General features: G+C 35.9%; 45 protein-coding genes and 2 pseudogenes. 24 read left to right on the plus strand and 23 right to left on the minus strand.

What is annotated here, in order from left to right; translation table 11 throughout:
- A pseudogene (locus G8Y85_RS08775) lies at window positions 1-212 on the minus strand (phosphopentomutase); the annotation flags it as partial.
- A 29-nt stretch (window positions 213-241) separates the two neighbouring features.
- Window positions 242-904, minus strand: a complete 663-nt coding sequence (gene deoC / locus G8Y85_RS08780; protein WP_103345076.1) for a deoxyribose-phosphate aldolase — start codon at window positions 902-904, stop codon at window positions 242-244.
- A gap of 234 nt (window positions 905-1,138) precedes the next feature.
- Here deoC and G8Y85_RS08785 point away from each other — a divergent pair, with 234 nt between their 5' ends.
- Genes G8Y85_RS08785 through hisIE form a run of 9 tightly spaced genes read left to right on the plus strand, consistent with a single transcriptional unit; the run spans window position 1,139 to window position 8,042 of the window.
- Window positions 1,139-1,975, plus strand: coding sequence for an ATP phosphoribosyltransferase regulatory subunit (locus G8Y85_RS08785; protein ID WP_085622985.1), 837 nt, complete (start codon window positions 1,139-1,141; stop codon window positions 1,973-1,975).
- Window positions 1,963-2,577: an ATP phosphoribosyltransferase gene (gene hisG / locus G8Y85_RS08790; RefSeq protein WP_165805717.1), complete on the plus strand. Its 615-nt coding sequence runs from the start codon at window positions 1,963-1,965 to the stop codon at window positions 2,575-2,577. The genes G8Y85_RS08785 and hisG overlap by 13 nt, the downstream gene beginning before the upstream one ends.
- Window positions 2,567-3,817: a histidinol dehydrogenase gene (hisD, locus tag G8Y85_RS08795; protein WP_165805718.1), complete on the plus strand. Its 1,251-nt coding sequence runs from the start codon at window positions 2,567-2,569 to the stop codon at window positions 3,815-3,817. Before hisG ends, hisD begins: the two co-directional genes overlap by 11 nt.
- A 5-nt stretch (window positions 3,818-3,822) precedes the next feature.
- Complete coding sequence (locus G8Y85_RS08800; protein ID WP_165805719.1) at window positions 3,823-4,839, plus strand: pyridoxal phosphate-dependent aminotransferase; 1,017 nt, start codon at window positions 3,823-3,825, stop codon at window positions 4,837-4,839.
- Window positions 4,817-5,392: an imidazoleglycerol-phosphate dehydratase HisB gene (gene hisB, locus G8Y85_RS08805; RefSeq protein ID WP_165805720.1), complete on the plus strand. Its 576-nt coding sequence runs from the start codon at window positions 4,817-4,819 to the stop codon at window positions 5,390-5,392. Before G8Y85_RS08800 ends, hisB begins: the two co-directional genes overlap by 23 nt.
- Complete coding sequence (gene hisH / locus G8Y85_RS08810; protein ID WP_165805721.1) at window positions 5,389-5,982, plus strand: imidazole glycerol phosphate synthase subunit HisH; 594 nt, start codon at window positions 5,389-5,391, stop codon at window positions 5,980-5,982. Before hisB ends, hisH begins: the two co-directional genes overlap by 4 nt.
- Window positions 5,957-6,661: a 1-(5-phosphoribosyl)-5-((5-phosphoribosylamino)methylideneamino)imidazole-4-carboxamide isomerase gene (hisA, locus tag G8Y85_RS08815; protein WP_165805722.1), complete on the plus strand. Its 705-nt coding sequence runs from the start codon at window positions 5,957-5,959 to the stop codon at window positions 6,659-6,661. The genes hisH and hisA overlap by 26 nt, the downstream gene beginning before the upstream one ends.
- The gene (gene hisF, locus G8Y85_RS08820) at window positions 6,658-7,422 is read left to right on the plus strand and encodes an imidazole glycerol phosphate synthase subunit HisF (protein ID WP_085622974.1); all 765 of its coding nucleotides are present in this window, start codon (window positions 6,658-6,660) and stop codon (window positions 7,420-7,422) included. Before hisA ends, hisF begins: the two co-directional genes overlap by 4 nt.
- Window positions 7,413-8,042: a bifunctional phosphoribosyl-AMP cyclohydrolase/phosphoribosyl-ATP diphosphatase HisIE gene (gene hisIE / locus G8Y85_RS08825; protein ID WP_165805723.1), complete on the plus strand. Its 630-nt coding sequence runs from the start codon at window positions 7,413-7,415 to the stop codon at window positions 8,040-8,042. The genes hisF and hisIE overlap by 10 nt, the downstream gene beginning before the upstream one ends.
- A 66-nt stretch (window positions 8,043-8,108) precedes the next feature.
- Here the strand turns inward: hisIE and G8Y85_RS08830 are convergent, their stop codons facing one another.
- From G8Y85_RS08830 to G8Y85_RS08840, 3 genes are all read right to left on the minus strand, one after another.
- Window positions 8,109-8,888: a Csa1 family protein gene (locus G8Y85_RS08830; RefSeq protein ID WP_165805724.1), complete on the minus strand. Its 780-nt coding sequence runs from the start codon at window positions 8,886-8,888 to the stop codon at window positions 8,109-8,111.
- Window positions 8,889-9,029: 141 nt separating this feature from the next.
- Window positions 9,030-10,031 carry an ornithine carbamoyltransferase gene (gene argF, locus G8Y85_RS08835; RefSeq protein WP_107387026.1) on the minus strand — a complete coding sequence of 334 codons (1,002 nt, stop codon included), beginning with the start codon at window positions 10,029-10,031 and terminating at the stop codon, window positions 9,030-9,032.
- A gap of 180 nt (window positions 10,032-10,211) precedes the next feature.
- The gene (locus tag G8Y85_RS08840) at window positions 10,212-10,829 is read right to left on the minus strand and encodes a hypothetical protein (protein WP_165805725.1); all 618 of its coding nucleotides are present in this window, start codon (window positions 10,827-10,829) and stop codon (window positions 10,212-10,214) included.
- A gap of 155 nt (window positions 10,830-10,984) precedes the next feature.
- On the opposite strand from G8Y85_RS08840, the gene G8Y85_RS08845 reads away from it, so the two are divergent.
- Complete coding sequence (locus G8Y85_RS08845) at window positions 10,985-11,734, plus strand: DUF429 domain-containing protein (protein ID WP_165805726.1); 750 nt, start codon at window positions 10,985-10,987, stop codon at window positions 11,732-11,734.
- A 19-nt stretch (window positions 11,735-11,753) separates the two neighbouring features.
- Here the strand turns inward: G8Y85_RS08845 and betA are convergent, their stop codons facing one another.
- Both betA and betB read right to left on the minus strand, forming a co-directional pair.
- Window positions 11,754-13,448, minus strand: a complete 1,695-nt coding sequence (gene betA, locus G8Y85_RS08850) for a choline dehydrogenase (RefSeq protein WP_107368616.1) — start codon at window positions 13,446-13,448, stop codon at window positions 11,754-11,756.
- 21 nt (window positions 13,449-13,469) lie between these two features.
- Window positions 13,470-14,969 carry a betaine-aldehyde dehydrogenase gene (betB, locus tag G8Y85_RS08855; RefSeq protein WP_060551877.1) on the minus strand — a complete coding sequence of 500 codons (1,500 nt, stop codon included), beginning with the start codon at window positions 14,967-14,969 and terminating at the stop codon, window positions 13,470-13,472.
- 283 nt (window positions 14,970-15,252) lie between these two features.
- Between betB and cudC the strand changes: the two genes are divergently transcribed.
- Window positions 15,253-15,813, plus strand: coding sequence for a choline uptake/conversion transcriptional regulator CudC (gene cudC / locus G8Y85_RS08860; RefSeq protein ID WP_165805727.1), 561 nt, complete (start codon window positions 15,253-15,255; stop codon window positions 15,811-15,813).
- Window positions 15,814-16,060: 247 nt separating this feature from the next.
- Here cudC and G8Y85_RS08865 read toward each other — a convergent pair whose 3' ends face one another.
- The 3 genes from G8Y85_RS08865 to G8Y85_RS08875 all read right to left on the minus strand — a co-directional run bounded on the left by G8Y85_RS08865 (window position 16,061) and on the right by G8Y85_RS08875 (window position 19,102).
- Window positions 16,061-17,677 (minus strand): BCCT family transporter, encoded by a 1,617-nt coding sequence (locus G8Y85_RS08865; protein ID WP_225906172.1) that lies wholly within the window; start codon window positions 17,675-17,677, stop codon window positions 16,061-16,063.
- 658 nt (window positions 17,678-18,335) lie between these two features.
- Entirely contained in the window at window positions 18,336-18,581 is a 246-nt protein-coding gene (locus G8Y85_RS08870; RefSeq protein ID WP_156407414.1) for a hypothetical protein, read from the minus strand.
- Window positions 18,582-18,625: 44 nt separating this feature from the next.
- Window positions 18,626-19,102, minus strand: a complete 477-nt coding sequence (locus G8Y85_RS08875) for a GNAT family N-acetyltransferase (protein ID WP_165805728.1) — start codon at window positions 19,100-19,102, stop codon at window positions 18,626-18,628.
- Between the two features lie 256 nt (window positions 19,103-19,358).
- Between G8Y85_RS08875 and budA the strand changes: the two genes are divergently transcribed.
- Complete coding sequence (gene budA, locus G8Y85_RS08880) at window positions 19,359-20,066, plus strand: acetolactate decarboxylase (protein WP_165805729.1); 708 nt, start codon at window positions 19,359-19,361, stop codon at window positions 20,064-20,066.
- 45 nt (window positions 20,067-20,111) lie between these two features.
- Here budA and G8Y85_RS08885 read toward each other — a convergent pair whose 3' ends face one another.
- The 3 genes and pseudogenes from G8Y85_RS08885 to G8Y85_RS08895 form a co-directional block, all read right to left on the minus strand.
- The gene (locus G8Y85_RS08885; RefSeq protein ID WP_085622839.1) at window positions 20,112-20,555 is read right to left on the minus strand and encodes a GNAT family N-acetyltransferase; all 444 of its coding nucleotides are present in this window, start codon (window positions 20,553-20,555) and stop codon (window positions 20,112-20,114) included.
- 94 nt (window positions 20,556-20,649) lie between these two features.
- Window positions 20,650-22,088, minus strand: a pseudogene (locus G8Y85_RS08890) (alkaline phosphatase).
- Window positions 22,089-22,362: 274 nt separating this feature from the next.
- A complete protein-coding gene (locus G8Y85_RS08895) occupies window positions 22,363-23,802 on the minus strand; it encodes an alkaline phosphatase (RefSeq protein WP_060551883.1) in 1,440 nt (479 codons plus the stop codon).
- Window positions 23,803-24,020: 218 nt separating this feature from the next.
- Here G8Y85_RS08895 and G8Y85_RS08900 point away from each other — a divergent pair, with 218 nt between their 5' ends.
- Entirely contained in the window at window positions 24,021-24,671 is a 651-nt protein-coding gene (locus tag G8Y85_RS08900) for a zinc ribbon domain-containing protein (RefSeq protein WP_060551884.1), read from the plus strand.
- 72 nt (window positions 24,672-24,743) lie between these two features.
- On the opposite strand, the gene G8Y85_RS08905 is transcribed toward G8Y85_RS08900, so the two are convergent.
- Window positions 24,744-25,358 carry a DedA family protein gene (locus G8Y85_RS08905; RefSeq protein ID WP_060551885.1) on the minus strand — a complete coding sequence of 205 codons (615 nt, stop codon included), beginning with the start codon at window positions 25,356-25,358 and terminating at the stop codon, window positions 24,744-24,746.
- Window positions 25,359-25,475: 117 nt separating this feature from the next.
- Complete coding sequence (locus tag G8Y85_RS08910) at window positions 25,476-25,886, minus strand: hypothetical protein (protein ID WP_085622846.1); 411 nt, start codon at window positions 25,884-25,886, stop codon at window positions 25,476-25,478.
- A 261-nt stretch (window positions 25,887-26,147) separates the two neighbouring features.
- Here G8Y85_RS08910 and G8Y85_RS08915 point away from each other — a divergent pair, with 261 nt between their 5' ends.
- The gene (locus G8Y85_RS08915; RefSeq protein WP_103346255.1) at window positions 26,148-26,420 is read left to right on the plus strand and encodes a DUF2316 family protein; all 273 of its coding nucleotides are present in this window, start codon (window positions 26,148-26,150) and stop codon (window positions 26,418-26,420) included.
- A 168-nt stretch (window positions 26,421-26,588) separates the two neighbouring features.
- Here G8Y85_RS08915 and G8Y85_RS08920 read toward each other — a convergent pair whose 3' ends face one another.
- Window positions 26,589-26,690 carry a type I toxin-antitoxin system Fst family toxin gene (locus G8Y85_RS08920; protein WP_107365594.1) on the minus strand — a complete coding sequence of 34 codons (102 nt, stop codon included), beginning with the start codon at window positions 26,688-26,690 and terminating at the stop codon, window positions 26,589-26,591.
- Between the two features lie 134 nt (window positions 26,691-26,824).
- Window positions 26,825-27,835 (minus strand): HoxN/HupN/NixA family nickel/cobalt transporter, encoded by a 1,011-nt coding sequence (locus tag G8Y85_RS08925; protein ID WP_060551888.1) that lies wholly within the window; start codon window positions 27,833-27,835, stop codon window positions 26,825-26,827.
- A 213-nt stretch (window positions 27,836-28,048) separates the two neighbouring features.
- Between G8Y85_RS08925 and G8Y85_RS08930 the strand changes: the two genes are divergently transcribed.
- Together G8Y85_RS08930 and G8Y85_RS08935 are read left to right on the plus strand one after the other, a co-directional pair.
- A complete protein-coding gene (locus tag G8Y85_RS08930) occupies window positions 28,049-28,726 on the plus strand; it encodes a response regulator transcription factor (protein ID WP_037565806.1) in 678 nt (225 codons plus the stop codon).
- Entirely contained in the window at window positions 28,719-30,203 is a 1,485-nt protein-coding gene (locus G8Y85_RS08935) for a sensor histidine kinase (RefSeq protein WP_165805730.1), read from the plus strand. The genes G8Y85_RS08930 and G8Y85_RS08935 overlap by 8 nt, the downstream gene beginning before the upstream one ends.
- Window positions 30,204-30,423: 220 nt before the next feature.
- Here the strand turns inward: G8Y85_RS08935 and G8Y85_RS08940 are convergent, their stop codons facing one another.
- Together G8Y85_RS08940 and cls are read right to left on the minus strand one after the other, a co-directional pair.
- Window positions 30,424-30,864, minus strand: a complete 441-nt coding sequence (locus G8Y85_RS08940; protein WP_165805731.1) for an antibiotic biosynthesis monooxygenase family protein — start codon at window positions 30,862-30,864, stop codon at window positions 30,424-30,426.
- A gap of 184 nt (window positions 30,865-31,048) precedes the next feature.
- A complete protein-coding gene (gene cls / locus G8Y85_RS08945) occupies window positions 31,049-32,539 on the minus strand; it encodes a cardiolipin synthase (RefSeq protein ID WP_060551891.1) in 1,491 nt (496 codons plus the stop codon).
- A 437-nt stretch (window positions 32,540-32,976) separates the two neighbouring features.
- On the opposite strand from cls, the gene sph reads away from it, so the two are divergent.
- The 6 genes from sph (at window position 32,977) to G8Y85_RS08975 (ending at window position 39,212) form a co-directional block, all read left to right on the plus strand.
- A complete protein-coding gene (gene sph / locus G8Y85_RS08950) occupies window positions 32,977-33,936 on the plus strand; it encodes a sphingomyelin phosphodiesterase (RefSeq protein ID WP_145050990.1) in 960 nt (319 codons plus the stop codon).
- Between the two features lie 710 nt (window positions 33,937-34,646).
- Window positions 34,647-35,807, plus strand: coding sequence for a poly-gamma-glutamate synthase PgsB (gene pgsB, locus G8Y85_RS08955; RefSeq protein WP_060551893.1), 1,161 nt, complete (start codon window positions 34,647-34,649; stop codon window positions 35,805-35,807).
- A gap of 2 nt (window positions 35,808-35,809) precedes the next feature.
- On the plus strand, window positions 35,810-36,262 hold the full coding sequence (pgsC, locus tag G8Y85_RS08960; protein ID WP_037565797.1) for a poly-gamma-glutamate biosynthesis protein PgsC: 453 nt from the start codon (window positions 35,810-35,812) through the stop codon (window positions 36,260-36,262).
- 14 nt (window positions 36,263-36,276) lie between these two features.
- Entirely contained in the window at window positions 36,277-37,347 is a 1,071-nt protein-coding gene (locus G8Y85_RS08965; RefSeq protein WP_107368624.1) for a CapA family protein, read from the plus strand.
- The gene (locus tag G8Y85_RS08970; RefSeq protein ID WP_037565794.1) at window positions 37,337-37,630 is read left to right on the plus strand and encodes a hypothetical protein; all 294 of its coding nucleotides are present in this window, start codon (window positions 37,337-37,339) and stop codon (window positions 37,628-37,630) included. The genes G8Y85_RS08965 and G8Y85_RS08970 overlap by 11 nt, the downstream gene beginning before the upstream one ends.
- Window positions 37,614-39,212 (plus strand): gamma-glutamyltransferase, encoded by a 1,599-nt coding sequence (locus G8Y85_RS08975; RefSeq protein ID WP_060551896.1) that lies wholly within the window; start codon window positions 37,614-37,616, stop codon window positions 39,210-39,212. Before G8Y85_RS08970 ends, G8Y85_RS08975 begins: the two co-directional genes overlap by 17 nt.
- Window positions 39,213-39,258: 46 nt before the next feature.
- On the opposite strand, the gene G8Y85_RS08980 is transcribed toward G8Y85_RS08975, so the two are convergent.
- The 3 genes from G8Y85_RS08980 to G8Y85_RS08990 form a co-directional block, all read right to left on the minus strand.
- Complete coding sequence (locus G8Y85_RS08980; protein WP_060551897.1) at window positions 39,259-39,507, minus strand: hypothetical protein; 249 nt, start codon at window positions 39,505-39,507, stop codon at window positions 39,259-39,261.
- A 232-nt stretch (window positions 39,508-39,739) separates the two neighbouring features.
- Window positions 39,740-42,307: a YfhO family protein gene (locus tag G8Y85_RS08985; RefSeq protein WP_209104185.1), complete on the minus strand. Its 2,568-nt coding sequence runs from the start codon at window positions 42,305-42,307 to the stop codon at window positions 39,740-39,742.
- A 290-nt stretch (window positions 42,308-42,597) separates the two neighbouring features.
- Window positions 42,598-43,305 (minus strand): poly-gamma-glutamate hydrolase family protein, encoded by a 708-nt coding sequence (locus G8Y85_RS08990; RefSeq protein ID WP_037565790.1) that lies wholly within the window; start codon window positions 43,303-43,305, stop codon window positions 42,598-42,600.
- A 587-nt stretch (window positions 43,306-43,892) separates the two neighbouring features.
- Here G8Y85_RS08990 and G8Y85_RS08995 point away from each other — a divergent pair.
- Window positions 43,893-44,126 (plus strand): hypothetical protein, encoded by a 234-nt coding sequence (locus G8Y85_RS08995; protein ID WP_060551899.1) that lies wholly within the window; start codon window positions 43,893-43,895, stop codon window positions 44,124-44,126.
- A gap of 57 nt (window positions 44,127-44,183) precedes the next feature.
- On the opposite strand, the gene G8Y85_RS09000 is transcribed toward G8Y85_RS08995, so the two are convergent.
- Complete coding sequence (locus G8Y85_RS09000; RefSeq protein WP_179142027.1) at window positions 44,184-44,426, minus strand: hypothetical protein; 243 nt, start codon at window positions 44,424-44,426, stop codon at window positions 44,184-44,186.
- Window positions 44,427-44,802: 376 nt separating this feature from the next.
- Between G8Y85_RS09000 and isaB the strand changes: the two genes are divergently transcribed.
- Window positions 44,803-45,291 carry an immunodominant staphylococcal antigen IsaB family protein gene (gene isaB, locus G8Y85_RS09005; RefSeq protein WP_103346404.1) on the plus strand — a complete coding sequence of 163 codons (489 nt, stop codon included), beginning with the start codon at window positions 44,803-44,805 and terminating at the stop codon, window positions 45,289-45,291.
- The last annotated feature ends 28 nt before the right edge of the window (window positions 45,292-45,319 follow it).

The raw sequence follows: 45,319 nt of genomic DNA on the forward strand, positions 1-45,319 counted from the left end.
TACGCCATCGGATGGTCTACCCGGTCGATGACCGGTAAGTCATCAATGTTACCTAGACCCAGTTGTTGTAAGTTGGGTAATGTTTGGTCAAAACCTTCTAATGTGTGACGGAGTGTATGTGACCCTTCGTCACCAAATTTGTGGGCATCTGGCGCTTCACCAATCCCCACTGAGTCCATCACGATTAAATGTACGCGGTTAAATGTTGCCATTGTAACCCCTCCTTTTGTCTGATGCTTGCTTAGTAGTCTGAATCGGATTCTAAACCTTGCATAATTTGAACACCTGCACTCGCACCAATACGTGTCGCACCGGCATCAACCATTGCTTTGAAATCGTCTAAGTTACGTACACCGCCGGACGCTTTCACTTCAAGTGCATCGCCTACTGTTTCTTTCATTAACTTCACGTCTGCGACTGTTGCGCCACCACCTGCGAAACCTGTCGATGTTTTCACAAATGTCGCTTGTGCTGCTTTTGATAATTCACATGCTTTCACTTTCTCGTCATCTGTTAATAATGTCGTCTCAATAATGACTTTAACTGTTTTACCTTGTGCAGCTTTCACGACCGCTTCAATATCTTTTTGAACATCATCATAACGACCATCTTTTAATGCGCCGATGTTGATCACCATATCAATTTCATCAGCCCCATTCTCAATGGCATTTGTCGTTTCGAACGCTTTCACCTCAGGTGTATTCGCGCCAAGTGGGAAACCAATCACAGTACATACAAGTACATCTGAATCTGCCAATTTCTCATGTGCATACGCAACGTGTGTAGGATTCACACAAATCGATTTGAAGTGATAGCTTTTCGCTTCGTCAATAATCTTGTCGATTTGTGCACGTGTCGATTCCGGCTTTAATAGTGTATGATCAATATATTTTTCAAAATTCATAAGAATTGCTCCTTTTTCTTTGTTTCATCATATGTATTATACAATGTGACCCATTAAAAAACGATTATTTATACTTTCTAAAACCGTGTCTACATACGTATCTTTATACCAGAAGAACCTCAACTATTTTAATTTTTCAGAAAAATCATTGAATTTAGATTTATTCCGTGCTAGTATGGAAACATCATTTTAAAAACACTTTAACATGGTAGAGAGTAAAAGCGAGGTGGATTTATGACAAATGCTGTCATACAGAAAAAATTATATGAACTTCAATTTTTACAACGTGCTGAAAAACAAGGGTTTGCGATTATCGATACAGACTTTATTGAAGCATTACATTGGACGCAATTGTCTCAAGATGATTTGACGCAAATGCAAGAGCGTTCAGTTTGGCAAAATGAAACGACGCTTTATGCCTTACGTAATGACTTTACAGATCAATTGAAACGCTATTATGCCGTTTATCAAAGACATCACGATTTAATTGCTTATAGTGGGCCTATTGCAAGACACCACGAGGTAGCTACACATCTTGGACTAGAATGTTACGAACCGACCATTCAACATATTCAATCTGCATACCAATTTTTCAAATCTTATATCGAGTCCGTCTTACATGACCAGATTGATTACGTTGTACTCGGTCATTTTGAGTTGATACACCTTTTATTAGGAGCAAAAGCTGAAGATCGTACGCTATTAAATTTATTAGAACAACGTAATATGTCAGCACTCGCAACTTACTTGAATGTCTCACATCCACTCATTCAACTGCTCAATACACCTACAGATGCACAATTAGATAAATTACACACGTTATATCCTGAAGACCATCGTATTTTACAAAGTTTAACGCGGTGGACGACCTTCTTAAAACAAGAAGGAATCACGAACATTCATCTTGATATAACACCACAACCACCACGGTCTTATTATAAGGGGACCTTTATTAAAAGCCACTTGTCTAGCGGCAAAGTATTATCCGGTGGCTTTTATCACGATGGTCTTAAAGGGTTTGGACTTGGACTCACACTCGATGAAAAGGAGGATAGTGTATGCTCACGATAGCGCTCGCCAAAGGACGACTTATGAAAAGTTTCATTGCTTTTTTAGAAAATAATGGAAATACAAATCTTGCCACACAACTCAACCATCGCGGTCGTGCGTTACAACTTGTCACGCAAGACTATCGATTTTTATTCGTTAAAGGACCTGACGTCCCCAAATATGTCGAACAAGGCAATGCTGATATTGGTATTACCGGAAGCGATATATTAGAGGAGGCATCCTATGACGTCAATCAATTGCTTGCCCTCCCTTTCGGCCATTGTCATTTAGCAGTCGCAACTCTCGAAGACACGCATACCTATCAAAAAATCGCAACTTCTTATCCTAATGTTGCAGCAACATACTTTAAAGCAACCGGTCGCGATGTTTCTATTATCAAATTATCAGGTTCAATTGAACTTGCGTGCGTCATAGGTATGGTAGATGCCATTGTCGATATCGTTCAAACAGGCAACACATTGAAATCCAACGGTTTAATTGAAAAAGAACATATTCAAGATATTCAAGCACAGCTCATTACAAATCGCCAAAGCTTTTTTAAAGTTTCAAAAGAAATAGATGCATTTATTCAACACTTGGGGGTGTCACGCATTGATTCTTGACGCACAATCATTTTTACAACAATTGCATAACACAGCACCTTTTGATGCTCAAATCCACACGGCTGTCGCAGAAATATGTACGCGTGTTAAACAAGAAGGTGATCGCGCATTAGTCGCTTACACAAAGGCATTCGATGGACATGTGCCTACTTCACTAGAAGTCCCTCAACACATGCTCAAAGAGGCCTATGACACACTAGATATTGAATTACGCCAAGCTCTTGAACATAGCTATGCACGTATTGCACAATATCAATCTCAAATACGATATAACGATGGGGACGCTACAAATGATATGTACGAAACATACCACCCATTAGAACGGGTAGGCATTTATGTACCAGGTGGCAAAGCAAGCTATCCTTCAACAGTAATTATGACAGCCACCCTTGCCAAAGTAGCCGGTGTATCAGATATCATCGTCGTTACCCCACCCCAAAATGGAAACATCGCTCAAAGTGTGTTAGCTGCATGTTGGATTACTGGCGTGACACGTGTTTTCCAAGTCGGTGGCGCCCAAAGTATCGCAGCACTGGCGTATGGTACAGAAACGATTCCTAAAGTTGATAAAATCGTGGGCCCTGGCAATCAATATGTAGCGTATGCAAAAAAATATGTTTACGGTGAAGTCGGTATCGATCAAATTGCTGGTCCGAGTGAGATTGCGATCATTATCGATACTTCCTGTGATTTAGATGACATTACGTATGATATTTTTGCACAAGCAGAACATGATGAACTGGCGCGCACTTTCGTAATTTCAGAAGATAAAGCTTTACTCCAACGCCTTGAACGTCATATTCAAACGAAAATCGCTTACGCTGAGCGAAAGGCCATTTTAACCGAAAGTATGCAGCATCATCATTATTTAATTCATACAGAAAGTTTTGAAGACAGCTGTCGCGTTTTAAATGATATTGCACCAGAACATGCATCTATACAAACTGTGACCCCACAACAGTACGTGCCGTATATTCATTATGTCGGAAGTTTATTTTTAGGACGCTGGTCGCCTGAAGCTATGGGGGATTATATCGCTGGACCGAGTCATGTTTTACCTACGAATGGTACAGCACGTTTTCAACATGGTTTAAGCGTCAATGATTTTTTAACAAAACATACGGTCATTCAACTTTCTAAAGAGACGTACGACCATACGTATCACGATGCGGTATTACTTGCTCAAGATGAAGCACTCTATAATCATCAACGTTCATTATTAATAAGAAAAAAGAGGTGACACTCATGATTCACATGGATAAAAACGAAAGTCCCATCCAACCTATTTCAAGGCAAACGATGCACGCGTTATTAGATGAATGTGCCTATCATCTCTATCCAGATGAGGCCTATAATGCCTTTAAATCGGCTTACGTTCGGTATTATGGCAACCTTGACACCGAGCAACTCTGTATCGGTAATGGGTCTGATGATTTAATTCAAAAGTTGATGATTGCGATGCCCAAAGGGCCTTGTCTCGCTTTACATCCAGATTTCTTTATGTATCAAGATTACGCACGACAAGTTCAACGCCCTATAGCCTATGTTGACGCAAACGATGACTTAACTTTTTCGATTGATGCCATCGTTGCTCGTATTCATGAAGTACGCCCGAGTTTCTTCATCTTTAGTAACCCACACAACCCAACAGGTTATCGATTTAATGAAAGTGAAGTCGCTCGTATGCTAGAGGCCGTGTCGCAACACGACGGTTATCTTGTAGTAGATGAAGCTTATGTCGAATTTTCAAAACCACTTAAAATAGACATGACAGAAAAGCTTTTACGAATGCGGACATTATCAAAAGCATTCGCAATTGCAGGTCTTCGCCTAGGCGTCTTAATGAGCACCAAAGAAACCATTGATATCGTGAAACAGATCGAACATCCATATCCGATGAGTGAATTCACTTTAAAAGTCGGTCAACACCTATTTAATGAACGCGCCGATACGGACGCATTCATTGCACATCAACGCCATCTCAGTACACGACTTAAAACCATTTTACAAACTTATGCGTCTTCATGGATGACGGTTTATCCAAGTGATACCAATTTTGTGCTCACAAGAGGCACTGCAGCAATTGCGCTAGGAAACTATGTCAAAAAGCATGGCTTCCTTCCCCGGTTTTATAACGCTGAATCAGAAAAAGCGATGGCGCAATGTGTGCGCTATTCCATCGTAACAAATGAAGCACTAGATCAATTCGAACGTATTGTAAAAGAATGGAGTGAGCAATATGACGTATCAAATGAAACGTGAAACGAAAGAAACGAAAATCGCCATAGAGGTCACACAATCTGCTGACAGTCATATTGCGACAGGTGTTGGATTTTTAGACCATATGTTGACACTGTTCAGTTTTCATAGCGGTATCGGACTGCACATCGAGGTTGATGGTGATACTTGGGTAGATGATCATCACACGACGGAAGATATTGGAATTGTGCTCGGACAATTATTTTTACAAATGATTAAAGATCAACGTCACTTTGAACGCTACGGCACCCAATACCTCCCTATGGATGAAACGCTTGCGCGCGCGGTTGTAGACATTAGTGGTCGCCCTTATCTTTATTTCAACGCAACATTTAGTAAGGAAAAAGTGGGCACGTTTGACACCGAATTAGTTGAAGAATTTTTTAGAGCGCTTGTCATCAATGCACGACTTACCGTCCATATTGATTTACTCCATCAAGGTAATACACATCATGAAATTGAAGCCATATTTAAAGCATTTGCACGTGCGTTTAAACAAGCACTCGCACCTACAAACGATGCACGCGTCCCTTCTTCAAAAGGAGTGATCGAATGATTGCGATTGTAGATTATGGACTCGGCAATGTCTTAAACGTCAAACGTGCTATTGAACATTTAGGATATGAGGTATGTTTAACACGTGATGTTGCGTTATTAAAACAAGCTGATGTGCTCATTTTACCAGGTGTCGGTCATTTTAAAGATGCCATGACTACCATCCAGCGCCATCAACTCGATTATTTTTTAAAAACGACGACACAACCGATGATAGGTATTTGTTTAGGCATGCAACTGTTATATGACTGGAGTGCTGAAGGTCACATCAATGGACTTGGCCTAATCCCTGGCAAGATTGAAGCGATTCAGACACCTTACACTGTCCCTCACCTAGGTTGGAACACATTACTCAGTTCATTTGAAGGCTTTCATCAAGATGTTTATTTTATTCACAGTTTTCAAGCGCCGATGACTGATAGCGTCATTGCCTATGCCGATTACGGTGCTCAAATTCCAGCGATTGTTCAACATCAACATTATATTGGCATTCAATTTCATCCAGAAAAAAGTGGTGATGACGGTTTAAACATTCTAAAACAAGCGCTAGAGGGAGGTTGGAAATATGATAAAACTATGGCCCGCCATTGATTTAATCGATGGACAAAGCGTGCGATTAACAGAAGGACAGTATGCGACATCAGAAAAAATGTCACGTTCGGCAGAAGAAAGCATCGATTTTTATAATCAATATACTTGCGTAGATCGTATTCACATCGTCGATTTAATTGGTGCAAAACAACAAACTGCGACAGAAGCCGCCTATATAGAAACACTCATCAAGCGAAGCATCAAACCCGTAGAAGTTGGGGGTGGCATTCGTAATGAAAAGATGTTACGTGCCTATTTTAATGCGGGTGTTGATTATTGCATCGTCGGGACACAGGCCATTGAAAATATCGGTTGGCTCCAAGAGATGAGCACATTATTTCCTGGGAAACTATATGTATCGGTTGATGCTTACAATCGCAATATTAAAATAAATGGCTGGTTAGAAGAAACCGCTCTCGATTTGATTGACTTTTCTAAAGACATCGCAACTTTCTCCATAGGCGGTATCATTTATACAGACATTTCAAAAGATGGGAAGTTAAAAGGCCCTAATTTTAAAACGACTGAACAGCTTGTTGAAGCAGTCGATGTTCCCATCATCGCCTCAGGAGGCATACGACACCAAGACGATTTACATCAATTAGAAGCCATCGGAGTTCATGCTGCTATTGTTGGTAAAGCTGCATATCACTCTGATTTTTGGGAGGGATTGTCATGATAAAAAAACGCATCATTCCTTGCCTAGATGTCAAAGATGGTCGTGTCGTTAAAGGCGTTCAGTTTAAAGAATTACGCGATATCGGAGATCCTGTTGAACTCGCGCTATACTATAATGCGGAAGGTGCCGATGAACTCGTATTCCTAGATATATCTAAAACTGTAAAAGGTCATGATTTAACATTGGATGTCATACGGCGCACCGCAGAACAACTTTTTATCCCTTTAACCGTCGGTGGCGGTATCTCGTCATTAGAGGATATCTCCCACGTTTTACAACATGGTGCAGATAAAGTTTCACTGAATTCCGCTGCGTTAAATAACCCTGATTTAATTCATCAAGCGAGCGAAAAATTCGGCAAGCAATGTATTTGTATCGCCATTGATAGTGATTATGATCCAATCGAAAATGATTACTTTTGTTGTACACATGGGGGTAAAAAACGCACATCCAAGCGTGTATATGATTGGGTGAAAGAAGTTGAGGCACTTGGTGCAGGAGAATTACTTGTAACAAGTATGGCCTTTGACGGTATGAAACAAGGCTTTGACATCGATCATTTAAATGGCATTGCCAAACGTGTTAATATTCCAATCATCGCATCAGGTGGCGGTGGGCATGCCGCGCACTTTACTGATTTATTTACACGCACTCACGTTTCAGCAGGACTTGCAGCAAGTATTTTACACGATAAGGAAACAACAATTCATGAGATTAAACGTACACTACATGAAGGAGGTGTCCCTGTACGATGGCATTAAATCCCGATTTTTCAAAAGGATTACTCCCTGTAATATTACAAGATGCTGAAACACACCAAGTCCTTATGTTGGGGTACATGAATACAACAGCATTCCAAAAAACGATTGACACTGGTGTCGCTTGGTTTTACTCACGCTCTAAACAACGCTTATGGCAAAAAGGCGAATCATCTGGTCATATCCAACGTGTCGTTGATATGCATTTAGACTGTGACCAAGACACCCTATTATTATTTGTAAACCCAGAAGGGCCCACATGTCATAAAGGCACTCAAAGTTGCTTTAATACGCCGGTACCTTTTCATCTGAAACAATTAGAAACTGCAATTCAACAACGATTGAAACAAACTGACACGGCATCATATACGCATTACTTGATGACACAAGGTCGTGAAAAAATCACCAAAAAATTTGGTGAAGAAGCGTTTGAAGTTGTCATTGCGACGATGAACAACAATCAATCAGAAGTCATTGAAGAAAGTGCCGATTTGTTATATCACCTAGCCGTATTATGGCAAGAACAAGGTGTTTCAATTGATGACGTAGAAGCTAAACTTGCCGAACGTCATCAAACAAAAAACAACTTTAAAGGTGAGCGCGCTAATATTGAAACTTGGTGAATACCAATTGAGTTATAAAAATAACCGATTCACATTTATATGTGACATCGGTTATTTAGCTTCTTTTCAGTTTGATTTACTTCGAACAAAATGAATGGTTTCATTATAGGACATCGTGGCCTCATCCTCGCCGACATAATTGATATGCCAAACATCCTTATTTTTATCATCGTTATTTCCAATTTCATCGATTTCTAGTTGAGATGATTTATTAAATTTATATTGGTACCAATCAGATAATAACTTCAAATTCGGATCATTGTCAGAAAGATCATAATTAAATTTATAATTATTATTTTTTTCTGTACCAGAAAATTCTACATGTTTTGCTTTTTTTATATCTATTTTTTCGCCATGTTGTATAAGCAATTTAACGTTTTTAATATTCTTCTCGATTTCGGGAGGCACTTTCTTAGTTGGACGTAATTGACCATCTATGTATTCAATCGGAACTTCCTTACTTTTTTCGGTATGAAATGAATCATCACCTGTTCTGTAATCTAGTTCATATGTTCCTGTAATTGTTTTATTATTACGATTTACATCTAGCCATATCGACTCGTAAATCGGAGTCTTTCCGTTGTTTACCTTTCTATAGATACTTGTTCGAATCACCCATGTCCCTTTGTCATCTTTTGAAAAGAAGGCATCTCGTTGCCCTTCTCTATCAAAAAATGTTTCTAAACGACGCGTCGGGTAAAAATCGAGTTGCTTTTGCACTTGACTTGATAATTCATTTTGAAAATTATTTTCAGCTGTTTCAACGTTACTCCAGATAAATTTAAGAAGGATGATTGGAATAATGATGATGATGATTCCAATCACTATGTATTTGAGCCACTTCACCGTTGATATCCCCTATCTATATTAAACTTTAATAATATTATACTTAAGTTATTGAGATTTGAACAACTTTTATTTTAAAAATTTCATTAAAAAAAGGGTCAGACAACACATGTCCGACTCCTTCAAAATCTATCATTTATTTTAAAATACATCTCCTAATGTAGCGGCGAGTATCGCTTTAATCGAGTGTAATCGATTTTCAGCTTGCTCAAATACAACTGATTGTGCGCCATGAAAAACATCGTCTGTGATTTCCATTGCTTCAAGCCCAAATTGTTGATGTATTTTTAAAGCTGTTTGTGTTTCTAAATCATGAAAAGCAGGTAGACAGTGCATCACAATCGTATCAGGATTTTCTGTTAAAGCCAACATGTGAGCGTTCACTTGATATGGCAATAACGCATCAATACGCGCCCCCCATTCTGACGTATCTGCCCCCATCGATAACCATACGTCTGTATAAATGACATCCGTATGATGTACCGCTTCTTTAATATTTTCTGTTATGCATAGTTGCGCACCACTTTCTTGTGCATACGTTTGTGCCAATTGTTGTACAGCCGTACTTGGTTGTAATGATGACGGTGCCGCTATATGTACATTCACCCCTAGAATAGCGCCTGTGACTAATAAGTCATGTGCGACATTGTTTGCCGCATCACCTACATACGTTAACGTTTTGCCCTTTAATGACCCAAAATGTGTTTTCAAAGTCATAAAATCAGCAATCATTTGGGTTGGATGCCATTCATCTGTTAATCCATTCCAAACAGGAACACCTGACGCCTGACTTAATGTTTCTACGTCACTTTGTTTGTACCCTCTAAATTCAATACCGTCATACATACGTCCTAGCACATGTGCAGTATCCGCTATCGATTCTTTCGCACCTAGGTGAAAATCACCTTCACCGTAATAGTCGACTTGTGCACCTAAATCTTTTGCAGCCACACTAAATGCAGCACGCGTTCGAGTTGAAGGTTTTTCGAAAAGTAATGCGATATTTTTCCCCTTTAAATAAGGATGTGGTAACTGATGCTTTTTCTTATGCTTCAGCTCCAATGAAAAATCAATGAGTGTTTCAAGTTCTGCTTTCGAAAAATCAATCGTTTTTAGAAAGCTTTTCCCTTTAAAATCAGTAATTTGTTTTAATGTTGTTGTGTACGTCCCATCTAAACCACGTCCTCTTTTTCGAATGTTTATACAGAATAAATTATATTTATACTATATAGTGTATCATTATACTAGAGTGTCTTTAGAAGTCAATACATGATTTATAAAAAAAGACATGCCGAGACATGTCTTTAAAAATGGTTTCTATATTTAAATTTGTGGGATATTTTCTATAGCTTTAATATTGTTATTTTCAACATACACGCGTATGGTATGCGCATTATTTTCATCATCATCATAGTACCAATAGTGATTATTTTTTAACGTAGGGGGACCATGTACGTTTAAAAATGCCTCTGTTGTGACAAGTTGTGGTACGATGTACAAATCCGACACAATACGATTATCGTAATGAATACCGATATTGCCATAGATGAAAACCATTTTAGTATCAATGCGTATTTTTGATGAAGGTTCACCTAACATCTTTTGCGCCTCACGTTGTGCCATACCGACGTGAATGCCATCATATGAACCCGTATGCGCATGATGCATAAATTCTTGGCTAAAGGATGAACTTAACACATTAATAGACGTATTTACTTTATGTATTTCTTTCTTATTCTCATCTGCATGTGTAGGTGATAGATAAATTAAACGCACCATAAAAACTGAAACGATGAGAATCCATACTATCATCAATACGCCTATCACCCATAACCACCGTTTGGTAGATGACATTGCTGTGATATCGGCGTCCTGATTCCCACAAAATTCACAATTTGATTTCTCACATTTTGAGTAGCGCGCATCTGGATGATATCGCATTGGTTTTCCCCCTATCACATTTAAAATATGTGTCATGTCTTATTCCTAACAAAACTACATTCAATAATATTCTAACTTTTTAACATGATTTTAGTATTAATCTCATGTTAAGTTTACAGTGACTCAAATTAATATAAATGAAATAGGTGATTGTGATGATTTTTATTGGTATTGATTTAGCGTGGACACCACATAAAGAGACAGGAATATGTGTGTTAAGCCAATCCGGTGAAGTGTTAACCCTTTGCGCCGATAGTTATTCCATCGAAGACATCATACGCATCATAACGTCATATCATCCACCTCTGAGTATCGGTATCGCCGCCCCGCTTATCGTAAAAAATGAGACTGGCGCTCGTGAGGCCGAAAGACTACTCATGAAAACGAAAATCCATGGTTATCGCCAATACGCTTTTATTGCCAATCGTCACTTTTTAAAGAAAACGTATGGTGAGATACGGGGAGAAATTTTGTTATACGCGCTAAAAGAAGCATATCCAGATTTAACTTTACATTTATCTAAAACAAAGACACATGTCATAGAAACCTTTCCTACTTCAATAACCTGTGGCTTGTTTCCTGAATACTTTCCTTTTCGATATAAACAAAAACGCCATGTCTCTTTCAATCAATCCATTCAAGGCCTTCAAACATTGTGCGACTGTTTGTTATTTCAAAAAGGTCCATATACTTTATACGGGTGCAACTCGTTAAAAAACATTGATTGGACTAACTTGACACGTCATACGAAAAAGCATATCGAAGATCAATTGGATGCCTTACTTTGCGCATACGGCTTGTATACACTTTTTCATGATTTATCCACACCGCTCTTATGTGGGGTGCCAGAAAACGGTGCAATCGTCATTCCTATAAAAGAACATAAAAACACGCTCGACCAATGATAGGTCAAGCGTGTTAATTTTATTCGATTGCCCCAGCTTTAGGATCTGATTCACCATGAACATAGTAATCAACATATTCAGGCTCTAAAGGTTTTACCCCTTTAATAATATCTGCAGCTTTTTCAGCTAACATTAAAACTGGCGCATGGATATTACCATTTGTTGTTGTAGGCATGACAGACGCATCAACCACGCGTAAGTTTTCCATACCATGAACTTTCATTGTTAGTGGGTCAACGACAGCCATTGGGTCTGAGGCTGGTCCCATTTTCGCACTACAAGATGGGTGTAATGCTGTTTCAGCATCACGACGTACCCAATCTAAAATTTCTTCATCTGTTTGAACTGAAGGTCCTGGTGAAATTTCACCACCATTATATTTGTCCATCGATGGTTGTTTTAAAATGTTTCGTGCAACGCGAATCGCTTCAACCCATTCTTGTCTATCTTCTGGCGTAGATAAATAGTTAAAGACAAATTCTGGTTTTTCATATGGGTTTGTTGATTTAATTTTTAAATATCCACGTGAATTTGAATACATAGGTCCCACATGAACTTGATAACCATGTGCAGTTGGTGCTTTTTGGCCATCATATCGTACTGCTAACGGTAAGAAGTGGAACATTAAATTTGGATATTTCACATTGTCATTTGAGCGTACGAATCCGCCACCTTCAAAGTGGTTACTTGCCGCAGCACCCGTACGACGTGTTAACCATTCAATACCGATAAATGGCATTTTTAATTTATTTAAGCTTGGTTGCATTGATACCGGTTCTTTACATTTATGTTGTACGTACACTTCTAAATGATCCTCGAAGTTTTCACCCACACCTGGCAAGTGGATACGTGGTTCAACGCCCACAGAACGTAAGTGTTCAGAATCACCAATACCAGACAACTGTAATAATTGTGGTGTATTAATCGCACCACCAGATAAGATGACTTCTTGCGCTAATACTTTATGCAATTTGCCATTTCGTTTGAACGATACGCCCGTTACGCGATTGCCATCAAAATGAAGTTTTTCTACAAATGCACGTGTTTTCACAGTCAAGTTCGGACGTTTCATCGCCGGACGTAAGTATGCACGTGAAGCAGACACACGACGACCGTTATGAATTTGACTATCAAAAGGTCCGAAACCTTCTTGGCGATATCCGTTCACGTCTTTTGTTTTATGATAACCAGCATCTACTGCCGCATTAAAGAATGATTCAAACAATGGGTTGTCTGCTGGGCCTCGACGTAATTTTATTGGACCATTTAAGCCACGGATTGGATCATCTTTATCTGCACCAAATGCAGTTTCTAAACGTTTAAAGTATGGTAAACAATGCGCATAATCCCATGTATCCATACCTTCAGGTTTACCCCATTTTTCATAATCTAATGGATTTCCACGTTGATAAATCATACCATTGATAGAACTTGAACCACCGAGTACTTTACCACGTGTATGGAACACTTTACGACCACCCATGTGTGGTTCTTCGGCCGTTTCATATTTCCAGTCATATAAACGATTACCTGATGGATACATTAATGCAGCTGGCATTTGAATGAGTAAATCCCAAGGGTAATCACTACGCCCTGCTTCTAATACAAGTACCTTTTTATCTTTATCTTCACTTAAACGTGCACCTAAAACGGAACCTGCACTTCCGCCTCCGATAATAATGTAATCATACATTTTGTCGTACGCTTTACTCATGAGTGAATTGCCTCCTTCAATTTATGCGTTGTTTTTACCAAACCATCCGATTGGTTCTGGGTTTGTATTCATTAAAATGTGTTTTGTTTCTAAATATTCATCTAAACCTTCGTGACCAAGTTCACGGCCAATACCTGATTGCTTATAGCCACCCCATGGTGCTTGCGCAAAGTATGGATGGAAGTCATTGATCCAAACCGTACCCATACGCATTTTCTTCGCAACGCGGTTGGCTTTACCGATATCTTTTGTGAAGACGCCCCCTGCTAAACCATAGATAGAATCATTTGCGAGATGAATGGCTTCTTCTTCAGTGTCAAAACCTTCAATTGTGACAACCGGTCCAAATACTTCTTCTTGAACGATACGCATAGATGTATCACAATCTGTAATCACTGTTGGTTCAAAGAAGAAACCGTTCTTCAAGTCGTCACGCTCTGGACGTTTTCCACCAATCGCAATCGTCGCACCTTCTTCTTTAGCAATCGCCATATAGCTTTCAACTTTGTCGCGGTGTGCCGCTGAAATTAATGGTCCAAGTTCTGTTGATTCATCAAAACCGTTACCCATTTTAATGTTTTTAATACGTTCGATGAGTGCTTTTTCAAAATCTGCTTTAATGTCGTTATGCACGATAATACGTGAACCTGCTGAACAAACTTGACCAGCATGGAATAACCCACCATTTAAGGCTTGGTCTACCGCTAAATCAAAATCAGCATCGTCAAAAATGACATTTGGATTTTTTCCCCCGAGTTCAAGCGCTATGTTCGTAACGTGATCTGCTGCTTGTTTCATGATGCGTTTACCTGTTTGAATCCCACCGGTAAATGAAACAAGATCGATATCTTTATGCGTTGACATGATGTCTCCAATTTCTGAACCTGCACCAAGTACTAGGTTTACGACACCTTTAGGGAAGCCGACTTCTTCCATTAATTCAAATACACGAATTGTCGTTAATGGCGTGATTTCACTTGGCTTCATGACAATGGAACATCCTGTCGCAAGTGCGGGTGCAATCTTCCATGACGCTTGTAGTAATGGATAGTTCCAAGGTGTGATTTGCGTCACAACGCCCACAGGTTCTTTAACGATTTTACTGTCCGTATTAGGAATTGGAGAGTTAATGATCTCGCCACCCACTTTATCCGCTAAACCAGCAAAATACATAAAGACGTTATGAATGTCATCCATATCAGCACGAGATTCTTCTAGCGTTTTACCTGTATCTAACGTTTCAAGTTGTGCAAGTTCCTCACGATGTTCTTTAATTTTGTCTGCAATTGCACGCACTTTTTGACCTTTCACATCTCCTGTTTCATCCGCATAAACCCCTTCATCGAATGAACGGCGTGCTGCTAAAATAGCACGTTCAACATCTTCAGTTGTACCTTCAGCCACTTCTAAAATGACTTCTTGATTATAAGGATTGATGATTTCACGTGTTGCTTTGTTACTGCTTTCAACCCACTCGCCATCAATATATTGACGACGTGATAACTGTTTCACAAATTCCATCAAACGACCCTCCGTTAAGTTTGTTAAGTTTTTATTTAACGAATTTCACAAAGTAAACTTTAACATTACCAACATGCCTTGTCAATGTTCATACTTTTTACTTACCCCATAGGTTTTAAGCTTAAATGAATTTAAATTATGCACCGGCTATTGTTTTCATGGGACGCTCTTATAATCTCAGTTTGTTAAAAAAGTAATAAATATTTCTAATTTCTTTAATTTTATGGGTATAATGCACTTAAATCGTGATAAAATATAACGTGCAAATTGGAGGTGTGCTGTCATGAAAAAAACAAAACCTTATGAAATACAACTTGAAACAGCGAAAGACATAGTAATTAATTCTATTGCAGAAACGATGGATTTATATGGCATTAACCGTAGTGTTGGTAATTTATATGGCATCATGCTTTTTAAAGACAGCATGACTTTGGATGAAATGCGACAAGAACTCCAAATGAGTAAGCCAAGTATGAGTGCAGGTGTCAAAAAACTACAAGAGTTAGATGTCGTGAAACAACGATTTACGCGAGGAAGTCGCAAACAACATTTTGAAGCAGAAAAAGACTTTTTCGACTTTTTCAGTAATTTCTTCACAAAAAAATGGCAACGTGAGTATACAGTAAACTTTGCAGCAGTTAAAGAAGCAGAAGCCATTATTGACCACATCTTAGCAGCGGATGATGTTGATGAAGCTACACGAGAAGAAGCAGAAGAGATTAAAACACACATGGCCCATTCTCGTATCTATTACCACTGGTTAGAAAATATCAGTAATGCAATTAAAACAGGTGAAATTTTCGAACATTATCCAATTCCAGACCCTCAAGAAACGGAAAAATAAATAATCTGAAGAACTTTACATTTTAAACTGTCTACGAAGCATAGCGCTTTGTAGGCAGTTTTTTGTGCTAATTATTGAGATACGAATAACGTCATTGTCGTTGGTAAAAAATATGGAATAACGCATCTCCACATTTTTTGTGTATGAAAATACGCGACATTAATTCAACACCATACAAAAAGACAAACCTATTTTTATCTAAGTTAGGTTTGTCTCATTTGATGAAGGGTTCCGCCCTTCCACTTATTTATAAATTATCATCGTCTTCATCATCTTTCTTTTCAGAGACTTGGACAATACGTAATGAACGGCGCTCAATCTTTTTAAACCGTTCTGCGCGTGTTTGTAATGCGATACGATCATTAGAAAGAATCATAATAAACGAAACCATGATAATGACGAAAATCGCAATTAACGGCACACCGGCGACAATTGAGGCTGTTTGTAGAATTTCAAGTGCTTTTTCCCCACCTACTAACATTAGTGAGAACGGTAGTAAACAGAGCGCAAATGCCCAGAATAAACGATTCCATTTGAAAGGCTCCCCATCAACTTTCATTTGTGTCGCTGCTGCGACAATGTAGGATGCTGAGTCAAATGTTGTCACTAAAAATAAGAACGCAGACATAATAAACAAGACGACAACAACTGTTGAAAATGGTAATTGGCTAATGACTTCAATAATTGTTGCTTCTGTACCATGCGCATTTAAATATTTAACTACATCAAATTTTCCTGAAATTTGAAGATATGCAGCATAATTTCCGAAAATACCAAAGAACAAAATACATCCAAATGTACCGTATGCAATTGTTCCTAAAATCACTTCTTTCAAGGTACGCCCTTTAGAAATACGAGCGATAAATAAACCAATAAATGGTGCATAGACAATCCACCATGCCCAATAGAATATTGTCCATGTTTGTGGGAAATTCGTCTCTTTTCTACCACCAATACCGCCAAACGGTTCAAGCCATGTTGCCATTTGGAAGAAATTTTTCATCATATTCCCAAAACCCGTCACTGTTGTTTCCATAATAAAAATGGTAGGTCCAACAATGAAAACAAACGCAAGTAACACAAAGGATAACCAGACGTTTAAGTCACTTAATAACTGTATTCCTTTTTTCAAACCTTGATATGAACTATAGGCAAATACCGCTGTAATACATAATAAAACGATACTTTTAACAACCATACTGTGCCCATCAAGACCAAAAAGTTTTTCTAAACCTGCTGTAATCATTGGTACACCTAAAGCGAATGACGTGGCTGTACCACCCATTAATCCAAAAATAAATAAAATATCAACAAGTTTACCTAAAAATTTGTCCGTTTGACCTTTCAAAATAGGTCGACATGCTTGGCTAATTTTAAATATAGGTTGCTTTTTAACAAATACAAGATATCCAATAGGTAAAGCTGGCAACACGTAAATCGACCATGCGATAGGTCCCCAATGGAACATACCGTACATTGTCGCATACCCAAGAGCCTCTTCACTCATTGGCTTTGCGCCAAATGGTGGTCCTTGGAAATAATAGGCCCACTCAATCACGCCCCAATATAAAATATCCGAGCCAATACCAGCACAAAAGAGCATAGAAGCCCATGCAAAATCACTAAATTCTGGTTTATCACTTGCACGGCCAAGTGTAACTGAGCCGTATTTACCAAAAGCGATATATAAAACAAACCCAAATATAGTTAAGCCGAGGACTAGATATAGTGCCCCAAGTTTAGACGTTACAAAATCATTCATTGCCATGACGACAGATCGACTTTGGTCAGGAAAGACCATCATAGGAATGACAGTAAGTAAAAGTGCTAATGCTGTCCCTATAAAAACGACCCAATCTATCATTTTCCGATTTCGAAGCAATAGAAGCTCCCCCTTTATGTATTGAATCAATTACATTGCTTTTCTTGCTGAAAATCTACAGATGTGTTTCGTTTTAATACATGCCTTAGGGTATCTAATAATTCATTTTAATGCAAATTACATACAATTACTTTGTGACAACTTAATGAATATATATAACATCCTCATTAGAAAAATATTGTCAAAACGCCTTAATTAACTACATAAAGAACGTTAAGAATTTACTTAACAAATTAAAATTTGGATTTTTATGCACTATACATGAATATTTATTTATTTGTAAATAATGTGTTTTCTAAGTTGATTTTAGAATTTTTAAGGTTTTCATTTTTGTGTTTTATAGACTTACTATGTTACTGCATTTTAAAAATGACATTTTAAGTGAAAATCAGAAGCATACTTTTAACAAAAATACACTTTACACAAAACGATTCTTGTATAATCGATTGTTACTTATTGCGTGATATTCACGACAAAAATTTTATTTTTAATCTTGGCTATTTCTCAATTATTTTAGATTACATTGTTATGTTTAACGGCAACGATGATGGACACGTCCTTATTGATCAATCATCCCACTCATTGAATGTAAATGTTGAAATAAAAAAGCACATCTACATCATTCGTGAAGTAAATGTACTTATTGCAAATAACTGATAAAAGATATGATTAACAGCAAAACGCCAACAATTAACGAGAAAATGCCGAGCCACTTTCTCGTACGTATAGAAATAACCCCTATAGTCAAAATAATGAGCGCTTGCAAGATAAATTTTATCGATAAATTAAATTGAATGATTTGGAGCATGTTTAAACATAAAATCATTAAAACAATCGTTCCAAGAATAAATGCCAACCACTCATAAGGCAAAAATATCCTTTTCATGTGTCACCTCGTTTTAATAAGCATGTCACCAAAACCCATATGTGTTATAACGTTTTAACCATACGTTGTTCTCGATATCCCTCATCTTCCTCTTCTGTACCGTCAAATTGATATCCGTGTTTTTCGTAAAAACGAATGGTGTCAAAGTTAGTATCAACGACCCATAATAAGCTTTGATTAGTGTGAGTTGCCATGACTTGTTCCGCTTTTTGGATGAGCTGTGTGCCAATACCTTGATGTTGGTATTCCGGCAACAAGTAAATAATAAAAATTTCAAATGCACCCTTCAAATCATCATCTCTTGTAGGCCCATACATAATAAACCCTACAATGCGTTGATCTTGCTCTGCTACAAAACAGTCCGTATTAAATCGTTTATGCTTTTTTAAATAGCCTTCTTCTGTTTGATCCTCTAGATGTGCTTCTGGCAAAATTCCTTTATACGTATGTATATATGATACATAATGGATTTTCGCAATTTCTGGAATATCTTTGAGTGCTTTACGTCTAATCTTAACCATCCGCTTCACCTCATTTATTTGGATTATATTAAATATATCATAGTTTTATTCACTGAAATAAAAACGTAATAAGGACTTATTTAGATTGTACCCACAACTGGAATTTGTTTTTTCATTGACATACAGCCCCTTTTTCAAAACATTAATTTTATTATAAATGATCTCATAAAATGTTGAAATGACACAAGTTGTTTAAAAATAGGAATTTAAATAGAGGTATAATAAAATATATGAAACTTTGAAGGGGTGTCTTTGTATGCTTTCACATACGATTTATCAACATGGTACATTAGGCGTAATTATGACAGGTGCACTTGAGGGAACAACTTCTATCGGTGAGATGTTACGCTATGGCAATTATGGGATTGGGACGTTAGAAGGCGGCGATGGAGAAGTGATGATACAAGATGGTATCGCGTATCACATTAGTGCTACAGATGAAAAAGTACGCATTTTAGCGGATGATGTGTGCCTTCCCTACGCTAATGTGGTTCAATTTTATGCGGACACTTCATTTGAGTGTCAGTATGATAATGAAAAAACGCTGTATGAGAAAATTCGTCAAATGATGTGGAGTGAAAATTTATTTTCAGTTATTAAAATCAGTGGTCGTTTTAAACACATGCATGGGCGTGTCATGCCAAAGCAAGATCCACCGTATAGAAAGTTAGTTGAATCCGCACGTCAACAACCTGAATATCAATGCAATCAAGTAGAAGGTACGATTATCGCATTTTATACACCAGACTATTACCATGGTGTAGGTTCAGGCGGTTTTCACGCGCATTTTTTATCACAAGATCAGACATTTTTAGTTCATGTTCTAGACTTTGAAACGATAAATGTACGCGTTGAAATCCAAAATTGTACACAATTTCACCAAATCCTTCCTACAACATCTTCTTTTTTAGAGAAAGATATAGACTTTGAAAATATATTAGAAGATATTAAAGAAGCGGAGTAAACTTTAAGACCTCCATATCAATAATATTGTATGGAGGTAAATCTATTATTTTAACTTTTTAGAATAACCATAAGATTTTTTAATATAGTTATTTCGGTGATAGAAGTGGTATGCATTATTTCTCTCTAATTTAATGCCACTATTCAATGCAATTACATTACAATCTAAACTCTTAGCCAGACTTTCAGATTTATTAATCAAATACGTCCCGTAACCTAATTGTCTATAATTATGGTCTACTACAAATGCCAATATGCGCATGTAATAACCACTTTTTTCATAAAACATCATTTTACACATGCCACTAAATCCAATTATTTTTTCATCCTTTATTAATAGCAACATATAATAATCTTGATGTTGATAAATTTTTGTTAGTTGCTCATTTATATCCGTAATTGACATTTCATAACCTAAATCTTTATACAACTTTTGAATGACATTTAAATCTTTAAAATCCCTTCTTTCAATTAATCGAACAAAAACCATATTATCCCCTTCTTAAGTTTGTTTTATATATTTATTTTATCAAAGTTTATAAAAACAATGCCCCTCATATAAGCGGGGCATTGTTTAATCTGCTTTATTTATCTCCAATCATTTCGAACATTTTCTTGGCGTTATCAGTATTATCGATATTTCCTCGGAAATGTTCAGCGCCTGGTCCGTGCGCATAAATATCAACATCTTCACCTGTATGGCCCGTTGACGTCCAACCTGTTAAAGATTTGTCGTCGATTGGTTTTTGGATGGTCTCATGAAGCTTTTGAAGCTGTTGTTCATATTTTTCTTTATCTTTGTCTTTATTGATTTTACTTAACTTTTTAGCTTCTTTTTTCATTTTCTTCATGTCTTCTTTACTCACTTCAAAACCATATCCTGCATTAATGGCTTCTTCTACACTTTTACCTGCTTCAATTTGTTCTACCATCCAACGTCCTGAATGTTTCATTTGACGAATGGGTTCCGGTTTCCAATTGTACTCGCCATCTTTCCCCATCGATAAACCACCTGTTGAATGGTCCGCTGTTGAAATGACTAACGTATCTGGATGTTCATTGGCATATTGAATGGCATGTTCAAATGCTTTCTCATAACTTTTCATTTCAGACATGACACCTGTCACATCATTTGCATGTCCTTGTTTATCGATAGACGCACCTTCTACCATAAGGAAAAAGCCCTTGTCATTTTTTGAAAGTTTATCTAATGCTGCTTTTTGCATATCGACAAGTAATGGTTTTTTTCAGGCGCATCAATTTGTAATGGCATATTTTTTTCTGCAAATAAACCAAGAACCTTGTCTTTTTTAGAAGTCGCTAATTGTTGTTTATCTGTGACAACATCATATCCATCTTTTTTAAATTTTTGATCTAAATTGCCGTTTTCTTTACCGAAATATTTAGATCCGCCACCTAACAATACGTCAACTTTATGGTGACCATTGATGCGTTGATCATAAAATTGCTGAGCGATTTCATTCTTTTTATCTCGATTATCTACATTCGCTGCAAATGCCGCTGGTGTGGCATCGGTAATTTCAGCAGTTGACACTAAACCTGTAGATTTCCCTTTCGTTTTAGCACGTTCGAGAACTGTTTCTAAGTCTTTTTTATTGGTATCTACACCGATAGCACCATTATATGTTTTCACACCTGTACTAAATGCTGTACCACCCGCAGCAGAATCAGTTATATTTTCTTTTGGATCATCAGGGTGTGTTTGATGAGCACCTACTAAATAATCATCGAATGTTGTTCTTTCCACTTCTTTCGTATTAGGATTGTCTGCAAAATGACGATACGCTGAATTATAACTTGGCCCTAGACCATCACCAACCATAAAGATGATATTTTTAGGATTTTTAGTATTACCATAGACAGATGCTTTTTCTTCTTTTGATTGTTGTTTATGGGCTGTATTATTTTCATTTGCACTCACCATTGGTGTTGTCGCTAATAGAGATGATGCCACAAGGGTACTCGCTAATGTCACTTTTGATAACTGTTTTCTATATTTCACTACGTATTTAACTCCTCTACATCAAAATTTAATTCATAGTCATTGTAGAGTGCGATTTTAAAGCTACAGTTAGGTTTTCATTAAAATAAAGTAAATGCCAAACCATTTTATCTTAATAATTGTTTTATATTTATTTTATTTATTATTACGCAAAAACATCGGATGTTAGGCGCACATCAAATAAAAAAAGACGTTTAAATCATACATGATATGCATAATCTAAACGTCTCAACTATACAGATAATGAGATGTATTTACTTTTATTCAAAAACAATTAGTTCTTAACATTGTTGCCAAAGAAATCAAAAATTTGTGTAGCATTTTCAGTGTTATCTATATTACCTTGCCACTGATTAGAACCCGGACCATAGGCATAAGTGTTCACATCTTCTCCAGTATGTCCATATGTTGTCCAACCTGTGTGAGATTGGTCATTAATAGGTTTTTGAATGGCATCTTGCAGTTTTTGAAGTTGCGCCTCATATTTGCCTTTATCTTTTTTCTCATCTAAACCTTTGATCGCATCGGCTTCTTTTTGAATCACATTAATTTGCGATTTAGACACGTCAAACCCATATCCAGCTTGAATTGTTTTCGTCACATCTTTACCGCTTGCGATTTCTTCTGCCATCCATTTGCCTGAATGTTTCATACTTTGGATTGCTTTTGGATCCCATTTGTAATCTTTTCCTTTACCGATTGTCAATCCACCCGTGGAGTGATCTGCAGTCGCAACAACTAATGTATCTGGATGTTTTTGCGCATATTTCATCGCATTTTCAAAAGCTGATTCAAAGCCTGACATTTCTGACATAACACCTGTAATGTCATTCGCATGACCTTGTTTATCAATCGATGCGCCTTCTACCATAAGGAAAAATCCTTTTTTATTTTTAGAGAGCTTACTCAATGCAGCATCTTGCATATCAGATAATAACGGATTTTGTTTTGGTGCATCAATTTGTAGCGGCATATTCTTATCTGCAAAAAGACCGAGCACTTGATCTTTTTTAGAGTGAGCTAATTGTTGTTTGTTTTTAACAAGATCATATCCATCTTTTTTAAACTTTTTATCAATATCACCGTTTTCTTTCCCAAAATATTTGGCGCCACCACCAAGTAATACATCCACTTTATGCTTACCGTTAATGCGGTCATTATAAAATTGTTTTGCGATTTCATCTTTTTTATCACGACTATCGATGTGTGCAGCGTACGCCGCTGGTGTCGCATCTGTAATTTCTGCCGTTGAAACTAGTCCTGTTGATTTTCCTTGAGATTTAGCACGTTCAAGAACTGTTTCAACAGGTTTTTTATCTGGCGTCACGCCAATTGCACCGTTGTATGTTTTATGACCCGAACTAAATGCAGTGGCACCAGCAGCAGAATCTGTAATATTTTCTTTAGGGTCGTCTGGGTTTGTACGTTGTGTTCCCACTAAATAGTGATCAAATGCCGTTTTTTCCATTTCTTTTGTATTAGGATTATCTTTGAAATAACGATACGCTGAATTATACGATGGTCCCATTCCATCTCCCACCATAAAAATCACATTTTTAGGATTTTTTGTATTTCCATACATAGCGACTTTGTCTTGCGCTTGATTTTGTTTACTTTGTGCCTTCGCATACGTTGCTTGTGAGACACCGAGGATGGATGAGGCAATCAATGAACTTGCGAGTGAAACTTTCGTTAATTTACCAACTATTTTCATATGTAACTAACCCCTCTTAATATTATTGTTTACAAACGTATTATATATACTGTTTTTGAACCAGAATTTGATTTCACTATAAATTTGAGTAAAGAGAATCATAATCATTACTTTTTACTAATAATATAAAGAACAGAAGCCTGTCATATCATAAACTTTCCTAGTATTTATAAATTGATTTCATTATAATAACCTTAAAGAGAGAAAGGTGTGATTTCATGCAACAATGTCAACATTGTGGGGCACCCATTGAACAGTACACGCGTATTTGTCCACATTGCGGTCGTTCACGTTTCGAACCCCCTACACCACCTAAAAAACCTTCATCATGGTTATTCAAAATTTTAGCCTTCTTCATAACTTTTTTAATTATTGCCGTTATAGTGAGTATTGGTTTTTTAGCAATGCGATTTATGAATACAGACATAAACTTTGATTTTACACCTAAAAAAAGTGACAAGGCGTTGCCTCATACGAAATTACAACATGTAAATGTTTTATCACCTGAATTTAGTGCACAGTACATGAATGTGAATCGCATTGAAGGGTATCAAGGATTTAAACTTAATCAAACACGAAATCAAATCGAACAGCAATTTGGCAAAGCTGAAAAAACATTTAAGGTTGGCGATTTAAAGGTCCACCAATATGGTGACATTGGCGTTTCATACAGTAACGACCATGTTAATCATGTTTTGGTGACACCTAACAATGTTTCTAACCATGCATTCATCGCGGTTCATAACCGTCCTGATGCAGACCATGGCCACTACTGGTATTATGATAAAAACAACCAAAATGGCTATACCATTAAAGTTTATGTAAAAGATGGTCATATTATAGCTATAGAAAATATCCCACAAATATAAAACAGACCTGACACGTTACACATTAACGTTTCAGGTCATTTTTTGTTGTTCCACATGAAACAAACTTTTTAATTAGATTTTACTTTTTTTACCACGGTGCCACCAGCGATAGATAAGGTATAAGACAGCTAAAGCTAAAATCACGACAAATATTTTAGAATATATACCCACATATTGAATAATTTGATGAATATGATCACCTAAAGTCATCCCTAACGTGATTAAGAATATATTCCAAATTGCCGTACCTATAGCTGTGAATAGGATAAAGTGCAACATATTCATACGCGTTAAGCCGGCAGGAATAGAAATAAGCGTTCTTAATATCGGAACTAAACGTGCGAATAAAATCGCCCAGTGGCCGTATTTTTCAAACCACGCAGACGTTTTATCTAAATCTTTACGTTTAATTCGAACATATTTACCATATTTATCAATCCAACGATACAAACGGTCCTCACCAATTAATAAACCAATGTAATATAACACCACTGAACCCGCTGTAGCAGCCACAATCGCAATGAAACATACAATCCAAAAATTCATTTCCGTACGGGTAGTCATGTAGCCGGCAAACGTAAGCACAATCTCTGACGGAAAAGGGTGCAAGATATATTCAACAAATATTAATAGAAAAATGCCAAAGTAGCCATAATGGCTCATTACATCAGTAATCCATTGCTCCATGTTTTTCACCTATTTACTATGAGAATATCGTTCATTATAAATTTTACTTACCCATTTTACCATAAATGAATCTTTGACATGTTGATTGTCATTTCTAACGTTTGATATACCCATATATTATTCCATCACTTCTTTAAATGGATTATCCATCTCATAATCATAGTATTTTTCCTCAAATTCTTCATTCCGATGCTCATACACTGCTCGTGATACGATACTGGTACGACGTTCTAAGCCGTAATTTTCTATATAAATACCATTACGCGCTTTTACGTATGGCACGACTTTCGCTTTAAACTTTACCTCTTCCCCAATCAATGCGCGACAACGATCGAAATACCTTTCGCGTTCATATAACCATATGTGATCAACGTCTATCCCTGATACAGAAACATGTTTTAATAAAATTCTCACATTCCGTTTCCAAGGCGCAGACATATCTAACTTATTTTTATGGTCAACAGCAGTGATAACACCTGTCACAATCACTTTGCGATTTTTGAATGGTTCTAATTGTGTTCGTTGCATCGGTTCACCACCTTTCGACGCACCCTATTAAATATAAATATACCCTTAATTGTGAGAAAAATACAAAAATTCGTATTATAGATATACTTAATTTAATCGTTTGAAATACACAAAAATGTATAGAGACAGTCTAACCGGACACTTCCCTAAGACACCCAGGATGTCTAAAATGCGTGTTTTCCCTAATTGACGCAATGATGTAATGCTCATATGATAGATATACACACACATATTCAATCCACCATGAAAGAAGGTTTCATTATGTTATTGACTGAAACACAGCGTCAAACCACACGACAAGAGTTATATGCGCATTATGAAGACACATCATTAAGTTTAGAAGCGCTCGCAACTCAATTAGGAACTAGCCCCAAAGAAGCACGCGACATTTTGAATATGAACATGAGCCATATGGATGAAAAATTATTTTACGACCGTTTAATATCAGTGATTAACTTGTTGAATTCAATGATTACTCAAAAGGGTGGTACGCCACAATCCTATACGTATATAGATCAAATCACTAAGCAATGACATGAGAGAAAACATTGTAATGGCGCATTGTAATTAACTTAATCAAGTCATTTTGCATTACCCTTACAACTCATGTTATAATTTCATTAACAAGGATACTAATGTAGAAGCACCAATCCCCTCACTACTGCCATAGTGAGGGGATTTTTTGGTGTTGGCCCATGTCGCCTATTTATGCTTATTGCCACGCGTGCGTAGCCAATGCGCAAAAAGCGTAACAATACAACCACTGATGATCGTGGTCGTGATGTGAACAAGGATATCTAACATAGAACGCACCTCCTCTCTACGTCAGATTGACGCCTGAGAGATAGGCGACGTTAAAAGTATATCATCTGTCGTCACACTACGCATCCGCTTTAAAATATATTAATAATAAACATTTATAGCATATTTACTATCAATTAATTGGGTGTATTTTCTATTTTGAAAACTTTCCATATTGTTACTGATACAAGCCATGCCAAAATGAAAACAATGACCAAACCATAACCCAACCATCCTACATCAAGTTGAGTAATCCATCCTCCTATGCCTGTCGTCCAATGTTGTTTTTCGCCAATCAGCTGTAAAATTTCTAATACACCAATTATCAACGCGGCAATGACAGAAATTGAAGTGATGGTTATGTTGTAGTATATTTTACGCACTGGTGTTTCAAAAGCCCAATGGTAAGCCTCAGTCATCACAATACCATCTAAAGTATCTAATAAGCTCATACCAGCCGCAAACAATATCGGTAACGCAATGATACCGATTAACGGCAAAGTTCGTTGCGCAGCACCTGCCGACAACGCTAAGAAAGATACCTCACTCGCTGTATCAAATCCTAATCCAAATAAAAATCCTAATGGATAAACATGCCAACTTTTAGATATAAATTTAAAGAAAGGTTTTACAAGGTGAATCATAAACCCTCTGGAATTTAAAAGCGCATTTAATTGAACAGATGTGATATGTTCCGCGCGCACCTTTTTAAATAATTGAATCAACTGAATTAAAATAATTAAATTAATAACCCCAATAATAATAAGGAAGAAACCCGACACTAGCGTACCTATTAACCCACCTGTATCTTGGAACGTAGCGATGTGATCTTTTGCCCAATTCACTGCAACCCCTAGCAACACAGCCATTAAAAATACGACTGAGGAATGTCCTAAAGAAAAATAAAAGCCTACGCCTGTCGGACTTTCCTTTTGTTCCAATAATTTACGTACTGTATTGTCAATGGCAGCAATATGATCTGCATCAAATGCATGACGTAATCCTAAAGTGTAAGCTATAAACCCCATTCCGATTAAAATAGGGTGTTGCCAACCACTAAAAAACAAACCGCCAAAGCCGAGTATGTGTAAAAGCAAAACAATTCCCAAATATGGGCCTGCATTTTTAATATTTCGATTAATTTTCATAAAATCACCATTACTATATTATAATAATAAAAGGATACACTTTCTTCTTTGTAAGTTAAAGCGAAAGCAAAAAAAATATTTTTAAATAAACATAAAAACCAACACTTCCTTGACATTTTGTTCAAAAGATTAGATTATTAATAGATTTAAAGCTACCTTATTAGTAAGAAATATGCTTAAATGAGTGATAAAGAGAAAAAAAGAGGTGCAAACATGAGCAACAAAATTTTAATTATTGAAGACGACCTAGATATACAAGCATTGATCCATTTGTCACTCACCTCTCAACACATTGGTGAGGCTGATTGTGCGAGTACGTTTAATGAAGCCCTGAAGTATCTTCAGTCGCATACTTACGATGTGATTTTGTTAGATTTAAACTTAAACTCTGAAAGTGGTTATGAATTATTAAACGAAGTCGATCAAACACAAACAAAAGTGTTAATCGTAACAGCTAAAGATACAAGCTATGACGTATACCGAGGTTTTGAAGAAGGTGCTGTCGATTATATTAAAAAACCATTCGACCCGATGGAACTTGCTTATCGCGTAAAAATACATTTGAAACCAAAACGCGATTATATGTATCAGTTCAAACATCTTAAAGTGAACTTCCGTACAGCTGAAGTGTGGATTCAAGACGAGCCAGCGAATTTAACAGCGCGTGAATACGACTTATTAGAATACTTTATTAGTAACCCAAACCGTATCTTAAGTAAAGAACAATTATATGCTCAAGTTTGGGGTTATGAAACAGGTGTCGACGACAATACGTTAATGGTACATATTCGTACGTTGCGTAAAAAAGTAGAATTAACACCAAACACACCTGAACTGATTCAGACTGCCCGTGGTAAAGGATACATTTACCGAGGTCAATTGAATGAATAAGCGCTTTATTATTAAATTTGCGAAATACATGTCGTTGTACTTTTTTGTCACGACATTATTGACACTCGTAGGATTTATACTTTTCACGTATTTGGCAAGCAAATCGTCACATATCAACAATTTAACAGAGTTTGACTTGGAGCTTTACCCCCCCTACTCACCTAAAGAAGTAGAAGTACCAATGCCTGTTTTAGAGCTCGCCAAACAAAGTAAAGCAGACGTCTATGTGACTAAATTGAACGGCACTATTGTTTACCCACATAATGTGAAAGGGAACATCAAATCCCGTTTAATAAAAAATGCCTATCAATCGCATTCAATCCGCTATAAATACGGCGCTGAACATTATTATTTTATCTATATTTATCCTAAAGGCGAAAATCCAGATATTAAAAATGTCAAAAACATCGATGTTCACATGTTGCTTGAAAGTATGCGTACGAACGGCTTAAATCCTTATGAATTTAATATTTCAAATGGGAATTTAACGTTTTATGAAAACAGTGGGATTGACCGTTTTGATACAACTATCGTTCAAGAACATACAAATACGATTTATTTAAGTTGGTTAGTGATTATTATTGCCAATATTGTATCCATCTTAATCTTTTCATGGATGATCTCACGTCGTATTTCGCGGCCACTCTTTTTCTATTCCCGTTGGATTAAAAATTTAAGTGTCGGTCGCCTGCATCAACCTGATGCACGTGTTCATAATCGTGAACGTACACGCAGGATTTATCAAGAACTTGACGATGCAATATTCACATTGAATAAACAACTTGTAAAAGACCGCTTTTATCATGATCAAATTCAATATTATAAAACGAAATGGATATCTCAAATTTCGCATGATTTAAAATCTCCACTCACATCGATTTATGGATTTTCTAAACTCGTGCGTGGCGCAACTGATGCAGATCAACAACATCTCAAATTGATATCTGAAAAAGCAGACTATATTCGAGAAGTCATTGATAACTTAAGCGCACAATTCAAATATGAAACTGAACAAATGGAATATCATCGTGAAGCCTTTGAAATACAAAGTACTGTTGAACGCGTAAAATCTACTATTGGATTTGAAAAAATCAAAATAGATTTTAACTTTCCACCAGAAACTACATTTTATGGCAATAAGCTCTATTTTGAACGCATGTTATTTAACTTAATCAATAATAGTTTAGATCATAATGCTATCAACCCAGATATCACGATTTCATTTGATATAGATGCAAGAGATTTGTTTATTGACTATCAAGACAATGGCAAAGGATTACCAAGTTATAAACTTGATGATCTCATAAAAAAATCGTATACATCTAAAAAAGAAAAAGGAGAACACGGCCTCGGCTTATCAATTATTCGCGATGCTGTCGACTTCCATCAGGGTGAATTAACACTCGTGCCATCAAATAAAGGTGCACATTTTAAAATTTATTTACCAACAATCACACAAAGCAATGATAATAAATAATAGATACAAATAGTTAAAAACCACCACATCAAATTGTGGTGGTTTTTATACACGTATCATTGTCGAACAAAAACCTAGCGAATGTGTATGCGATTTACAGTTTTATAGTATGTTCCATGTGTCGTCAATTCTCTCGTTACATTACACTTAATTAAATTTTATGGTGTTATCATTCATAATTATACAAGATTTCGAATCAATTTAGATTGTCATAAACCTTTTAGATATGATGATTTCGCTTAAATAAATGATCGTAAAATGAAATGCGATATGTTAAGCGACGATTGACGATATCACATTCTACAATTTCATTAAATGCAGTTTTAAATTTATCTGATTCAATCCATGTATTAAAGAAATGGGCATCTTTCCATAATGTAATAATCACATAATGGTCTGCCTCATCAATGGGTTTTAGAAAGTAATAGGAATTGAACCCTTCTAAACCTTCCATGCCTGAATCTTTACTCAAACATTCCGACTCAAACTGTTCAGCTTTACCAGCTAAAATTTTAATATAGTTTAAAACGACAAAACATTTATCTATTGATTCTCCTACGTTATGCAAAGTTTCGTAAGCTTTAGTTTCATTATTTTTATCAATATAAATAGCATCTTCAAAGCGAATACGGTAATTTTTATTTTCATCAAGTATATCCATAAGCTGCCCCCTTTATTCATATGTATTCCCACGCTAAAGTGTCATGAAAGCGACATTTAAAAATTTTTATTAATAATATAAAAAACATCTATATTTTCACTATTATACACAAGTATTCCTATCTCATTGCTCATGTTCGAAAAAGAAAAAGCACTGATTCATTTCAGCGCTTTTTGCTTTTAATTTATAAAATAGGTGATACGAGTTTAGCGATAGATTGTTTGAATTTCACCCAATTAGAACGTGATTCATAACGCTCTGGTGTCAGTTTTTTCGAATCTTCAACATCACGTTCAAAGGCATGGATGAGTTTTTGTGCAATCGCTTTATTATAAATCAATGCATTCACCTCAAAATTCAATTGAAAACTACGCTGATCCATATTCGCAGAACCTACGGATGCCACTTCTCCATCAATAACCATCATTTTCGAATGGATAAATCCTTTTTCATACGTATAAACATTCACACCCTCGTACATCAGTTGTGCCACCGTCGTCAACGTTGCCCAATGTACAAATGGTTGGTCTGGTTTATTTGGTACGATAAGATGTACATCCACACCTGACTTAGCCGCAATTCTTAACGCATTGACAAAGCCGATTTCAGGTACAAAATATGGCGTATGAATGTATATCGATTTTTTCGCGTTCATAATCATTTTCAAATAGGCAAACTCCAATTGATGCCAGTCATTATTCGGACCACTTAACCCTAATTGCATGGCAACATGACCATCTTTACGTGCATTTTTAGGAAAATATCGTTGATCATAATCCAATTGTCTATCTTCATCAACTTGTGAATTCCAGTCATGTATAAAGCTAAGCTGTAAAGCATCAACACCATCACCTTGAATGCGCAAATGCGTGTCTCTCCAGTAGCCTAACTTATCGTCTAATCCTAAATATTCGTCACCAATATTAAAACCACCTACATACCCAATATCACCATCAATAATGAGATTTTTTCGGTGATTTCGATTGTTCACTCGAAAATTGATAAAGGGGATAATTTTTGCGTGAAAGAAAGCTTCTATAGATACGCCCGCTTCATAAAGTCCTTTCATTTTACCTTTACGCAATTGTTTGGATCCCACTGCATCATATAACAATTTGACTTCAAGACCTTCACGCGCTTTTTCTTTTAAAATTTCAAGAATTTCAGTACCTAAGCCATCTAAATTAATAATATAAAATTCCATGTGAATGTAATGCTTTGCTTCACGTAAATCTTTTTTCATTCTCTCAAATAATGCATGACCATCTGTATAGATATGAACATGATTATTTTCACTTAAAAACGATGCATCACGTGTAAGCATCATTTGAACGAGATCCGCTTGCTTTTCAACTACAGGGTTACGCGTTTGAAACGTTTCATTTTCAAATTGTTCCTTTTGTTGGTGTACACGTGCACGTGCATCTTCAACTTCTCCTGATGTTTCTTTTTTACTACTTTTCAACTTAACTGCACGTCCAAAGAATAAATAGAGTAAAAAGCCTAACACAGGTACAACAAATAATAATAATAACCATGCCCATGTAGATGTAGCTTCACGTCGATCTCTTTCCATAAATATAATGAAAAATGCTAACACTAGGTTGATTACAAAGAACGACCCTAAAAACAAGCGATAGAATATATTGATGCTAGGATCAAATATCAATTGCATCTCATTCACCTCACCTTTTCTTTATAATGTTTTTATTATACCGAAAAAGTAATGAGGCGTCTTTTAATATGGATATAGAATGAATCAAAATAACCATCTTTAATAATCCCATTTATAGATTTACTCGCTTCTATAAATAAATTTTCTTCTTACAAGACATTTTTGGTGATTTTATGCATACAACAATCCCCATCTCTTCATATTAACTATACAACTTTATACAAAGAAAAAGCCCTACACCAGCACAGATGTAGGGCTTTTATGGATGGTAATGATCCATGTTTGACTAGTTACATCATACCATAGATTTTTAATTTCAATAATTTTCTTAAGCTAATTTTAAAGTTTTTTATATTTTCGGTTAATTTAACAATAGCTTCAAACTCCTTTGATATGGTGTTTTGAGTCGTACATTATATATTAAGGAGTGTTAAACGATGAAGTTGTTTTTTCGTTGCTTAATGGTAGTTTGTTTGCTTATTTCAATTCCATTTTCTATTGCTCAAGCTGAAACAGAACAGCACAATCTTAAAATTACAACGCACAATGTCTATTTCATGCCCCGTGCCTTATATCCTAATTGGGGACAGATGAACCGCGCTGACCTTATTGCGCAAGCACCTTATATGCAACACAACGATGTAGTAATTTTAAATGAATTGTTTGATGAGAAAGCCTCAGCGAAATTAAAGGCAAACTTACAACATACATACCCTTACCAATCACCTATTTTAGGCGAATCAAGTTCTGAATGGGATGACGCACATGGCTACATTCATAACGCTAAAATTACAAATGGTGGTGTGGCAATTTTAAGTCGTTATCCAATCATGCATCAAGAACAACATATTTTCGCTCAGGGTCGCGGTTCAGATGCAATGGCTAAGAAAGGCTTTGTATACATTAAAGTGAATAAAAATGGGCATCCTTACCATATCATAGGTACGCATCTTCAAGCGGATAATAGTGAAAGCACCTATACGAAAGATGCAACTGTTCGTGCGAGTCAAATGGCAGAAATACATCAATTCATTCAACAAAAACATATCCCAAAAGATGAAATGATTGTTATCGGTGGCGATATGAATGTGAAAAAAGGTTCTAATGAATATAACGACATGTTGGCAGAAATGAATGTTTCTGAGCCTCAGTTTTCAGGACACACGTCTACATGGAATACTGAAACAAACAGCATAGCGAAGTACAATTATCCAGATTTAAAACCTCAATATTTAGATTATCTACTCGTTGAGAAAGATCACGCGCAACCTCAAAATTGGACGAATCAAGTACTCAATATTAAGTCTCCTGAATGGTCAGTGACATCATGGGGTAAGACATATCATTATCAAGATTATTCTGACCATTACCCTGTCGTTGCGTCTCAATCTCAATAGTATTACAAATTTTTACTGATTGTTACAATGACGCCGTTCTCGTAACAATCAGTATATTTTTATACTTGTACATTTTAAACTCCGTCATGACGGCGCTTAACGCTATTTTAGCCCTTCCTAACAAAAATATAACACTCCCCCACAACCTCCTTAATCACTACTTATTTCATCTTTTTATTTAAATTCAAATTAAATAATAAATTTCATAAAATCATATCGGCGTTTGGGCAATTAAATAATGATAACACCTTAAAAATACTGTCATATCAGTATTTTACAACCATCATCTACTTGCGCACGTCACTGTAACTTCGCGCTATTTTAGTTACAAAGTATACAAAAAATAATCAAGATTGCGCAACATGATAACTAATACTTATCACTTTAAATAAATGATTGGCATAGCCATTATAGCTCGAATAGAATCCATTTTCATGATGTGTGTATTTTTACAAATATACATATGAATTTCAATTTGTCTACATCAAAAATCCTTCGTCTTTCTAACTATGCATGACTATGGGACTGTAACGAGTTAAAGCGCCGCTATGACGGGTGCTTTTTTATAAAAAATATATTTAGCGTAATAATCGAAATTAAAACTATTTGTGTGATAAATATAAACAAACTTAAATAAATGTAAATATCATATTTTGTTTTCATATTTGTGATAGCATAGCGGAGTGACAAAATTAAACGAGGTGAAAAAATTGTTTTTGGTAATTTTCTTTACTGCTTTGATTTTAGTTTTGGCCATGAGAGAAATCTATGTCCATAACAAACGCATCAATAGTATCCCTGTTCGTATTAACATCAACGGGATACGTGGTAAGTCAACGATTACTCGATTGATTTACGGAATTTTAAGAGAAGACCAAATGAAGGTTATTGGTAAAACAACAGGAACAGATGCACGTATGCTGTACTGGTATACAGATGAAGAGTTTCCGGTTGTACGTAAACCTCAAGGTCCAAATATTGGGGAACAAAGGGATATTTTGAAAATAGTGAATAAGGAAGGCGCTGAAGCCATCGTCAATGAATGTATGGCTGTTAACCCTGACTATCAAATTATTTTCCAGAAACAACTATTAAAAGCCAATATAGGGGTCATCGTAAACGTAATGGAAGACCATATGGAAACGTTAGGTCCAACATTAGACGATGTGGCGGAATCTTTTACAGCAACAATTCCTTATAATGGAAAACTTGTTGTAATGAAAGATGAATACACAGACTTTTTTAAGAAAGTTGCAGATCAACGTAATACAGAAACAATTGTTGTTGATAAAGATGACATCGATGAAGCGTTATTACGTCGCTTTGACTACATCGTCTTCCCTGACAACGTCGCAATTGCCATAGGTGTTGCCAAAGCAGTAGGTATTAAAGAAGACAGAATGATTGATGGTATGTTAAATGCGCCGCCTGATAGTGGTGCCGTTCGCGTTAAATACTTTAATAAAAACAATACACAAAATGTCTTCGTCAACGCGTTTGCCGCAAATGAACCGAAATCAACAAAAGCAATTTTACAAAAAGTTATAGATTATAAATATCCATTCAAAAAGATTGTTATCATTCTTAACTGTCGTGCAGACAGATTAGATAGAACGAAATTGTTCGCTGAAAACTTCATTACTAATGTGGAATATGACACGTTAATTTGTGTTGGTAAGAGTACACAAGCTGTTACTGAAGCTATGAAAAATGAACGTCCAGATAAAAAATATTTAAACTTTGAAGGTCGTCCATTTAGTGAAATCGAACAAGCAATTTTTGAAGAATGTCATGAAGCGTTAATCTTCACTGTCGGAAATATTCACGGTAGTGGTAAACAAGTCATCAATTTAATGGAAGGGTTGGATTAATTTTGATAGGTTCAGAGTTATATTTCTCGCTATTCGTAGGTATTGTATTAAGCTTAATCTTTGCCGAAAAATTTGGTATTACACCTGCTGGACTCGTAGTACCTGGTTACTTGGCACTCATATTTGATCAGCCAATCATGTTATTGTCTATTTTAGTGATTAGCTGTCTGACTTATTTTATCGTCGTACACGGCGTAAGTCGCGTCGCAATTTTATACGGACGCCGTAAATTCGCTGCAATGATTTTAACGGGTATGATACTCAAATTCCTATTTGACCTTATCTATCCATTGACACCTTTTGAAATTGTACAACTTTCAGGTATCGGTATTGTCATTCCTGGTATCATTGCAAATACGATTCAAAAACAAGGTACAATCACTACATTAGCATCTTGTATGTTATTAACAGGTATCACATATATCATTCTATTTGCTTATAGCTTTATTAAGTAAAAGGGAGCTAGATTATGTCGAAAAAGAATAAATTAAATTTAGAAGAACGGATACTGCGCAATTCGAAAAATCAAAAAAAGCATAATTCACTTTTGATGCTTGTGGTTACAGTGGTTGCGATTGGCCTACTCGTGTTTTTCATGTTGACTACAAAAACTGAAGACGTGAAAGTTTTCGGTAAAGAAGATAAAGGTCTCCATATGACATATTTAGGCAATATCACTTTAAATGAAAACATTCGTCAAAATGATTTAAAAAATATGTTCAGTTCAGTATCTGACATCATTAAAGATAGCGATTATGCTTTAGCAAGTGTTAACGTCAACAACTTTGCGAAAGACCCTCAACGTAACATTGACAAAAACTTAAAAAACATTGGTTTCTTAAACCATTTAGGATTTAGCACTATCAATTTAACAAACAACTCTGTGGATCTTGAACAAATCAAACAAATTACGAGACAAGCAGACGCGAAACACGGCTACAACTTTACAACAGGTAACGGCTCAAACCCTTTAAACAGTAAAATCACTAAGAAAACCGTTAATGGTAAAAAAGTCGCAAGTGTATCATTTACAGACGTAAGTTCTAAATATATGGACCCTCGTAAAGCAACGACATCTATCGCACTTGAACCAAAGATATTTATGCCACTCGTTCAAAAACTTAAAAAAGACAATGATGTCGTAGTGGTAAATGTTGACTGGGGTATTCCAGATGAACCTAACGTGACGAATCGTCAAAAACAATACGGTCGTGCACTTGTAGATGCTGGTGCCGATGTGGTTGTTGGTCACAATACCGTTGTTCAAGAAATTGAAAAATATAAAGGTTCAAGCATTTTTTACAGCTTAGGTAACGTAACTTCAGATAAATTCTTATCAGAAAACAAAAAAGGTATCGCAGTGCAACACACACTTAATGGCGATAAGAGCAAATTCCAAATCACACCAATTCGTACAACAGGTGACCAAGTGACTAAAGACAATATGAACGCGATTGAAAAACAAAAATTCTATAATCGTATCTCTAGTCCATCTGTTAAATTAAAAGAAGCCAATGGAGGTTACACATATGAGAACTAAAAACTATATTCTTTATGGTGTTATCGTGTTACTCATTTGCGGGATATTCTTCTTAATCATCAACAGTAATGCAAATGACACTTTAGATAAATACGAAAAACATGATTTAAAACAAGAAAAACACGTTTCTTTACAACAACCAAAATCTAACCAAACTGAAAATAAAAAAAGCGCATTACACGCATCTTTAAAAAATGACACATCAAACCAAACAGCGCACACGTCACAAAATAACCAACAGGTTGCCTTAGACGGAGGTCAATCCCATGAGTATTTACAATAAAAAATTACTCGGCGTTATTTTAGTTATAATGATCATCGCTTCGGTTGGGTTCTACTACCTTAACCGTGATGAACAAGTCGACAAAGACCAATTATATGAAAATAAACTCGCATCACAAGCATCTAATGATAATGCGAAAAAATCATACGGTGTTTCTACAAATAATGAAATCGCACGACAAGTTGGTAATAAAATTATTAAAGACGGTGGTAACTCTGCCGATGCAGCATATGGTGTTGCATACACGTTAGCTGTCACAGAGCCATTTGCCGCTGGACTTGGTGGCGAAGGAACTACCCTCTCCTACTCTGGTAAAAAAGGTGAACAACCAAAAGTTTATGATTATAACGCAGTTTCATCACACCAATATAAAAATGGTGACAAAATTGGTGTTCCTGGTTTTGTAAGTGGTATGTCTCATATGCACGCAAAAGAAGGTAAAATGAGTGAGAAGGAAATTTTAAATTATGTCATTCCACTCGCTGAAGATGGTTTCCAAGTCAATACAGACTTAGAAAAAATGTTATTAAAATACAGTGCAATCGTTGATAAAAAATCTCCATTTGTTAAAGATGGTAAAGTTGTTAAAGCCGGTGACGTTGTTAAACAACCTAATTTAGCAAATACGTTAAAACATATTCGCGATAATGGCGCAGACGGTTTTTATAAGGACCTTGGTCCTAAAATCGCTGAACAAACGCATGGCAACTTAGACGCCCAAGACTTCAAAGACTTTAAAACAAAAGAGAAAAAACCAATCTCTACAGAATATTTAGGCAACCAAGTCTATACATCACCGAACCCTACTGGCGGTATTTTTACATTACAATCATTGAAAATTGATCAAATGATTAACGGTGAATTGGGAGAAGATACACCACAATCCTATATTGATGGAACCGTAAAAGCGCGTAACGTAAACTATAAAAACCGTTATATCGTAAATGATGAAAAACCTATTAATAAGCAAAAACTTAATGATGCTTACCTTTCAAACCATGCAGAAGAATATAAAGATGTTAAAAACAAATTTGATTTACAAGGTGAGGCAAATACAGCGGGTTCACACTTTGTTGTGATTGACAAAGATGGCAAGATGATGAGTTCGACAAATACATTGAATAACTTCTTTGGTAATGGGCAATACACTGATCAAGGTTTCTTCTTGAATAATGCACTTGATCGCTTCTCTAAAACGCCATCAAGTGACAACAAAGGTGGTCCTAACAAAACACCACGTTCTTACATCTCACCTATGATTGTTGTCGGTGAAAACTATCACTTCGGTACAGGTACACCTGGTGGTAACAAAGTACCAACATTGTTACAACAAACAATGTCACAATATTTACGTGATAAAGGATCACTACAACAAATCATTGAAAAACCACGTTTCTATAACGATGGTGACAGCATTTATTATGAAAATGGTATGGATGATGACAACATTAAAGAGTTTAAAAAATTAGGTTACAAACCGCACAACAGCTCAGATAATCCTAACTATGGTAGTGTACAAGGTGCAGCCTACTTCAATAAAGATAAAAAAGTTGAAACGGGCCATGATGTTGAAGTCAGATAAAAATTATTAAAGGCGACGCTCAATCGAGTGTCGCCTTTTTCATATGTTATTTACGATGAAGAGGATCTCTCTTCGACTTTGTGATAAAAGAAATACTTGTACATACAATTATTGTTACAACAAGTATAATCGCAAAGACGGATGACACACTTGAAAAACGGAATCCAATTTCCCATCTTTCAGGTGTTATATGAACGTAAAAGTTAATAATGATAAGTAATAATAACAGTAAACTCGATAACATACCTACAATATCAGCGATACGACGTAGACGTGAATCATTTGTGTTTTTCATAGTTGTCACACCTCTTTTTTAACAATATTATAGCATAAAAAAATAATTAGAACTTGCTATAGAAATCGCTTTCACAGTTTTGTAACGTATTCAATATTGACGTGTATATGAGACATTGGACGCAGGTGATATTAAATCTAATATTACACCGTTCTATCCCACCTTACTTTTTACTTTTCTTGAGCAATAAAAAAGGAGTGTACGCGCTATGGCGTCACACTCCTTTTTTATGTTATTTCTTTTTCAAACGTCCGCCAATAAAGGCTGTATACATCACACCTGCAATGATTCCGATGATCATTGTAATCAGAAGTAACGTGCGATGCGGTGGTGTATAAGTCAGTTCGATGTGTTGCTCACCTTTTTTAACAGGAATGATTGTCTGCATTCCATTCCCTTTCTTCACATCGACCGCTTTACCATCGGCTGTTGCTTCAAATCCATCAACATAAGGTGTTGGTACAACAAGATAACCTGAATCAGATTTATTTTTAGTAAATGTATAACCATTTTTCGTTTCTTTCACATTTACTTTTTGTACATCTTTCGTAGCTGATTTTAGTGTTTCATAGTTTTCACCGTACACACCTTTTAAATGATATCGGTATGTGCCTTTAGAAAGTTTTAAACGTAACGTATCATCGGCTTTAACGCGAAAAGTTATTGGTGTTACACCGCGTCGATACGTATAATTTAAAGAACTGCGACTTTGTTTATATTCATTCAGTTCAACTTGATGCGCTTTATCTTTAGGTTTTACCATTTCTAAATCCATTTCAACATATAAATCTCGATTATCTTCCGCCACCGTTTTAGGAACTTTAAGCTCTAGACCACCGTCGTCATTTTTAACTTTTAAAAGACGCTTGCCATCTTTGAAATCTGCATCTTTGGTATCTGATTCTACAAGGCTCGCATAATTAGTACTTTTTTGAATATCACTATTCGCTTTCGTACCATCATTGAAGACAACACCTTGTAACATTGCGTGTTCACGATCAATTGGAGATTTTAAATCTTTAGGGTCGTATACTTTATTCGTTATGTGCGTACTTGGATATTGGATGGTATCTTTCGAATATTGGTACTTATTGTCTTTACCATCAATAACTTTTTCAGTTTTAAAACCATAAGGCATCGTATCATCTTTAGGGTTCTTAAAGCGATCTTTAGCATCCCATAACGCCATTAAATTAGCACGATTGCCTAATAAACGATGCGTACTGTTTTTATCAATGGGCTGGGCAATTTGCATCGTTTTATCATAATAATGTAGCACATCACCATTAAACAAACTTGAATATATGGATAAGCCATTGTAGCCATATATAAATGGCGAATTCAGTGCTGAAAATGATAAATATTCTATACGAGAAAATTGATTTCCTTTTTGTTGAATCTGGTCAAATTCTTTCTGAAGTGCATCACTGTGATATTTATCTTCAGTCATTGACGCGATAGGACGTTCATAAATTGTCATATGAGATTGATGATAATCGACAATCATCATCACTTGTTGAATGAATATGAGTCCAATCCATACGAAATACATTGCTGGATGAGCAAGCCATTGACGTTGCCATAATATAACACCCATCACGATGAAGATTAATAATGTCACCCACATCCAGTTCATTGTGGCATCGTATTGTGTATACATTAGCGCCATCACGATTACAGTCGGTATGGCCGTTATCATGAATTGTTTAAGATGTACTTCTGAAAAATAGCGTATAAATAATGCGATAAGTACACTAGAAGATAAACATAAAATATAAATCCAACGTCGTGATGGTAATGAAAAACCATTAAAAAAACTATCAAAATATGGTGTAAGTGAACCTACTAGTAAGATCCACGTTAAAATCGCAAATAAACGATAATAATAGTATTTGTATAGATTCACCGCAAATAGTGCGATAAATGTCAGTGTTGAAATCGTAATGTAAAAGCCATTAGAGAAAATATGATATTTTTCTGTAAAATCTATAAATAACGTCAAATTAAGATGCGGGTTAATTTCTCTATTATTTTCCATAACCGCGGATACACCTGTAAAAAATCCTGGAAGACTGATTAACAAACTTATAAAGGCAGCAATCGCCAGCATCCATAGTTTTTGAACACGTGACACCACATCATTAGCATGTGGTGCAATGACACGGTACAGAAAATAAAACCCTAAAATAATCATTTCATAGTACGCAAAATAGAAATTCGCAAACAATGTTAATGCAATAGCGATGATGAATAAGCCTATTTTACGTGCTCTGAAAAAACGTTCCATTGCCCATATTGACAATGGCAATAAAATTAACACTTCGCCATAAAATGACCATGTAAAATTAAAATATATCGTTACGACAGATACGGCATACATGATAGTCGCTAAAATTGCAAATAAACGACGCTCAGGCTGTAAATACCGAAAACAATAGTAACTCACGATGGTTGTTAAAAATACACGAATATATGAAATAATGACCTGATTTTGGGCCCAAAACGTCATATCATGTGTTGGCAAATGAAATATCATGTCTAAGATGCGAATAATAAAGAAATAGATAATCATCAATGGACTTGTTGCATAATAGTATGATAGCCCTTTCGTATAATCGCCACCTAAGCCGAAATCTGTATCATAAAAACTTTTAAATTCTGTATAGTGTTCATACAAATATTTTTGAAAAGGCATTAATTGACTAAACCCATCCCCTTTTCCGGCAAATGCAATGCCATTGACAAAAGTATTGTAGAAAAATGGGATAAATACTAATGTTGTAAGTAAAATACTAAACAAAAATATGTGTATGAAACGTTTTGATTGTTGTTGAAAATGTCGAATCTTTCTCGACCTCCTTCTCTTTCTTTTAAAGTACGATTTTCAACATAGCAACGATACTATAAAATCAGCGTTCATGCACACAAAATCATTCAATTTAATAATATTTTTAAAACGTCATCTTTTTGATAAGAAACTGAAATTTCTGTAGAATTTTTGTAGGAATTTTGCAATTTTGATGACATCACAAAAGACGAAACGCTTCATAGCGCTTCGCCTTTTGTGTAAAAATTGTCAATATAGATTGGTTATGATTTTAACGCTTCAGCGACACCATCTGTGAAACGTTCCATCGTATTCGTCCAATTCGCCGCATATATACGTGATACACGACTAGAATCCCCATTTTTAAAGAAATTATGAATCGTTGAATTAGATACTTCTAATTGCACGCCTGCTTGTCGTTTGTTCATGTTAGTAATATTTTTAATACCTTCACCTGCAATATTGCCGTTTGCTTCCTTAACGATAAAACCTTTGTGTGTAAGACTATCCATGATTTTGTGTTTAAGCGCGGTATCACGTCCGCCGATATACACATCCGCACCCTCGCGTCCTGTTTTATGAATTGTAACTGTACGTTCAGATTGACCTATCATTTCACGTGCTTTAGGTTCATCATAGTTAATTGATGTCACGTGTAATTCAGAATTATTCTGAGGTCTAATACCTTGGAACGTATAATACCCAGCATTTGCTTTTTTTGCTATACTTCCAGCTATTTCAGTAGTACCTGGTTCGATACCACCTCCATGAGGCGCGACGATTACGGTTGGGTTGTGCTCATCTTTAGTAAAAATTTTCCAATCGACACCTTCTTTTGTAGCTTTCATCAATTGTGTCATTGATCCATAATGATCATTCGCATTACTTGATTTAGAGAAAAATGTTAAATACAGCATATTCGTTATTAGTACACCCGCAATCAGTAAAATAGAAATAATAATTTTTTTCACAAAACTTCACCCCACTTTTTAAAATAAATACTTTGGCATATTGCATATTTTACAAACTATTTTGTGACGTTCTTAAAAGTCGTTGTCTTATATGTATATACAAAAAACAAATCATTAATCATAAATCGTTGAATTTAGTAATTAATTTAACAATTAAAACATCAACAAAATAATGTTAAGCCGTGCATGCGCAGACACTTGCTTCAATGACATAAAATTGTAATTTCACCTCATTGATATGACTATTATTTGGAAAGTTAGCCATGCCCAAACTTTAGCTATCCGCATCATTTCAAGCATTTACACTTTAATGGGAGATTTCATATCCCTGTCCCTTAAATCAATTATATAGAAAGTCCCTTCAAAAGTTATGTGAGAATAGTGATGACTTTTACATTTTTTCAAAAGAACTTTGTACAGTAGAAGTCTAATAGCGATTATACGGGAAAATACTTCACATGTGAAATAAAATATATTTCAAATATATAATTTCTTCTATAAAAATATTTATATTCATCACTATCTTTGAACTTCATCCAATCATATTTTAGTATAATTTATATACTAAAGAAGAAAGGTGATAGTGTATGAATTTTACAAGTAAATGTGTTGCAGTTGGTGTATTAGCTATAGGGGTCGCGTCATTTGCGAGCGGTACTTCCGAGGCAGCTGGACTTAGTCAGAAAGAATACAACGATCTCGCTTCTTCTCTCGACTATGATATTCATACAGTGAATGCACAATCATCAACAGCACAAGCAACGCCTTATAAAGGGTTAAGCCAAGATGAATATCAAAATTTAGCGACTCAATATAGCTAAATTAAAAAAACAGCCGGCCAAGTGTAAGATGGTCGGCTGTTTATATTTAGATGTTTTTTAAGCATTAGAATTATTGATTCCCGAATTATTATTGCCAGAATTATTCGAGTTGTTTGAGTTATTATTTCCTGAATTGTTATTTCCAGAGTTGTTATTTGAACTATTATCGCTTGAATTACTACTATTATTGTTGGCATTATTACCTGAGTTGTTACTGCTTGAAGTAGATGATGCTTCTCCACCTTTACGCCCTGCTTCCTCATAACTCATATTACCATTTTGATTATTAGATTCTGCCATAATAGTAAACCTCCCTAAGAAATATTGAGCCTTTGTATCGCTCATTAATATCATACCTATTCCAAAGTATTAGAAACATTGTTATGGATTCTATTTTTTTAATGATAATACGCGCTGCAAAGGATATATATCCCTATTCAACATAGTTGAATTAAAGTGTTTATCTTAACCTATTCATTCAGAAAAAAATAAGTGTCTGTCCTCGCATAAATTCGAAATATCTTATTTGAAATTCACTCCAATTTCTTATTCATTTGAAAATACACTTCAATCTAAACTTAAAATGCTAACAATTTAAATTAATGGTTTTGCTTGAGTTTTTGTAATATAAATGTAATGATGTAATTGAAATGTAATACAAAAAGAAGGTGTTATTATGAAGAAATTGTCAAAGGTTTTACTCGCAAGTACACTTGTGACTGGCGCCCTTATTGGCACTCAAGCATTAACGCCTGAACAACCAGTCGCACACGCTGCGACATCCCCTTGGTATGCATATCATGGACAAACAACATTTGGTGGTGCCTTTTATCTTGATGGTCATTTTAAAAATGCGGTTCAGCACCGTGGTTTAACGTTTAATGGCTACAAAATTTCCGCACCTTTTAGTAAAAAGAATATTAAATACGTCAAAGTCCATGATCAAGGTATTGCTGTAGTCTCTGGCAAAACCGCAAGCAGTATCATGTTTCCAGTTTCAAAAGGAACTTCTATTCAAAAAGTAAAAATGAGCTACGGCAAACCTACAAAAGTATTTGAATCTGCACAAGGTACGGTCTACCGTTATCAGTACAAACAGGCAACCATCGATTTTACAGAAGCACATCACCAAGTCACTATGATTACGGTATCTAATGGACTTTAAACAAAAAAGCCTAGAAGCAATCTCTGCT

Source organism: Staphylococcus sp. 11007852, from assembly GCF_011394325.1.
Lineage (GTDB): Bacteria > Bacillota > Bacilli > Staphylococcales > Staphylococcaceae > Staphylococcus > Staphylococcus agnetis.

Excerpts from the sequence above, each read along its gene's own strand:
- deoC (WP_103345076.1), bottom strand. The coding sequence starts at position 904 with ATGAATTTTGAAAAATATATTGATCATACACTATTAAAGCCGGAATCG.
- G8Y85_RS08785 (WP_085622985.1), top strand. The coding sequence starts at position 1,139 with ATGACAAATGCTGTCATACAGAAAAAATTATATGAACTTCAATTTTTA.
- hisG (WP_165805717.1), top strand. The coding sequence starts at position 1,963 with ATGCTCACGATAGCGCTCGCCAAAGGACGACTTATGAAAAGTTTCATT.
- G8Y85_RS08800 (WP_165805719.1), top strand. The coding sequence starts at position 3,823 with ATGATTCACATGGATAAAAACGAAAGTCCCATCCAACCTATTTCAAGG.
- hisB (WP_165805720.1), top strand. The coding sequence starts at position 4,817 with ATGACGTATCAAATGAAACGTGAAACGAAAGAAACGAAAATCGCCATA.
- hisH (WP_165805721.1), top strand. The coding sequence starts at position 5,389 with ATGATTGCGATTGTAGATTATGGACTCGGCAATGTCTTAAACGTCAAA.
- hisA (WP_165805722.1), top strand. The coding sequence starts at position 5,957 with ATGATAAAACTATGGCCCGCCATTGATTTAATCGATGGACAAAGCGTG.
- hisF (WP_085622974.1), top strand. The coding sequence starts at position 6,658 with ATGATAAAAAAACGCATCATTCCTTGCCTAGATGTCAAAGATGGTCGT.
- hisIE (WP_165805723.1), top strand. The coding sequence starts at position 7,413 with ATGGCATTAAATCCCGATTTTTCAAAAGGATTACTCCCTGTAATATTA.
- G8Y85_RS08840 (WP_165805725.1), bottom strand. The coding sequence starts at position 10,829 with ATGCGATATCATCCAGATGCGCGCTACTCAAAATGTGAGAAATCAAAT.
- G8Y85_RS08845 (WP_165805726.1), top strand. The coding sequence starts at position 10,985 with ATGATTTTTATTGGTATTGATTTAGCGTGGACACCACATAAAGAGACA.
- betA (WP_107368616.1), bottom strand. The coding sequence starts at position 13,448 with ATGAGTAAAGCGTACGACAAAATGTATGATTACATTATTATCGGAGGC.
- betB (WP_060551877.1), bottom strand. The coding sequence starts at position 14,969 with ATGGAATTTGTGAAACAGTTATCACGTCGTCAATATATTGATGGCGAG.
- cudC (WP_165805727.1), top strand. The coding sequence starts at position 15,253 with ATGAAAAAAACAAAACCTTATGAAATACAACTTGAAACAGCGAAAGAC.
- G8Y85_RS08865 (WP_225906172.1), bottom strand. The coding sequence starts at position 17,677 with ATGATAGATTGGGTCGTTTTTATAGGGACAGCATTAGCACTTTTACTT.
- G8Y85_RS08870 (WP_156407414.1), bottom strand. The coding sequence starts at position 18,581 with ATGAAAAGGATATTTTTGCCTTATGAGTGGTTGGCATTTATTCTTGGA.
- G8Y85_RS08875 (WP_165805728.1), bottom strand. The coding sequence starts at position 19,102 with ATGGTTAAGATTAGACGTAAAGCACTCAAAGATATTCCAGAAATTGCG.
- budA (WP_165805729.1), top strand. The coding sequence starts at position 19,359 with ATGCTTTCACATACGATTTATCAACATGGTACATTAGGCGTAATTATG.
- G8Y85_RS08885 (WP_085622839.1), bottom strand. The coding sequence starts at position 20,555 with ATGGTTTTTGTTCGATTAATTGAAAGAAGGGATTTTAAAGATTTAAAT.
- G8Y85_RS08895 (WP_060551883.1), bottom strand. The coding sequence starts at position 23,802 with ATGAAAATAGTTGGTAAATTAACGAAAGTTTCACTCGCAAGTTCATTG.
- G8Y85_RS08900 (WP_060551884.1), top strand. The coding sequence starts at position 24,021 with ATGCAACAATGTCAACATTGTGGGGCACCCATTGAACAGTACACGCGT.
- G8Y85_RS08905 (WP_060551885.1), bottom strand. The coding sequence starts at position 25,358 with ATGGAGCAATGGATTACTGATGTAATGAGCCATTATGGCTACTTTGGC.
- G8Y85_RS08910 (WP_085622846.1), bottom strand. The coding sequence starts at position 25,886 with ATGCAACGAACACAATTAGAACCATTCAAAAATCGCAAAGTGATTGTG.
- G8Y85_RS08915 (WP_103346255.1), top strand. The coding sequence starts at position 26,148 with ATGTTATTGACTGAAACACAGCGTCAAACCACACGACAAGAGTTATAT.
- G8Y85_RS08920 (WP_107365594.1), bottom strand. The coding sequence starts at position 26,690 with ATGTTAGATATCCTTGTTCACATCACGACCACGATCATCAGTGGTTGT.
- G8Y85_RS08925 (WP_060551888.1), bottom strand. The coding sequence starts at position 27,835 with ATGAAAATTAATCGAAATATTAAAAATGCAGGCCCATATTTGGGAATT.
- G8Y85_RS08930 (WP_037565806.1), top strand. The coding sequence starts at position 28,049 with ATGAGCAACAAAATTTTAATTATTGAAGACGACCTAGATATACAAGCA.
- G8Y85_RS08935 (WP_165805730.1), top strand. The coding sequence starts at position 28,719 with ATGAATAAGCGCTTTATTATTAAATTTGCGAAATACATGTCGTTGTAC.
- G8Y85_RS08940 (WP_165805731.1), bottom strand. The coding sequence starts at position 30,864 with ATGGATATACTTGATGAAAATAAAAATTACCGTATTCGCTTTGAAGAT.
- cls (WP_060551891.1), bottom strand. The coding sequence starts at position 32,539 with ATGCAATTGATATTTGATCCTAGCATCAATATATTCTATCGCTTGTTT.
- sph (WP_145050990.1), top strand. The coding sequence starts at position 32,977 with ATGAAGTTGTTTTTTCGTTGCTTAATGGTAGTTTGTTTGCTTATTTCA.
- G8Y85_RS08965 (WP_107368624.1), top strand. The coding sequence starts at position 36,277 with ATGTCGAAAAAGAATAAATTAAATTTAGAAGAACGGATACTGCGCAAT.
- G8Y85_RS08970 (WP_037565794.1), top strand. The coding sequence starts at position 37,337 with ATGAGAACTAAAAACTATATTCTTTATGGTGTTATCGTGTTACTCATT.
- G8Y85_RS08975 (WP_060551896.1), top strand. The coding sequence starts at position 37,614 with ATGAGTATTTACAATAAAAAATTACTCGGCGTTATTTTAGTTATAATG.
- G8Y85_RS08980 (WP_060551897.1), bottom strand. The coding sequence starts at position 39,507 with ATGAAAAACACAAATGATTCACGTCTACGTCGTATCGCTGATATTGTA.
- G8Y85_RS08995 (WP_060551899.1), top strand. The coding sequence starts at position 43,893 with ATGAATTTTACAAGTAAATGTGTTGCAGTTGGTGTATTAGCTATAGGG.
- G8Y85_RS09000 (WP_179142027.1), bottom strand. The coding sequence starts at position 44,426 with ATGGCAGAATCTAATAATCAAAATGGTAATATGAGTTATGAGGAAGCA.
- isaB (WP_103346404.1), top strand. The coding sequence starts at position 44,803 with ATGAAGAAATTGTCAAAGGTTTTACTCGCAAGTACACTTGTGACTGGC.